At 64.6% G+C, this 55,853-nt stretch carries 55 protein-coding genes, 1 tRNA gene, 1 pseudogene and 1 riboswitch (2 of these 58 cut by a window edge); of the genes and pseudogenes, 29 read left to right on the top strand and 28 right to left on the bottom strand.

The genetic code is table 11. The features are described 5' to 3' along the window. Positions 1-289, top strand: the 3' portion of a protein-coding gene (locus tag ACF3NP_RS07345) for a hypothetical protein (RefSeq protein ID WP_269951605.1). 122 nt of this gene lie to the left of the window's left edge; 289 of the gene's 411 nt are visible here — the last part of the coding sequence; its start codon lies off the left edge, out of view; the stop codon is at positions 287-289. Between the two features lie 36 nt (positions 290-325). On the opposite strand, the gene ACF3NP_RS07340 is transcribed toward ACF3NP_RS07345, so the two are convergent. Then, entirely contained in the window at positions 326-1,537 is a 1,212-nt protein-coding gene (locus tag ACF3NP_RS07340; protein WP_392398579.1) for an Rv3212 family protein, read from the bottom strand. Then, the gene (locus tag ACF3NP_RS07335) at positions 1,534-2,793 is read right to left on the bottom strand and encodes a DEAD/DEAH box helicase (protein ID WP_392399141.1); all 1,260 of its coding nucleotides are present in this window, start codon (positions 2,791-2,793) and stop codon (positions 1,534-1,536) included. Before ACF3NP_RS07335 ends, ACF3NP_RS07340 begins: the two co-directional genes overlap by 4 nt. A 102-nt stretch (positions 2,794-2,895) precedes the next feature. On the opposite strand from ACF3NP_RS07335, the gene ACF3NP_RS07330 reads away from it, so the two are divergent. Genes ACF3NP_RS07330 through ACF3NP_RS07295 form a run of 8 tightly spaced genes read left to right on the top strand, consistent with a single transcriptional unit; the run spans position 2,896 to position 15,410 of the window. Continuing rightward, the gene (locus ACF3NP_RS07330) at positions 2,896-3,120 is read left to right on the top strand and encodes a DUF3107 domain-containing protein (RefSeq protein WP_181889964.1); all 225 of its coding nucleotides are present in this window, start codon (positions 2,896-2,898) and stop codon (positions 3,118-3,120) included. 11 nt (positions 3,121-3,131) lie between these two features. After that, the gene (locus tag ACF3NP_RS07325) at positions 3,132-4,313 is read left to right on the top strand and encodes a DUF3152 domain-containing protein (RefSeq protein WP_392398578.1); all 1,182 of its coding nucleotides are present in this window, start codon (positions 3,132-3,134) and stop codon (positions 4,311-4,313) included. Positions 4,314-4,323: 10 nt separating this feature from the next. Next, entirely contained in the window at positions 4,324-5,055 is a 732-nt protein-coding gene (locus ACF3NP_RS07320) for a hypothetical protein (protein ID WP_311389823.1), read from the top strand. A 17-nt stretch (positions 5,056-5,072) separates the two neighbouring features. After that, a complete protein-coding gene (locus ACF3NP_RS07315) occupies positions 5,073-8,195 on the top strand; it encodes a PD-(D/E)XK nuclease family protein (RefSeq protein ID WP_392398577.1) in 3,123 nt (1,040 codons plus the stop codon). Continuing rightward, positions 8,188-11,499 (top strand): ATP-dependent helicase, encoded by a 3,312-nt coding sequence (locus ACF3NP_RS07310; RefSeq protein ID WP_392398576.1) that lies wholly within the window; start codon positions 8,188-8,190, stop codon positions 11,497-11,499. The genes ACF3NP_RS07315 and ACF3NP_RS07310 overlap by 8 nt, the downstream gene beginning before the upstream one ends. Further along, positions 11,496-12,572 carry a potassium channel family protein gene (locus tag ACF3NP_RS07305; protein WP_181889968.1) on the top strand — a complete coding sequence of 359 codons (1,077 nt, stop codon included), beginning with the start codon at positions 11,496-11,498 and terminating at the stop codon, positions 12,570-12,572. The genes ACF3NP_RS07310 and ACF3NP_RS07305 overlap by 4 nt, the downstream gene beginning before the upstream one ends. Positions 12,573-12,576: 4 nt before the next feature. Next, the gene (locus ACF3NP_RS07300) at positions 12,577-13,371 is read left to right on the top strand and encodes an NAD(+) diphosphatase (RefSeq protein ID WP_239356804.1); all 795 of its coding nucleotides are present in this window, start codon (positions 12,577-12,579) and stop codon (positions 13,369-13,371) included. Then, positions 13,362-15,410 carry an ATP-dependent DNA helicase UvrD2 gene (locus ACF3NP_RS07295; RefSeq protein ID WP_392398575.1) on the top strand — a complete coding sequence of 683 codons (2,049 nt, stop codon included), beginning with the start codon at positions 13,362-13,364 and terminating at the stop codon, positions 15,408-15,410. Before ACF3NP_RS07300 ends, ACF3NP_RS07295 begins: the two co-directional genes overlap by 10 nt. Positions 15,411-15,418: 8 nt before the next feature. On the opposite strand, the gene ACF3NP_RS07290 is transcribed toward ACF3NP_RS07295, so the two are convergent. Then, the gene (locus ACF3NP_RS07290; RefSeq protein WP_392398574.1) at positions 15,419-16,249 is read right to left on the bottom strand and encodes a hypothetical protein; all 831 of its coding nucleotides are present in this window, start codon (positions 16,247-16,249) and stop codon (positions 15,419-15,421) included. 42 nt (positions 16,250-16,291) lie between these two features. Between ACF3NP_RS07290 and ACF3NP_RS07285 the strand changes: the two genes are divergently transcribed. Beyond that, the gene (locus ACF3NP_RS07285; protein WP_239356801.1) at positions 16,292-16,810 is read left to right on the top strand and encodes a M48 family metallopeptidase; all 519 of its coding nucleotides are present in this window, start codon (positions 16,292-16,294) and stop codon (positions 16,808-16,810) included. On the opposite strand, the gene ACF3NP_RS07280 is transcribed toward ACF3NP_RS07285, so the two are convergent. After that, complete coding sequence (locus tag ACF3NP_RS07280) at positions 16,807-18,240, bottom strand: zinc-dependent metalloprotease (protein ID WP_392398573.1); 1,434 nt, start codon at positions 18,238-18,240, stop codon at positions 16,807-16,809. The genes ACF3NP_RS07285 and ACF3NP_RS07280 overlap by 4 nt on opposite strands. Before the next feature lie 101 nt (positions 18,241-18,341). Here ACF3NP_RS07280 and ACF3NP_RS07275 point away from each other — a divergent pair, with 101 nt between their 5' ends. Then, complete coding sequence (locus ACF3NP_RS07275; RefSeq protein WP_392398572.1) at positions 18,342-19,415, top strand: YlbL family protein; 1,074 nt, start codon at positions 18,342-18,344, stop codon at positions 19,413-19,415. On the opposite strand, the gene ACF3NP_RS07270 is transcribed toward ACF3NP_RS07275, so the two are convergent. Together ACF3NP_RS07270 and ACF3NP_RS07265 are read right to left on the bottom strand one after the other, a co-directional pair. Then, positions 19,416-20,129 carry a hypothetical protein gene (locus ACF3NP_RS07270; protein WP_392398571.1) on the bottom strand — a complete coding sequence of 238 codons (714 nt, stop codon included), beginning with the start codon at positions 20,127-20,129 and terminating at the stop codon, positions 19,416-19,418. 1 nt (position 20,130) lies between these two features. Then, entirely contained in the window at positions 20,131-20,619 is a 489-nt protein-coding gene (locus ACF3NP_RS07265) for a PPA1309 family protein (protein ID WP_311389834.1), read from the bottom strand. Between the two features lie 172 nt (positions 20,620-20,791). On the opposite strand from ACF3NP_RS07265, the gene ACF3NP_RS07260 reads away from it, so the two are divergent. The 6 genes from ACF3NP_RS07260 (at position 20,792) to ACF3NP_RS07235 (ending at position 26,355) form a co-directional block, all read left to right on the top strand. Continuing rightward, complete coding sequence (locus ACF3NP_RS07260; protein ID WP_392398570.1) at positions 20,792-23,698, top strand: UPF0182 family protein; 2,907 nt, start codon at positions 20,792-20,794, stop codon at positions 23,696-23,698. Between the two features lie 159 nt (positions 23,699-23,857). Then, a tRNA-Met gene (locus ACF3NP_RS07255) sits at positions 23,858-23,931 on the top strand. Between the two features lie 289 nt (positions 23,932-24,220). Further along, positions 24,221-24,334 (top strand): helix-turn-helix domain-containing protein, encoded by a 114-nt coding sequence (locus ACF3NP_RS07250; protein WP_392398569.1) that lies wholly within the window; start codon positions 24,221-24,223, stop codon positions 24,332-24,334. A 172-nt stretch (positions 24,335-24,506) separates the two neighbouring features. After that, entirely contained in the window at positions 24,507-25,529 is a 1,023-nt protein-coding gene (locus ACF3NP_RS07245; RefSeq protein ID WP_392398568.1) for a DUF4192 domain-containing protein, read from the top strand. Positions 25,530-25,689: 160 nt separating this feature from the next. Continuing rightward, the gene (locus tag ACF3NP_RS07240; protein WP_005291046.1) at positions 25,690-25,833 is read left to right on the top strand and encodes a hypothetical protein; all 144 of its coding nucleotides are present in this window, start codon (positions 25,690-25,692) and stop codon (positions 25,831-25,833) included. 90 nt (positions 25,834-25,923) lie between these two features. Then, positions 25,924-26,355 carry a single-stranded DNA-binding protein gene (locus ACF3NP_RS07235; RefSeq protein ID WP_392398567.1) on the top strand — a complete coding sequence of 144 codons (432 nt, stop codon included), beginning with the start codon at positions 25,924-25,926 and terminating at the stop codon, positions 26,353-26,355. Between the two features lie 30 nt (positions 26,356-26,385). Here ACF3NP_RS07235 and ACF3NP_RS07230 read toward each other — a convergent pair whose 3' ends face one another. Further along, on the bottom strand, positions 26,386-26,766 hold the full coding sequence (locus ACF3NP_RS07230) for a recombinase family protein (protein WP_239660044.1): 381 nt from the start codon (positions 26,764-26,766) through the stop codon (positions 26,386-26,388). A 211-nt stretch (positions 26,767-26,977) separates the two neighbouring features. Between ACF3NP_RS07230 and ACF3NP_RS07225 the strand changes: the two are divergent. The 6 genes and pseudogenes from ACF3NP_RS07225 to ACF3NP_RS07200 form a co-directional block, all read left to right on the top strand. Then, positions 26,978-27,082 (top strand): annotated as a pseudogene (locus ACF3NP_RS07225) (TetR/AcrR family transcriptional regulator); the annotation flags it as partial. 15 nt (positions 27,083-27,097) lie between these two features. Next, positions 27,098-27,523, top strand: a complete 426-nt coding sequence (locus ACF3NP_RS07220) for a TetR/AcrR family transcriptional regulator (protein WP_392399140.1) — start codon at positions 27,098-27,100, stop codon at positions 27,521-27,523. After that, entirely contained in the window at positions 27,520-27,879 is a 360-nt protein-coding gene (locus tag ACF3NP_RS07215) for a DMT family transporter (protein WP_003849971.1), read from the top strand. The genes ACF3NP_RS07220 and ACF3NP_RS07215 overlap by 4 nt, the downstream gene beginning before the upstream one ends. After that, positions 27,876-28,205 (top strand): DMT family transporter, encoded by a 330-nt coding sequence (locus tag ACF3NP_RS07210; protein WP_003849969.1) that lies wholly within the window; start codon positions 27,876-27,878, stop codon positions 28,203-28,205. The genes ACF3NP_RS07215 and ACF3NP_RS07210 overlap by 4 nt, the downstream gene beginning before the upstream one ends. A 99-nt stretch (positions 28,206-28,304) precedes the next feature. Next, on the top strand, positions 28,305-28,619 hold the full coding sequence (locus ACF3NP_RS07205; RefSeq protein WP_174232238.1) for an NIPSNAP family protein: 315 nt from the start codon (positions 28,305-28,307) through the stop codon (positions 28,617-28,619). 246 nt (positions 28,620-28,865) lie between these two features. After that, positions 28,866-31,418, top strand: coding sequence for a class I SAM-dependent methyltransferase (locus tag ACF3NP_RS07200; RefSeq protein ID WP_392398566.1), 2,553 nt, complete (start codon positions 28,866-28,868; stop codon positions 31,416-31,418). A 285-nt stretch (positions 31,419-31,703) separates the two neighbouring features. On the opposite strand, the gene ACF3NP_RS07195 is transcribed toward ACF3NP_RS07200, so the two are convergent. Both ACF3NP_RS07195 and ACF3NP_RS07190 read right to left on the bottom strand, forming a co-directional pair. Further along, positions 31,704-34,817, bottom strand: coding sequence for an N-6 DNA methylase (locus ACF3NP_RS07195; protein WP_392398565.1), 3,114 nt, complete (start codon positions 34,815-34,817; stop codon positions 31,704-31,706). A gap of 133 nt (positions 34,818-34,950) precedes the next feature. Next, the gene (locus ACF3NP_RS07190) at positions 34,951-35,148 is read right to left on the bottom strand and encodes a winged helix-turn-helix transcriptional regulator (protein WP_392398564.1); all 198 of its coding nucleotides are present in this window, start codon (positions 35,146-35,148) and stop codon (positions 34,951-34,953) included. Positions 35,149-35,224: 76 nt separating this feature from the next. Here ACF3NP_RS07190 and ACF3NP_RS07185 point away from each other — a divergent pair, with 76 nt between their 5' ends. Continuing rightward, complete coding sequence (locus ACF3NP_RS07185) at positions 35,225-35,935, top strand: IS6-like element ISCef5 family transposase (protein WP_035004237.1); 711 nt, start codon at positions 35,225-35,227, stop codon at positions 35,933-35,935. A 195-nt stretch (positions 35,936-36,130) separates the two neighbouring features. Here the strand turns inward: ACF3NP_RS07185 and ACF3NP_RS07180 are convergent, their stop codons facing one another. The 10 genes from ACF3NP_RS07180 to thiO all read right to left on the bottom strand — a co-directional run bounded on the left by ACF3NP_RS07180 (position 36,131) and on the right by thiO (position 44,549). Beyond that, positions 36,131-36,772, bottom strand: a complete 642-nt coding sequence (locus ACF3NP_RS07180; protein WP_392398563.1) for a hypothetical protein — start codon at positions 36,770-36,772, stop codon at positions 36,131-36,133. A 1,572-nt stretch (positions 36,773-38,344) separates the two neighbouring features. Next, a complete protein-coding gene (locus ACF3NP_RS07175; RefSeq protein ID WP_392398562.1) occupies positions 38,345-38,995 on the bottom strand; it encodes a CAP domain-containing protein in 651 nt (216 codons plus the stop codon). Between the two features lie 106 nt (positions 38,996-39,101). After that, positions 39,102-39,779 (bottom strand): type 1 glutamine amidotransferase domain-containing protein, encoded by a 678-nt coding sequence (locus tag ACF3NP_RS07170; RefSeq protein WP_392398561.1) that lies wholly within the window; start codon positions 39,777-39,779, stop codon positions 39,102-39,104. Positions 39,780-39,819: 40 nt separating this feature from the next. Beyond that, positions 39,820-40,221 (bottom strand): hypothetical protein, encoded by a 402-nt coding sequence (locus tag ACF3NP_RS07165; RefSeq protein ID WP_392398560.1) that lies wholly within the window; start codon positions 40,219-40,221, stop codon positions 39,820-39,822. Between the two features lie 167 nt (positions 40,222-40,388). Beyond that, entirely contained in the window at positions 40,389-40,943 is a 555-nt protein-coding gene (locus ACF3NP_RS07160; RefSeq protein WP_392398559.1) for a hypothetical protein, read from the bottom strand. Between the two features lie 9 nt (positions 40,944-40,952). Continuing rightward, positions 40,953-41,387, bottom strand: coding sequence for a hypothetical protein (locus tag ACF3NP_RS07155; RefSeq protein ID WP_392398558.1), 435 nt, complete (start codon positions 41,385-41,387; stop codon positions 40,953-40,955). Positions 41,388-41,404: 17 nt separating this feature from the next. Beyond that, positions 41,405-42,466 (bottom strand): ThiF family adenylyltransferase, encoded by a 1,062-nt coding sequence (locus tag ACF3NP_RS07150; RefSeq protein WP_392399139.1) that lies wholly within the window; start codon positions 42,464-42,466, stop codon positions 41,405-41,407. 39 nt (positions 42,467-42,505) lie between these two features. Then, the gene (locus ACF3NP_RS07145) at positions 42,506-43,288 is read right to left on the bottom strand and encodes a thiazole synthase (RefSeq protein WP_392398557.1); all 783 of its coding nucleotides are present in this window, start codon (positions 43,286-43,288) and stop codon (positions 42,506-42,508) included. Between the two features lie 2 nt (positions 43,289-43,290). Further along, complete coding sequence (gene thiS / locus ACF3NP_RS07140) at positions 43,291-43,485, bottom strand: sulfur carrier protein ThiS (RefSeq protein ID WP_392398556.1); 195 nt, start codon at positions 43,483-43,485, stop codon at positions 43,291-43,293. Next, complete coding sequence (gene thiO / locus ACF3NP_RS07135) at positions 43,482-44,549, bottom strand: glycine oxidase ThiO (protein WP_392399138.1); 1,068 nt, start codon at positions 44,547-44,549, stop codon at positions 43,482-43,484. The genes thiS and thiO overlap by 4 nt, the downstream gene beginning before the upstream one ends. 85 nt (positions 44,550-44,634) lie before the next feature. On the opposite strand from thiO, the gene ACF3NP_RS07130 reads away from it, so the two are divergent. Then, positions 44,635-45,009, top strand: coding sequence for an ectoine synthase (locus tag ACF3NP_RS07130; protein WP_181889989.1), 375 nt, complete (start codon positions 44,635-44,637; stop codon positions 45,007-45,009). Here the strand turns inward: ACF3NP_RS07130 and ACF3NP_RS07125 are convergent. The 3 genes from ACF3NP_RS07125 to ACF3NP_RS07115 are packed head-to-tail and all read right to left on the bottom strand — an operon-like array spanning position 45,006 to position 46,852. Further along, positions 45,006-45,671 carry a thiamine phosphate synthase gene (locus ACF3NP_RS07125; RefSeq protein WP_181889990.1) on the bottom strand — a complete coding sequence of 222 codons (666 nt, stop codon included), beginning with the start codon at positions 45,669-45,671 and terminating at the stop codon, positions 45,006-45,008. The two genes, ACF3NP_RS07130 and ACF3NP_RS07125, sit on opposite strands and share 4 nt — an antisense overlap. Continuing rightward, complete coding sequence (locus ACF3NP_RS07120) at positions 45,664-45,915, bottom strand: DUF7218 family protein (protein WP_181889991.1); 252 nt, start codon at positions 45,913-45,915, stop codon at positions 45,664-45,666. Before ACF3NP_RS07120 ends, ACF3NP_RS07125 begins: the two co-directional genes overlap by 8 nt. A gap of 10 nt (positions 45,916-45,925) precedes the next feature. Next, a complete protein-coding gene (locus ACF3NP_RS07115; RefSeq protein WP_392398555.1) occupies positions 45,926-46,852 on the bottom strand; it encodes a cation diffusion facilitator family transporter in 927 nt (308 codons plus the stop codon). A 100-nt stretch (positions 46,853-46,952) separates the two neighbouring features. On the opposite strand from ACF3NP_RS07115, the gene ACF3NP_RS07110 reads away from it, so the two are divergent. Beyond that, positions 46,953-47,120, top strand: a complete 168-nt coding sequence (locus ACF3NP_RS07110; RefSeq protein ID WP_070473261.1) for a glycerol dehydrogenase — start codon at positions 46,953-46,955, stop codon at positions 47,118-47,120. Between the two features lie 42 nt (positions 47,121-47,162). Then, positions 47,163-48,905, top strand: coding sequence for a BCCT family transporter (locus ACF3NP_RS07105; RefSeq protein WP_392398554.1), 1,743 nt, complete (start codon positions 47,163-47,165; stop codon positions 48,903-48,905). A gap of 6 nt (positions 48,906-48,911) precedes the next feature. Here ACF3NP_RS07105 and ACF3NP_RS07100 read toward each other — a convergent pair whose 3' ends face one another. Beyond that, a complete protein-coding gene (locus ACF3NP_RS07100) occupies positions 48,912-49,343 on the bottom strand; it encodes a GNAT family N-acetyltransferase (RefSeq protein ID WP_392398553.1) in 432 nt (143 codons plus the stop codon). Further along, positions 49,318-50,571, bottom strand: a complete 1,254-nt coding sequence (locus ACF3NP_RS07095; protein WP_392398552.1) for a DUF418 domain-containing protein — start codon at positions 50,569-50,571, stop codon at positions 49,318-49,320. Before ACF3NP_RS07095 ends, ACF3NP_RS07100 begins: the two co-directional genes overlap by 26 nt. Before the next feature lie 121 nt (positions 50,572-50,692). On the opposite strand from ACF3NP_RS07095, the gene ACF3NP_RS07090 reads away from it, so the two are divergent. Then, positions 50,693-51,550, top strand: coding sequence for a chymotrypsin family serine protease (locus tag ACF3NP_RS07090; RefSeq protein ID WP_392398551.1), 858 nt, complete (start codon positions 50,693-50,695; stop codon positions 51,548-51,550). A 9-nt stretch (positions 51,551-51,559) separates the two neighbouring features. Here ACF3NP_RS07090 and ACF3NP_RS07085 read toward each other — a convergent pair whose 3' ends face one another. The 3 genes from ACF3NP_RS07085 to thiC all read right to left on the bottom strand — a co-directional run bounded on the left by ACF3NP_RS07085 (position 51,560) and on the right by thiC (position 54,166). Continuing rightward, positions 51,560-51,865: an inositol monophosphatase family protein gene (locus tag ACF3NP_RS07085; RefSeq protein WP_392398550.1), complete on the bottom strand. Its 306-nt coding sequence runs from the start codon at positions 51,863-51,865 to the stop codon at positions 51,560-51,562. A gap of 29 nt (positions 51,866-51,894) precedes the next feature. Continuing rightward, entirely contained in the window at positions 51,895-52,359 is a 465-nt protein-coding gene (locus tag ACF3NP_RS07080) for an inositol monophosphatase family protein (protein ID WP_392398549.1), read from the bottom strand. A gap of 7 nt (positions 52,360-52,366) precedes the next feature. Beyond that, positions 52,367-54,166, bottom strand: coding sequence for a phosphomethylpyrimidine synthase ThiC (thiC, locus tag ACF3NP_RS07075; protein WP_392398548.1), 1,800 nt, complete (start codon positions 54,164-54,166; stop codon positions 52,367-52,369). Continuing rightward, positions 54,160-54,272, bottom strand: a riboswitch (TPP riboswitch). It overlaps the preceding gene by 7 nt. Before the next feature lie 57 nt (positions 54,273-54,329). On the opposite strand from thiC, the gene prfB reads away from it, so the two are divergent. Continuing rightward, positions 54,330-55,430: a peptide chain release factor 2 gene (gene prfB / locus ACF3NP_RS07070; RefSeq protein ID WP_392398547.1), complete on the top strand. Its 1,101-nt coding sequence runs from the start codon at positions 54,330-54,332 to the stop codon at positions 55,428-55,430. Positions 55,431-55,434: 4 nt separating this feature from the next. Here the strand turns inward: prfB and ACF3NP_RS07065 are convergent, their stop codons facing one another. Continuing rightward, on the bottom strand, positions 55,435-55,853 hold the 3' end of the coding sequence (locus tag ACF3NP_RS07065) for an MFS transporter (protein WP_392399137.1). Its footprint extends 886 nt past the window's final position; the window shows 419 of its 1,305 coding nt (coding positions 887-1,305); its start codon lies off the right edge, out of view — the gene reads right to left on this strand; its stop codon occupies positions 55,435-55,437.

The following is a 55,853-nucleotide window of genomic DNA, read 5'->3' as shown; positions in this document are numbered from 1 at the left end:
GAACTACGTCAACATCGGCACCGCGACGTTCCTTGCGATCATCTTCGGCTACATCGCCTACGCCGCGGTGAGCACGCTGAAAGGCAACCCCCGCGCCACCGGCGCGATCGTGCTGGTGGAAGCGATACTGGCGGGCGTGGCCGTGTACATGTTCCGCGGCGGCGTGCCGCTGCTGGGCGCGGCGACGCTGGCGTCCGCGGTGCTCGCGCTCATCGGCATCTTCCACCCGGCCACACGCGAGTACAACGAGGCGCGCTACGCGCAACGCAAAGCGCGGCGCACCCAGTAGAGCGCCGCGCTAGGGGGAGGGGGTAAGGCCGTTTGTTTAGGTGTTGGCCTTCATCACCACAACTTCGTCGCCGCGCTTTTCCACGACGGTGGCGCCGGCAGACGAGATGTGCACCGGACCGCTGTAGCCGCCGCGGTCGACTGGGATGATCTTGTCCACAGCGTTTTTATCCCAATCCACCACGGCAATGCCGCTGTCGGAGGCGTAGAGCAGCTTTTCACCGGCGGAAAAGCCCGTGCCCAGCGCGCCCTGGAACACACCGGTGACGGCGAGCGCCGCGGGCTCCATCAGCAGCAGGGAGTTGTTCTCCCAGTACGTCATGTGGTGTGGTAGGTCAGCCACAGGCAGATTCTTCACAATGCCGTCTGGGCCAAGCTCGGGGCTGTCCATCTGCGGCACTGACGAGGAGCTGATGTTGGTGCCCTCCTTGTCGTAACCGCGGACCTCGGAGGTCGTCGGGTCGTAGACCGCAGCGGCATCCTGCGAGATGGACACCAAGTACGCGTCCGGGCTGATCTCGATGTTGGCCACAACCTCCGGCTTGCGCGAATCCTCCGGCGTGGCCTCCTGCAGGCGCAAGTACGCGCCGTCGTCGCAGATCTCCGTGACAGCGACCAGCTCCGTGCGGGTCAACGCAGAGGTGATGGTGCACTCGTTGGGCTGCATGTCCGGCTCCTGCTTCGCCTCCACATAGCCGTATTCCACGGTGCGCACCAGGTCGGAGCGCCACACCTCGGCGCGTTCGGAGCTGGCGTAGCCCACCCGGTCGTTGGAGGCCAGGCGCACGACGTTATCCGGCGCGATAGCCGAGCGGGTGCCCGCGTACTTGCCGGTCCTCGCGTCAATGGCAACCACGTCGCCGCAGCCCGCGTTGTCGCGGTAGGTGGCCACAACCTTGCCCCAGGCCTGGTCCACCAGGCACAGCTCGTTGGGACGCTCGTACGTCCACGCCGTCTCACCCTCCGGGGTAGTGGCGGTGAGCGTGTGGTCGTTGTACGTGATCACCATGCCGCTGGCCACCAGCGGCTGGTCGCGGCCGGACGTGTCCGGCAGGGAAAAGCCTTCGCTGAAAGACTTCGGCACCACGGCGAGTTGCCCGTAGTCCTGGTGTTCTTCCTGGGCAGAATCCAGGTGCGCGTCGCGCGCGGGGGCGGTGAAAAAGGCGGTGCCCAGCAGCAGCGCTGAGACACCTGCGATCACTCCGGTAGCGATCAGGTCGCCGCGGGTGCGACGCAGGGGAGAATTCATCGCCGTTTCCTTCCTGAGGCTCGTGCTGGGCGTGCCCCGAGCACTTTACGCGGGCGTCCCACTCGTGCTGTAGCTGAGTCCGGGATATCCAAGGTCTCGTGCAGCTCCGGCGAGGTGGAGAACCACTCCGGCAGCTCGCGGGCACCCAGCGACAGCTCGTCGTTAATCGCTTCCCACTTGCGCACCTCGTCGTAGCCCACCAGCGTGACAGCGGTGCCGTTCTTGCCGGCGCGGCCGGTGCGGCCGATGCGGTGCACGTACGTCATCGGGTCATCCGGAGTTTGGAAGTTGATCACGTGGGTGACGTCTTCGACGTCGATGCCGCGGGCGGCGACGTCGGTGGCGACGAGGATGTCGGCCGAGCTGCGTCGAAAAGCATCGAGCGCCGCCTCGCGCGCACGCTGGCCAAGATCGCCGTGGACCGCGGCGACGGTAAAGCCGCGCTGCGCGAGGTCTTCCGCAAGCTCCGCGGCGGAGCGCTTCGTGCGGGCGAAGATGATGGTGCGCCCGCGGCCGCGGGCCTGGAGGATGCGCGCGACCACTTCGGGCTTGTCCATGCGGTGGGACTTCAGCGCCACCTGGCGGGTGGTGTCGTGGGTGCGCGGGGCGTCGGCGGACTCGGCGCGGATGTGCACCGGAGTGTTCATCTTCGCGCGCGCAAGCGAAAGAATCGGACCCGGCATGGTGGCGGAAAACAGCATCGTCTGCGCGTCATCGCGCACCGCCGCCCAAAGTTTCTCAATGTCGGGCAAGAAGCCCATGTCCAGCATCTCGTCCGCCTCGTCGAGCACCAGAATCGCCACGGTGGATAGTGTGAGGTCGCCGCGCTCGTGCAGGTCAATCAGGCGCCCGGGCGTGCCGACGATCACGTCCACGCCCGCTTCCAGCGCCGCAATCTGGTCCTCGTACGGGCGGCCGCCGTAAATCGTGGTCACGCGCACCGGCGTCTCGGAGGCGGCGTAGGCGAGGTCGTCGCCGACCTGCACGGCGAGCTCGCGGGTGGGCACAATCACCAGCGCGCGCGGGGTGCCGTCGAGCTCGTCGATGTCGGCGTCGTCAAACACGCGGTCTAAGAGCGGGACGCCGAAGCCGAACGTCTTGCCCATGCCGGTGCGGGCCTGGCCGATGATGTCCCGGCCCGCCAGCGCGCGGGGCAGTGTGAGCTCCTGGATGGAAAAGGGGCGCACGATGCCGCGCTGCGCCAGCGCATCGGTGATTTCGGCGGCGACGCCCAGCTGAGCAAACGTCGGCGGCAGCGATTTCCCGCCAGCCGGGGCGCCAGTTGAGGCGCGGTTGTGTTCACTCTCAGCTGAATAGGGCACGCGTTTATCTTAACTACAGGCCGTTACAATGGCGCCATGGATATCAAGATCGGTCTTGCAGACAGCCCCCGCGAACTGACGATCAAGCTGCCGGAGGGCCAAGACGACATCATCTCCACCGTGGAGCAGGCCATTGACGGCGGCCAGGCCACCCTAAAGGTGGAGGACGACAAGGGCCGCGTGTACCTCATCCGCACCGACCGCATCGTCTACGTGGAGCAGGGTACTGCCGCAGCCCGATCCGTCGGGTTCATGCGCTAAATTACGCATTTATGGCACAACGGCACGGCGCACATGAGCGGGACGCCCGCGGCGGTGGCCCCATCGGGGGCGGCCACGAGGCGCACCGCCGTTCCAGCGACGCTGAATTCGGCACCCGTGACAGTGACGATGATTTCGGCGACTGGTTCGATAGCTGGGATCTCGAATCCGAAGATTCGGAGCCCGCGCGCCCGCGCCGTCGCAGTGACGAAAAGCGCACGCGCAAAAGCGCCAAGCTTCACGGTGCCTCATGGGGGCCCAAAACCTCCTCGAAGCACGCCGAGGCTGGTGATGGCAAGCTCGCCGCGTTTGCGCACGAGTACGGGTGGCGCGCCTACGCCATCCCCGTGCTGGCTGTGATCACAGTCTTCGTGCTGATCAACATGGTGCAAAACCCGGAGGACCTGGCCGTTGGTTCCACCGCTTCCTCTGCTGATGAGGAGGAATCCGCAGCGTCTTCGCCCGCGCAGCGCGAGGAAGACCCGGACGGCGGTGTGGAGCCGTTGGAGCCGGCGAAGATCGCCGAAGGCGAGTTTGATCCGCACAACTTGCCGCCGGGCGGGCCGTACACCACCACCGGAGCCGGCACCTTCTACGAAGTGGGTGCTCCAGGCATGACCGCAGGCGAAGGTTCCGAGCTGGTGGTGCGCTTCGCCGTGGAGGTCGAGCACGGCATCGACACCTCGGGCTACGGCGGGGATGAGGCGTTTGCGCACATGGTTGACGCGACGTTGAGCGATCCGCGCGGTTGGATCAACGACCCGCGCTTCCGCTTCGAGCACGTCAGCGTCAACGACAACCCGTCGCTGAAAATCCGTCTGACATCGCTGGACACCACCGCGGAGCTGTGCGGCGTGCAGATCGGCACCGAGACCAGCTGCCGCACCCGCATCACGGGCGAGGACACGGTGCTGCTCAACGAGTCGCGCTGGGTGCGAGGCGCCGTGCCGTTCCAGGGTGATCTGGGCAGCTACCGCCAGTACCTGATCAACCACGAGGTGGGCCACGCCGTGGGCTTTGCGGAGCACGTGCCGTGCCCGGAGCCGAACGCGCTGGCGCCGATCATGATGCAGCAGACCTTAAGCCTGAACAATGCGCAGCTGCGGGAGATGAGCCCGGAGGACAATTACCCGGACAATCCGGACACCTGCCGGCCGAACCCGTGGCCCTACCCGCGCCCCGCGGCGCTGTAGGAGGCTGTAGGTGGCAGAGCAAACGGCACAGCAGATCCCCGGGCATGTGTTGTCGGCGTTCCAGCTCGACGGCCGCGCGGGCATCCCTTTAGGCCCGGAGTGGGACAACGGCGTGCGCTTCGGCCGGGTGGTGGTCTCCGAGGCCAGCGACACTGCGGCCTGGTCCGGCAAGGCCCGCGATCATGCCGGCGAGTTCGGGGCGGGCATCGCGGTGTCGCGCCCGGTGCGCGCCACTGACGGCCGCTTGGTCGTCGGTGGCTTCAAGGCCAGCGAGTTTGTTGAGGGCCAGGTGCGCGCGCGTATCGACGAGGCCGTGTCCGCCGCCCTGCGCTACGACGAGGCGATGGCCGGGGTCGAGGCGCCGGCGGCGGACCGCGGCGACGCGTTCGCTACGGCAGAGCGCGCGGTGTGGCGCGACTACACGCCGCAGCCAGACGACGTTGTGGCGCACATGGATTTTGCGTCCTGCCTGCTCTTTTCCGGGGATATGGTGCCGACGTTGACGGACCTTGTGCCGTCTTCAGGCAAACGCCCCCGCGGCTTTACCGCGGCGCTGGTGATTGTGGACGGGCTGTTGGCGAAGGCCTGCGATGCTGCCGTGCTGGACCGGTGGGCGCACGTGCCGGGGCTGCGGGGGCTGGCGCGGCGCGCGCTGGAGTACCGCCTGGCCTGCGCGAGAGCTGCAGGTTCGGACATACGTTCGATAGCTGAGGGGGTTGGTCGGGCGCTCGTGTCGGAGTGAGTGACACAATCAACGGCATGACTTCCACCAGACCCTCTCCCGTGCCCCCGGCCGCACTCGAGCCGAAGGCCTACCTCGTGCCACGCACACGACCGGACACGCGGCGCGAATGGCCGGTTGAGCTGCCCCAGCAAGGCCTGTACAAGGTCACCGGTGAGCCGGGTTCCGGGGTGTCGAGCTTCCTGCTGGACACCGCCGCGGCCGCGATGCGCAGGCACGCGGGCAGCGAGGCGGAACACGGTCCGGGCGGGGTACTGGTGCTTACCGATTCGAAGGAGACCGGCGCGAGGCTGCGCGCGGAGCTGGCGGACACGCTGGCCGCTTCCGGGTTTGTCTCCGACGAACCGGTGGTGCGCTCCGTGCACTCGCTCGCGTTCGCGCTGGTGCGACAGCAGATGGACGAGGAGCTGCGGTTGATCTCCGGCGCGGAGCAGGACGCGGTGATCCGCCAGCTGCTGCAGGGCCACGCCGAAGACGGCGGCGGCACCTGGCCCGCGGAGCTGCGCCCGGCGCTTCCCATGGTCGGTTTTGCGCGGCAGTTGAGGGACTTTCTGCTGCGCGCCATTGAGCGCGGCCTGGGCCCGGAGGACCTGGTGGAGCTGGGCCAGCGCCACGGCATTGGCATCTGGTCCGCCTCGGGCGACTTCTTGCGGGAGTACCAGCAGGTGATGGCGCTGTCCGGCGCGCACCGCCTCTCGGCGTCGGAGCTGATTGCGGCCGCCTTGGAGGTGGAGCTGCCGCGCACGTGGCACACCGTGATTGTGGACGACGCGCAGCACCTGGCGCCGGCATCCGCGGCGCTGGTGCAACGGCTGCTGGAGCAGGCGGACCTCGGCGTCGTCGGCGGGGATCTGGAGCAGTCCGTGTTCCACTTCCGCGGCGCCTCCCCGGCGTTTTTCAAGGACCTCGGCGGATTGGAGCACGAGGTGATCGACCTCGGCGCCACCCGCAGGACGCCTGTGCGGTCCGCCGCGATCGCAGATTCCAGCGCGGCCGAGCTGTCGCTCGTGGCGGACACGCTTCGCCGCGCCCACCTGGAGGAGGGCGTGGCCTACCGCGACATGGCGGTGGTGGTGCGCTCCACGCCGCTGCTTGAGCCGATGCGGCGCGCGCTGCTGCGCGCCGGGGTGCCGGTTTCGCTCAACCCCACCGACCTGGTGCTGGGGGAGCAGCGCATTGTGTCGGCCCTGCTGCTCGGAGTGCGCGCGCTGTACGAGGAACTTTCGGCCACCGAGTGGCGCGACCTGCTGCTCAGCCCGGTCGGCGGCGCAGACCCGGTGACGCTGCGCAGGCTGCTGCGCGGCCTGCGCCGCTGGTCGCCGGAGACCCGCGCGGAGGAAAGCCTGCGCGAGCTTTTGGCCACCCCGACCGCGCTCCCGGACTTCGGCACCGTGCTCACGGACCGCGAGCTGGACATCCTGCACCGAGTGCGCGACGTGCTCGACGCCGGGCGCAGCGCGCTTGCAGGCGGCGGCACGGTGGAGGAAGTGCTGTGGGCGCTCTGGCACGCCACGGGGCTGTCCAACCGGCTGCTGGCGTCCGCGCTGCGCGGCGGCGCCACCGGCTCGCAGGCGGACCGGGACCTCGACGCCGTGATGGCGCTGTTCGACGCGGCCGGCGACCACACGGAGCGCAGGCCAAGCGCAGGCATCGAATCCTTCGTCGCGTCCATCACCGAGCAGGAGCTGCCCACCGGCGTGCGCGACCGCCGCAACGCCACCCCGGACGCCGCAGCTCTGCTCACCGCCCACGGCGCGGTGGGCCGCGAATTCCGCCGCGTTGTCGTGGCGGGCGTGCAGGAACTGACGTGGCCGAGCCTGGGGGAGACCGGGTCGCTGTTCCGCCAGGAAGATCTGGTGGACCTCATCGACAAGGACGTCGACCCAGGCGTGCCCGTCTCTCACATCAACGAACGGCTGGTGGAGGAGCGCCGCCTGTTCACGGTGGCGACCAGCCGCGCCACGGAGCAGCTGTTGGTCACCGCCGTAGAAAGCGACGACGGCGAGGAAGTGGAGCAGCGCTCGCGTTTCGTGGAGGAGTTCTGCCGCGACTTCAAGGTGCAGCCGCGCGAGGTGCGCATCGCGGGCACGTCTGTTGACGCCGCCCGGATCGTCGGCCAGGGCGCGGGCGCTGCTGCTGGGGCCGAGGGCGACAGCGCGGTGGTGCGCGTGCTCGCGCACGACGACCTGATCGCCGAGTTCCGCCGCGCGCTGACAGACCCTGCATCCACAGAGGCACAGCGCAGCCAGGCGTCCCGCCAACTCGCGCGGTTGGCAGCCGCCGGCGTGTTGGGCGCGGACCCGGAGCAGTGGTGGACGACCACGGAGCCGTCCACAAGCGAACCGCTCGACGTCTCGCCGGCGCTTTCGCCGTCGCGGGTGGAGAAGCTGCTCGCATGCCCCATGCAGGCGGTGCTGGAACGGATGTCCGGCCTGGATGAATCGCTAGACATGATCTACGGCGCCATGGCGCACGCCTATTTCGAAGCGCTGGGCAACGGCATGGACGATGCCGAGGCGCTGGATGCGACCGTGGCGGCGCGCCGGGCCGCGGATAACGCCCCGGAATGGAAGGTCGAGCGCGACATCGCGGACTTTCGGGCCATGCTCGAGCGCACCCACGGCTGGCTGCAGGCCAGCCGCGGGGCGTTTGAGCAGGTCGCGGTGGAAGCGGACGTGAACGTCCAGGTCAGTGACAATGTGCGCATCCGCGGCAGGCTGGACCGCCTCGAGCGCGACAGCAGCGGCGCGGTGCACATTGTGGACCTGAAAACGAGCGCGTACCCGCCGACCGTGGACGCCACCGCGGACAACCCCCAACTGGCCACCTACCAGCTGGCGCTGGCGCACGGCGAGTTCGACGGCGGCAAGGTCGTCACCGCGCGCGACGGCGCGAAGGCGCTTTCGGTGGGCGGGGCGGTGCTGGTGTACCCGAACGCCAACAAGACCACGCTGAGCACCCGCGAGCAGGCGGCGAAAACCGGCGAAGAGCTGGACGCGCTCGCCGCCGCACTCGACGGGCTGCCCGAGGAAACCGCAGGACCGACGTTGCTCGCCGTGGTCGGCCCGCAGTGCGACCGCTGCGCTGTGCGAGCGCTGTGCCCAGTCCAGCCGGAAGGAGCGACGATCCACCATGTCTAACCCCACCCCGATGTCTCCCGTGCTGCTGTCGCGCTACCTGGGCCAGCAGTACCCGCCGACAGACCAGCAAGCCGACGTGATCGGCGCGGAGCCAGGCCCGCTGCTGGTGGTCGCCGGCGCTGGTGCCGGCAAAACCGAAACCATGGCCGCGCGCGTGGTGTGGCTGGTGGCCAACGGCTACGCCCGGCCAGATGAGGTGTTGGGCCTGACGTTTACCCGCAAGGCCGCCCAGGAGATGGGCAAGCGCATCCGGGACCGGCTGGGCTCGCTCGCGGCCAACACCGACCTGGTGCGCCGCCTGGACCCGTCCGGCGAGCTGGCGAAAAATCTCGAGGTGATCGCGCCTTCGGTGTCCACCTACGACTCATACGCCGGCGAGCTGATCCGCGAATACGGCCTTTTGGTGCCGGTGGAGCCGGACGCCCGGCTGATCACCGACGCGGAGCTGCACGCCATCGCCACCGACGTGGTGGTCAACTACTCCGGTGGGCTGATCACGGAGTTGGGCTCCAACCCGTCGCTGTCCACCGTGGTGGAGGACCTGCTCGCGCTCACCACCGCAATGGGCAACGAGCTGGCCTCGCCCGAGTGGGTGCGCGAGCACGCGCACGACTTCCTCGCAGAAACCGAGTCGTACCCCATGGCCCCGCGCGCCCGCGTGGAGTTCACCAAGGTGCTCACCAACTGGCGCTCCAAGCAGGAAATGCGCGTGAACATGCTGCCGCTGGTGGAGGAGCTGGCGGCGGAGCTGCGCCGCCGCGGCGTGGTCACCTTCAACGAGCAGATGTCCGTGGCAGCAAAGCTGGCGCGCGACCACAAGACGGTGGGGGCATCGCAGCGCTCCCGCTACCGCGTGGTCATGCTGGACGAGTACCAGGACACCTCGCACGCGCAGCGCGTGCTGTTGCGCAGCCTGTTCGGCGAGGGCGCGGACCCGTCGCTGACCGTGACCGCAGTGGGCGACCCGATGCAGGCGATCTACGGCTGGCGCGGCGCGACCGCCGCCAACCTGGCCGCGTTCGTGGAGGATTTCCCGTCGCCGGCAGGCGCGGCGCCGAAGAAGCAGCTGACCACCTCCTGGCGCAACCCGCCTGAGGTGCTGGACCTGGCCAACGGCGTTTCCGACGCGGTGCTGGGCACCGCCGAGGACAGGGCGGTGGCCGCGTTGCAGGCACGGCCGGCCGCGGATGCGGGTGATGTGACCCTGGGGTTCTTTTCGGACCAGGACGCGGAAATCGCCTACGTGGCAGACGCGCTCGCACAGGAATACCGGGCGGCGGCGCAGGAAGGACGCGCGCTTTCCGCGGCCGCGCTGGTGCGCAAGAACCGCCACTCGCCAGTGCTCGCGGCGGCGCTGGAGGAGCGTGGGGTGCCCTACGAAATCGTGGGCCTTGCAGGGCTTCTCGACGTCCCGGAGGTCGCCGACACCGTCGCCATCGCCACGATGCTGGTGCGCCCAGACGACACCGCCGCCGCGCTGCGCGTCCTTGGCGGACCCGCCGTGGGCCTGGGCCTGGCGGACCTGCAGGCGCTGGCGTCGCGCGCGAACAACCTGCACGGCTCGGGCGTTGACACCCAGCCTCAGACCGCCCCGGCGGACTCGGCGGAACACCTGCACGCCCAGTTGGAGGAGCTCGTGGCCCGCGCCGCAGAGATCTCCGCCAGCTCCGACAAGCCCGAAGGGCTCACGGACGCCCTGGCGGACCTGGGCGAGCCGGAGCGCTACAGCGAGGAAGGCCTTGCGCGCATGCGGGACACCGCGGCGAAGCTGCGCTGGCTGCGTACCCACAGCCTGGGCAAGCGGCTAAGCGACCTGTTCGCCGACATCATCCACGTCTTCGGCATCCGCACCGAAGTGCTCGCCCGCGGCTCCGCCACGGGTGCGGTGCACCTGGACCGCCTGCTCGAGGAGGTCGCCGCGTACCCGGGCGCGAGCCTGGACGGGCTGCTGCACTTCTTCGAGCTCGCCCGCAGCTTCGAGGACGGCTTGGCCCCGGGATCGGTGGCGGTGAAGGAGGACCGGGTGCAGATCCTCACCGCGCACAAGGCCAAGGGCCTGGAGTGGGACACCGTGGCGGTGCTGCACGCGGACGCGGCGACGTACAAATCCAAGACGGAAACCTTCCTCACCTTCCCGCGCTTCCTGCCGCCGGAAACGTTCGGCGACCCGGATGTCTACCCGGTCTTCGCGGACGTGGAGAACCGCTCGGACTTTGAGAAGGCCGGCAAAGCCTGGCTCAAAGAGGTCGCCGGGGATCTGGCCGAGGAGGCCGCCCGGCTGTTCTACGTGGCGGTGACCCGTTCCGGGAAGAAACTCATCGTCACCGGCTCGCGCCGCCGCGAGAGTGTTAAGCGCGAGGCGGAGCCCTACGAGCACTTCGCCGCCATGCGCGAGCGGGTGCCGGAGGAATGCGTGGTGGTGTGGGACGACGGCACCGCGCCCGAGGCAGACACAGAAGAAACCAAGCAGGAGACGGCCGCGCCGGAATCCGGCCGCTGGCCTCACTACGCGCCCACGCCGCGCGACATTGCGGCCGCCCAAGCGGTCCGCGCCGCCATGGATACGCTGCCGGACTACGCCGGCGGCGAGCTGTTCTCGCTCTGGGAGCGCGACGCCACAGCCTTGATTGAGGAGCACGGCGCCGCCCAGGCCGCGGACGTGCCGGTGGTCATGCCGGGCGAGCTCACCGCCTCCGACGTGGTGGCGCTGAAGGCAGACCCGGAGCAGTTCGCCCGCCGCGCCCGCCGCCCCGTGCCGTTCAAGCCGAACACCTACGCCAAGCGCGGCACCGCGTTCCACGAGTGGCTGGAGCAGTTCTACGGAGCGCGCCCACTGTTGACAGAAGACGAGCTGCCGGGCAACGACGAGGCAGAAGTGGACCGCGCCGTCCTGGAGCGGCTGAAGCGCAACTTCGAGGCCAGCGAGTGGGCCGGGCGCACGCCCGAGTACGTCGAGCACCCCTTCGAGCTGGCACTGGGCGATTCGGTAGTGCGCGGGCGCATGGACGCCGTCTTCGCCGCCGACGACGGCTGGGTCGTGGTGGACTGGAAGACTGGCGAAAAGCCAGGCCGCGACGCGATGGAATCGGCCCAGCTGCAGCTTTCGGTCTACCGCGAGGCGTGGCGCCGGATCGCACGTGACGGCAAGCCGGTGCGGGCGGTATTTTTCTACGTGCGCACGGGCGAGACGTTCGCGCCGCGCGCCTTGCCGGATCTTGACCAGCTCGAGACAATGCTCGGAGGCGCGGGCACCGGCACGCCCGGCGAAGACATTGCACTAGAAAGCGAGGAGCGGCAGGGATGAAGCTTCGGAGCCTGTTGTCGCTGCGCGCAGACGCGACCAACCTCACCGAGATCCCGGTGCACAGCTTGCTGGACGTTGTGAACATCCCCACGGCGGCGCGCGCCACCCCGTGGTCGCTGATCGCGCGCCGCTTCTTCTACGCGTTGCTGCTCATCGTCGCCGTCGCGTTCGTGGCGTACTTGGACAGGGACGGCTACTCCGAACCTTTGACGTTCATCGACGCGCTGTATTACTCCGCGGTGACGCTGTCCACCACGGGCTACGGCGACATCACGCCGGTGACGCAGTCCGCCCGCCTGATTAACATTTTTCTGATCACCCCGGCCCGCGTGGCCTTCCTGATGCTCCTGGTCGGCACCACCTTGTCGGTGCTCACGGAGGATTCCCGCAAGACACTCCAGATCCAACAGTGGAGGAATAGCGTGCGTAACCACACTATTGTCATCGGCTACGGCACCAAGGGCCGTTCCGCAATCGACGCCCTGATCGCCGGCGGCGCGTCGCCGTCCTCGATCGTGGTCATCGACCCGGACCCGGCCGCACTCACCGTCGCCGAGAAGCGCGGGCTGATCACCGTCCACGGCAACGGCACCAAGTCGGACGTGCTGCGCGTGGCCGCCATCAGCCGCGCGCGGTCTGTGATCGTGGCGCCGTCGTCGGACGACACCGCCGTGCTGATCACTCTGTCGGTGCGCGAGATGGCGCCGAGCGCGATGATCGTGGCCAGCGTGCGCGAAGGCGAGAACCAGCACTTGCTCATGCAGTCCGGTGCGGACTCGGTGATCGTCTCCTCCGAAACCGCGGGCCGCCTGCTCGGCATCGCCACCGTGACCCCGCCGGTGGTGGAGATGATGGAAGACCTGCTCAGCCCGGACGAGGGCTTCGCGGTTGCGGAGCGCCCGATCGCGGACGACGAGGTCGGCGCGAACCCCCGCCACCTCGCCGACATCGTGCTGGGCGTGGTGCGCTCCGGCGAGCTCTACCGCATCGATTCCCCCGAGGCGGAGACGGTCGAGCCGGGCGATCGCCTGCTGTACGTGCGCATGAACGGCGCGATCACCAACCGGGATTAACCGGATGCTGTTGCTCATCGATGCTGCCGGGCGCTTCCCACTCGGTACCGACGGGGAGCCAAAGCTTTTCGACGCACCTCCGGCCGCCACCGAAATCACCTCCCGCGTGCACGTGACCCGCGAGGTCACCGCGGCCCGGGTGCACGGCGTCGACGCGGCAGACCTCGCCGGGCCAGGCGGGGCTACCGGGGACGCGCGCACTCACGCCTGCCACCCGCTGGCGGCACGGGCGGTCGGTTTAGTCAACGCCCGCGAGCGCACCCGTTTCGACCCGGCGGACGGTTCCGAGGTGCGCTGGGGCGACGGCGGCATCGTTGCCCGCGGCGCCACCGGCCGGCCAATCTTCCCGCGGCTGGACCCGTGCGTGATCGGCCTGGTGGAGGACCCGAAAGGCGAGCGGATCCTGCTGGTGGAAAACGCCCGCCGCCCCGGCTACCTCACCCTGGTGGCAGGCTACGTGGATGTCGGCGAGACCCTCGAAGCCGCGTTCGCCCGCGAGGTGTGGGAGGAAACCGGTCGGCGCGTAACCGGCGTGCGCTACCTGCGCTCCCAGCCGTGGCCACTCTCGGGCGCGCTCATGCTCGGCATGGCGGCGCGCACGGCGGACGTCAATGCGCAAGCGCCCACCGACGGCGAGCTGACACGCACCGTGTGGGCCAGCCGCGACGAACTGGACTCTCTCACGCTCGCGGTGGAGGGCACCATCGCCCGCGCGCTCATCGACGACTGGGCGGCCACACGGCCGACACCGCCGACACCGCAGACACCCAACCCGGAAGGAGCACACCCATGGCGATAGACCTCAGCGTGCTGGATGAGGACCAGCGTGTGGCGGCGGAAGCGCCGCGCGGGCCGGTGTGCATCCTCGCCGGCGCGGGCACGGGTAAAACCCGCACGATCACCTACCGCATCGCCAACCTGATCGACCGCGGCCAGGTCGCCCCGAACCGTGTGCTGGCGGTGACGTTTACCAAGCGCGCCGCCGGCGAGATGCGCGACCGCTTGACCGCGATGGGCATCGGCGGGGTGCAGGCGCGCACGTTCCACTCCGCGGCGATGCGCCAGCTGCAGTACTTCTGGCCCCAGATCGCGGGTGATCTGCCGTGGCGGGTGCTGGACAACAAGTTCCCGATCGTCGCCCGCGCCACCCGCGCCGCAGGCCTGGACACGGGCAAGGAAATGGTGCGCGACTTGCTCAGTGAGATCGAGTGGGCGAAGTCATCGGTCATCGGCCCGGAGGACTACGTGCAGCGCATCGCCGACTCCCCGCGCACCCCTCCGGCGGACGCGCAGAAGGTCGCGCAGGTCTACCGCTTCTACGAGGAGGCGAAGACCAGCCCGGAGGGCATGCTGATCGATTACGACGACCTGCTCATCCACGTCGCCGGGGCCCTGGAGAACGCGCCGGCGGTGGCGGAGGAGTTCCGCGCGCAGTACCAGTCGTTCGTTGTGGACGAGTACCAGGACGTCACCCCCTTGCAACAGCGCGTGCTGGAGGCCTGGCTGGGCACCCGCGACGACCTGACGGTGGTCGGCGACGCCAACCAGACCATTTACTCGTTTACCGGCGCGACCCCGGATTACCTGTTGAACTTTTCGCGCACGTACGAGCACGCGACCGTGGTGAAGCTGCAGCGTGACTACCGCTCGACGGTGGAGATCACGGACCTGGCCAACACCGTCATCGGCAAGGCCAGCGGCCGCATCGCCGGCACCCGTCTGGAGCTGCAGGGCATGCGCGGCCACGGCCCGGCACCTGAGTTCAACGGCTATGACGACGAGCCCGCGGAGGCCCGCGCGGTGGCGCAGAAGGTGCGCAAGCTGCTGAACGACGGCGTCCCTGCCCGCGAAATCGCCATCTTGTACCGCATCAACGCCCAGTCCGCCGCGTTTGAAGCCGCGCTGGCGGACGAGGGGATTGTCTACCAGGTCCGCGGCGGCGAGGGGTTTTTCCAGCGCGCGGAGATCCGCGAGGCGTTCGCGCAGCTGTTGCGCGCCTCCAAGCGCACGGACCTGCCGGACGATCCGGTGCGCATCGCGCGTGCCGCGCTCGCCCCGCTGGGGCTGACGCCGGAGGAACCGGAGGGCGCGAAGGCGCGCGAGCGCTGGCAGTCCCTGAGCGCGCTGGTGGATCTGATCGAGGAGATCGTGCGCACCCGCGAGGCATCCACCATGGCGGAGGTGCTGGGCTCGCTGCGCCGCCGCGCGGAGGCGAAGCAGCCCCCGGCGGTGGACGGGGTGACGCTGGCCAGCCTGCACGCCGCGAAGGGCCTGGAGTGGGACGCGGTGTTCTTGGTCGGCCTGGTGGAAAAGACGCTGCCGATCTCGCACGCGCTGAAAGCCGGCGACGAGCAGATCGAGGAGGAGCGCCGCCTGTTCTATGTCGGTGTCACGCGTGCGCGCGAGCACCTGCACATGTCGTGGTCGCTGGCGCGCCAGGAGGGCGGGCACAAAAGCCGCACCCGCTCGCGCTTCTTGGACGGGCTGGTGCCGGAGCTGGAGGTGGAAAAATCTCCGCAGCGGCTCAAGCGCGCGAAGCGCTGCCGGGTGTGCGGCAACCAGCTAGGCACGCCCGCGGAAAAGTCCCTGGGTCGCCACGAGGAGTGTGAGCCGAACTTCGACGAGGCCGTCTACGCCGCGCTGAAGCGCTGGCGGCTCGACGTCTCGCGCGCCGCCGGCCAGCCGGCGTTCGTCGTGTTCACCGATGCCACACTGATGTCGATTGCGGAGGCCATGCCTGCAGACGAGCGCGAGCTGCTCGGCGTCTCCGGCGTGGGCCCGGTGAAGGTGGACAACTACGGCGCCGGCGTGCTCGAGGTGCTGGAGCAGTTCCGCTAGAAGCACCCCTAAAAACACATTGCGCAGTCCGGGTGCGGCGGCAGCGTCGCGGTGGACACCGGTTCGGGCGCGAACGGGTCCACCACGGTGAGCTGACCGGCGTCCGGCTTTGGCGCGGAGACCCCGGGCGGGTCCGGCACGCCCGCCAAACGCCGCAGGGACATCGCGGCGAAGGCAGCGCCTGCCGCGGCGGCGATGGGCTCGCCCTGCACGCTCAGCGGCGCGCGCTGCTCCACCACGGGCCAGTTCGGGTCCCGGTCCAGAAGGTAGAGGCGCACGCACAACGGGCAGGGGCCAGGGCGTGCGCACACCGGGCCTACCACCACGCGCGCGTCCACCTGCGTCACCGGCAGCACCGGGCCTTGGCGCTGCCGGGTGAGCGCGGCGAGCTCGCCGAGCAGGGCAGTGGTGTTCACCGCCGCCACGGGCACCCACGTGTCGCCGCGAAGGAGGAACTTCGACAGCGCCTCGTTGCGCGCTTGCGTGCGCACGTCCAGACCGCACTCGCGAAGCCTGGCGGTCACCGCCGCGGCCAAACGCCCGTGGCCGACCAGCAGCACCTCGGGTTTCACAGCCGGCACGAGCACCCGGTAGCTGAGCAGGTCGTCCACCAAGCTGCGCGCGGCCTCGGCGCCGATGAGCTCGGCGAGTTGCTCCAGCACCCAGCCCAGCCGCCGCGGCCGCATGAGCACCCCCAGAAGTGCAACGACGTCCTTGGCGTTGTCGGTGGTCACTAACCCAGTTCGTGTGGCGTCGGTGCCGAATTGCATGACGTTGTCTGCGCGCAGAAACGGGTGCGCGCCCTGGGCGAGTTTCACCCGTGAGTTGTTGTTGATCATCCCTGCATCCACCCCCGATGCGGGATCCTACAATGCATTGCCATGGCTGGCAGGCAAACGCAGAACAATTCAACGCCGTACCGCGTGATCCGCTCGGCGCGCAGGACGCGCTCGGTGCAGGCGCGGATCGTCGGCGGGGTGGCGGAGATTCGCATCCCCGCGCACTTCACTGACGCACAGGAGCGCGAGGCGGTAACCGAGATGCTGGCCAAGCTCGAGCGCAAAACAAAGGCGCGCCCGCTTGACGACGATTCCCTGCGCACGCGCGCCGATTCCCTGAACACGCACGTCCTGGACGGCCAGGCGCGCATCGGCTCGATCAGGTGGGTGTCCAACCAGCGCTCCCGGTGGGGCTCCTGCACGGTTGCCACCGGCGACATCCGCATCAGCGACCGGTTACAGCAGGTGCCGGACTACGTGCTGGACGCGGTGATCGTGCACGAGCTGACGCACACGTTCATCCCCAACCACAGCGCTAAATTCTACGAGTGGGCGGACAAGGTGCCGTACGCGGAGCGCGCACGCGGCTACCTGGAGGCCTACCAGCGCTTTGGTGCCTAGAGCTCGGTGCCGTCCTCGCGGCCGTCGTCCTTACCGTCGCCGTCCTCGCGCTTGAGCTCCGGGTTGTCGCGCAGCTCCTGCTCGAGCTTGGCAAATTCGTCGTCGAAATCGGTGTCGGGCTGATCATCGAGAAGCGTGTCAATGAAGGCCGCCGGGTTGTCCAGGTGCTCCGCGGACGGCATAAAGTCCGGGTGGTTCCACACCTGGTCGCGGCGCTCGGTGCCCACGGCGGTGTCGATTCGGCGCCACAGCTCGGCGGCATCGCGGGTGCGCGGGGCGCCCAGCTCGATGCCCACGATGTTGGCGAAGGCCTGCTCGGCGGACCCGCCGGTGGCGCGGCGGCGCGCCCACGCCTCGGCCAGCTGCGGGGTGGACGGGATGCGCTCGCCGAGCGCCTCGGCGACTACCACGTCGACCCAGCCTTCCACCAGTGCGATCAGCGTCTCTAGGCGGGAGGTGGCGCCGGCGTTGCGGGTGCCCACGCGCGGGGAGAGGTCCTCGCCCTGCAGGTTCTGCAGCGCCTCCTGGATCTGCTGCGGGTCGCCGCCTTCCAGGTTCAAGTTGCGGGCGACTTCCTCGATGTGGGAGGTGTCGATCTCAAGACCTGCGGCGTACTCCTCCACGGAGGAGACGATGCGCTCCACCAGCCACGGCACGTGGCGGAACAGGCGCTGGCGGGCGGCCTCGCGGGCGGCGATGTAGACCATCACTTCCTGGCCGGCCAGGTCCAGACCCTTGGAAATCTCGGTGATGTTTTTCGGCAGCACCGCGGCGGTGCCGGCGGGGGCGACGGGAAGGCCGAAGTCGGTGCCAGTCAGTGCCTGCTGCGCCAGATCGCCTAGCGCGTGGCCGAGCTTCATGCCGAACTGCATGGCGTTCATCTGGTTCATCATCCCGGCCATCGGGCCCATCATCTCCCGGGCCTGCTCCGGCATGGAATCCAGCTGGGCGCGGTTCATGTGCTCGGCTACCGGGTTCACCAGCCGCTTCCACATCGGCATGGTCTGGTTCAGCCACTGCTCAGCGTTCCAGGCCTCAGCCTTAGCGCCGCTGGCGGGCAGGTCCGTGGCCTCGTCCAGCCACAGTTCCACTAAGCGCAGGGATTCCTCCGCCGCGCGGGTGTCCGCATCGGAGACCGGGTTGGCGCCCGCGACGCGCTGGCGCGCCATGCGCGCGGCCAGCTCGAAGTTCACCGCGTCGCCCGCGCCCTGGGCGTTCATGGACGAGCCCATGCCGGAGAGCATCTGGCCCAGCTGGTTAAACACATCGCCTAAGCCGCCCCCGCCGGGCTGGCCCCCGCCGAAGCCGAACGCGGCAAACGGGTTGTTCGCGTCGCCGCGGCCGTTTCCGTCGCCGCCCCGATTGTTGCCGTCGTTTTCGCCGTCATCGTTCGAGTCGTTAGGAAAGGAAAAGCCGAATCCGTTAGTCATGCCAGCCAGAATACAGTCAGCCCGCGAGTGCATGGGTTCGCTGAGAGCCAGCAACGGTCCAGCACCAGTGTTTCACGCGTCCTGCGCTAGAATCTGCGCCCATGTCCAAAGCGCGTGAAGCACGGAACCGGCGGTGGTCGACCCTGGTCTGGGGGTCCATCCCCGTCGTGCTGCTGGCAGGTGCACTGACCGCGGACCACATCCCGGGCACCGACATCCGCCTGACTGTGCCGTACGCGGCGGAAGGGCCGGGGCCCACCTTTGACACGCTCGGCGAGGTCGGTGGCGAGCCCGTCGTTGACATCGAGGGCGCGGAAACGCTGGATACCGGCGGCAAGCTGAACATGACCACCGTGTCGGTGCGCACGAATATGACGCTCGGCCAGGCGTTGGGGCGCTGGATCGCCACCGACGACACGATCGTGCCGGTGGAGCAGATCATGCCGCCGGACTTGGATGAGGACCAGGTACGCGAGGTCAACCAGCAGGCGTTTGTCGCCTCCGAAGCATCTGCGACGGTGGCGGCCATGCACTACTTGCACCGCCCCACCACGGTGGTGGTGCACGACGTGATGGAAGGCAGCGCCTCCGAGGGGCTCCTGCAGCCCGAGGACCTCATTACCGCTATCGCAGGCGAGAAGGTGGAAACACCGCAGGAAGTCCAGGACGCAGTGCGCGCCAAGACCCCCGGCGAGACGATCGAGATCACCGTCGAACGCGACGGCAACGAGCGCACCGAGACCGTGGAGCTGGGGGAGAACCCGCACGAGAAGGGCCAGCCCATGCTGGGCATCCTCATGACCTCCGAGCCGGCCGGCGGCATCAGCGTGAACTACAACCTCAACGACATCGGCGGGCCGAGCGCGGGCATGATGTTCTCGCTCGCCGTCATCGACAAGCTCACCCCGGGCGCGCTCAACGGCGGCAAGTTTGTCGCGGGCACCGGCACGATCAACGAGGACGGCCAGGTCGGCCCCATCGGCGGCATCACCCACAAGATCCGCGCGGCCGAAGATGACGGCGCCGAGCTGTTCTTGGCGCCCGCCGGCAACTGCGACGCCGTGAAACGCGTGGGCACCGAGCACATGACGGTGGCGAAGGTGGACAACCTCGCCGACGCCGTCCAAGCGATGGAGGATTTCGCCGCGGGCCGCGACGTGCCCACCTGCGAGTAGCTACTGCTTGGCCAACCCCAAGTCGTAGATGCGCTGGCGCGGATCCTCCTGGTCGGTGGAGATCAGCTGCTGCATCACCTGACCGGCCTCGTTGTCCACCACGGTGATGATCGCGGAGGTGCCGAGTGTGGACCAGCCCACCACGCGGTCGCCGTTGTCTTCCACCACGCGCGAGGAGCGCAGCTCGGTGAGAAGCTGCGTCGTCGAGGCGGCCTTGGAGTCGGAGTCGAAGAACTGGAACTGGCCGACGCCCTCGCCGGAGCAGTCGAAGGAACCGCTCAAACCGCCCGCCGCGCAGTCGTCGAACTGGTCGAAGAACTCTTCCGGGGCCAATGTGGAGAAGCGCTCGCGCACTTCCGCCAGCGCGTCAGCTTCCTGCTTCTTCCCGCTTGTCGACGTCGCATCCGCCGTGCCCGCAGCAGTCTTCTTCGACGACGATTTCGTGGACGCGGCAGTTGTGGAAGACGACACCGAGCTGGACGCAGTCTCGCTTCGCGTCGACGTCACCGTTGCAGTGTCAGTCTCGGCGCTCGCGCCGGTTTCGGGGCCGGTCTGCTCCGGCTCGCTCGGCGGCGTTTCCGTGGAGGTGATCTCTGGCGCGCGGGTATCGGGATCCTCGGAGTCGGAATCGTTGGAGCACGCCGTTAGCGTGAGCGCTGCGACGGTGGCAGCGGCGATGAGGGAAACGGAGCGGGAAGTAGACACAACCGACATCCTAAACCAGCTCGTCCGGGTCCTGCTCAAGGCCGTAGCGCAGCGCCGCCACAACGCCCGGGGCCACGCCGGGCCCGCCGCGCAGCTCGATGTCGTCCTGCGCGAACGCGCCGCGCTCCTCAAGCTCCTGATCGGTCAGACGCAGCTGCAACAGCGTCTGCTCAATGTCTTCTTCGCGCAGCACGCCGGAGAACAGGCGCGCCGGGCGCGGCTCGGCGTCCTCGCCGGCGGAGGCGTCCTTGAACACGATCTCCTGCGCCAGGATCACGCCTTGGACCTCGCGCGGCCAGGCGATGCGGGAGACGTACTCGCCCAGTTCCTCGGAGCCGGGCAGGATGTGCTCTGGGAGGTCTTGGACCACCAGTGTTAGCGGGGAAGAGTCGTCGAGGTGGCCCAGCTCGTCGACAAGCAACTGCGTTGGTACCAGGCCGAACAAGGTTGGGGGAGCGTCCCACCCCTCCGCGTGGACGAACTCGACGGCCTCCATCATGGCCTTATTTAATGCTTGCTGTTCGCGCACGGGAACCCTCCGGGCAAGTTTGACGTTGGATTATTTAAGCTTGAAGCTTAACTGCGTTGCACACACTAATTCCTAAGGAGCAGGCTTGGCTACCCGCCTCAATCGGCCACAACCACGCGCCAAGAAACCGAATACGGGGTTGATGACCACCATCGGTGTCTTGGCCATCATTCTTTTCCTCTTGCCTATGGCAGTCGGGCTGTACACCGACTTCCTGTGGTTCGGGGAGGTGGACTTTAGAGGCGTGTTCAACCGCGTGATCCTGGTCCGCGTGGTGCTGTTTGTCATCTTCGCCCTGATCGGCGGTGCGATCACCTGGATCGCCGCGCGCCTGGCGTGGCGCGGCAGGCCCCAGGAGCAGGCCGCGCCGTTCGACCAGGCCGCCCAGTACCGCCAGCAGGTGCAGCGGTCCGTTCGCGGCATGCTGGTGTGGGTGCCGGTTGTCGTCGCCATCCTGTCCGGCCTGGCTGGCCAGCGCATGTGGCGCGTGTTCATGCTCTGGTTCAACGGCGGCGAGTTCGGCTCCACCGACGCGCAGTTTGGCAAGGACTTGGGCTTCTACGCGTTTACGCTGCCCGGCATCTCCGCGGTGGTGGACACGCTTTCCATGCTGCTGCTGGTGGCGTTTTTGGTCGCCGCGGTGGGCCACTACCTGCTGGGCGGCATCCGCATCGGCAACAAGGTCTCCGGCATCTCCGGCTTTATTAGCAAGGACGCGCGCATCCAGCTCGCCGTCACCGCTGGCCTGTGGATGCTGCTGAAGGCCGTGAGCTACTGGCTGGAGCGCTACTACCTGCTCTACGGCGAAAACGACATCTTCACCGGTGCCTCCTACACCACCGTCAACGCGATGCTGCCGGCGAAGATCATCCTCACCGTCATCGCCGTGCTGGTCGCGGCGGCGTTCTTCGCCTCCATTGTCTACCGCGACTTCCGCGTGCCGGTGCTGGCCACTGTGCTGATGCTGTTGTCCTCTTTGGTGGTGGGCAACGTGTGGCCGGCGCTGATGGAGCAGTTCTCCGTCAAGCCGAACCGCCAGGCCAAGGAGTACGAGTACATCGGCCGCAACATCGAGGCCACCCGCGAGGCGTACGGGCTTACCGACGACAACGTGACCTACCTGGAGGACTGGGGCGCAGGCAACACCTCCAACTCGGACGTCGCCTCCGACGCGGCCACGATTTCCAACCTGCGACTTCTGGACCCAGAGATCATCTCCCCGACGTTCACCCAGAACCAGCAGCTGCGTAACTTCTACGGATTCCCGGACCAGCTGGCCATGGACCGCTACGACGTGGACGGCGAGCTGCGCGACTACGTGGTCGCCGCCCGCGAGATGGACCCGAACTCGCTGAGTGAGAACCAGCGCGACTGGATTAACCGCCACACCGTGTACACCCACGGCAACGGCTTCATCGCAGCCCAGGCCAACACCGTGGACGAGGCGGCGCAGGACGCCGGCTCCACCCGCGGCGGCCTGCCCATCTTCACGGTGTCCGACCTGCAGTCCAACGCCGCAGCCAAGGCCTCCGAGGACGCAGAAGAGCTGGGCATCAAGGTCGACGAGCCGCGCATCTACTACGGCCCGGTGATCGCCTCCGCCAAGGACGGCCTGGACTACGCCATTGTGGGCGAGACCGGCCAGGGCCCGGTGGAGTACGACACGGACAACTCCACCTACACCTACGACGGCAAGGGCGGCGTGGACATCGGCAACATGTTCAACCGCCTCGCCTACACGGTGAAGTACCAGGAGCTGAACTTCCTGCTGTCCGACCGCGTCGGCGGCGACTCCAAGGTGCTCTACGACCGCGACCCGCGCACCCGCGTGGAGAAGGTCGCCCCGTGGCTGACCACGGACTCCAAGACCTACCCGGCCGTGGTGGACGGCCGCGTGAAGTGGATCGTGGACGGCTACACCACGCTGTCGCAGATGCCGTACTCCACGCGCACCTCCCTGCAGGACACCACCCAGGACGCGCTGAACCCGGACGGCACCACCCAGCGCCTGATCACCGACAACGTCGGCTACATCCGCAACTCCGTCAAGGCCACCGTGGACGCCTACGACGGCTCCGTGGAGCTGTACGCCTTCGACGAATCCGACCCGGTGCTCAAGGCATGGCAGGGCGTGTTCCCGGACACGGTGCGCCCGGCGTCCGACATCTCGGATTCCCTGCGCGAGCACCTGCGCTACCCGGAGGACCTGTTCAAGGTCCAGCGTGACCTGTTGGCGCGTTACCACGTGGATGATCCGGGCGTGTTCTTCAACAACGACGCCTTCTGGTCCGTGCCGAACGACCCGACCGCACCGGAGGGCCGCGGCCAGCTGAACCAGCCGCCGTACTACGTGGTGGCGGCCGACCCGGAGACCGACAAGGCCTCCTTCCAGCTGATCACCCCGTTCCGCGGCCTGAACCGCGAGTTCCTCTCCGCGCACATGGCGGTGGCCTCGGACCCGGAGAACTACGGCCAGATCACGGTACGCGTGCTGCCGACGAACAAGCAGACCCAGGGCCCGAAGCAGGCGCAGGACGCCCTGATGTCCTCCGACCAGGTGGCGCGCGACCGCACCCTGTGGGAGGGCACCAACGACCTGAAGAACGGCAACCTGCTGACCCTGCCGGTTGGCGGCGGCGAGATCCTCTACGTGGAGCCGATCTACTCGCAGCGCAAGGATCAAGCATCGGCCTTCCCGAAGCTGCTGCGCGTGCTGGTGTTCTACCGCGGCCAGGTGGGCTACGCCCCGACGATCTCCCAGGCGCTTGACCAGGTGGGCATCCACTCCTCGGCCGCCCAGGACATCGAGGTTGTGGATGAGAACCAGGACGCCAAGCCGGAGGGTGACAGCCAGGAGGCGACGCCGGAGGGCGAGGCCCAGCCGGAGGAGAACCAGGACGCTCCGCAGGTGAACAAGGACGAGGCGATGAACAACATCAACGACGCCCTGCGAAACCTGGAGAGTGCACGCGACGGCTCCTTCGAGGAGTACGGCCGCGCCCTGGACCAGCTGGACCGCGCCGTGGCCGAGTACCAGCGGGCCCAGTAACGAGGACTAAGCACGGCTCGCGCCAGCGCGCCACTCGATCACAAAAACGATAGCGCCAAACCGCCTTTGAACAGGAGGTTTGGCGCTATTAGTTGGTGTATGTATAGTAATTCCACGTTGCCGGTTACGGCGACAGGCGATAATCACATAAACGCCCGACGCGGGGTGGAGCAGCTCGGTAGCTCGCTGGGCTCATAACCCAGAGGTCGTTGGTTCGAATCCAGCCCCCGCTACTAAGATAAGGCCCCTACCAGTGCAAATGCTGGTAGGGGCCTTCTTCATTTCGCGCTCGGATCGCCATTTGGTGCACTACGTGGTGCACTAGGGTCAAAATCCTGCACCAAACGGAACTGCGACACCCCAACGACGCGGCGCAGGTTTTCGGGGCATTGCTTAGTGATTGCTAGGACGGCAGCAACGAAGGAACGCCACGGGAGCCGGCAGTTCGGGGGAGATCTGCCTATTTATCTCGGGGGTGAGACTGCCGACCCCAAGCCGAAGCTCAGCGACGAGCAGGCGCAAGTGGCTAAAGACCTTATCGAGGGCGGTAAGTCCGTCAGTGCGGTGGCGCGCAACTTCAAAGTTTCACGGCCGACGATCTATCGCGCTCTCAAGCGCATTGACGCCGACGCTTAGGCACAGGTTGCGTCGCTAGCGCCCGCACCCGGCAAGCCGAGCACCAGGCTGCGCTAGCGACGCTCGGCACGCATGGGGCGCTGTACTGCTGGGATACGGCTGCGACCGGCAGAGCCGGACCGAATACGGGATTGACCGTGTACACCCCGTATTCGTGCAAAGGAGCACTGCCATGTCCACCCATTCTCACACGCTTGCATCCCACGGCGAGATTCTCGCGAACCTCCCCGGCATCCTCGGGTTTTACCCGAACAACTCGCTGATCCTCGCGTTCTTCGTCGACGACGAGGGCGTCGACACCGTCCGCCTCGGCCCGGTCGCACGGTTCGACCTGGACGAGGCCGTGGAGAAGCTCACCGAGAGCCGCGAGCGGTTCGCAGCGTGGGTCCACCCCCTCGAACTCGACGCTGTTATCGCGTACATGATCAGCGATGACATTGCACAGCCGATCTTCGACGAGACGGCCACGTACCTCACCAGCGGGGCAGTGCACCTACCGCCGCTGCTCGGAGTGGTGCAGGTGCCCGAGATCGTCACCGGGGCTGCGTGGTGGTCTGTGTATCAGCATCCGCTCATCGACGAGCCGCGCCACGGCGTTGTCGGCGAGGTCGCCGCATCGGCGGCGCTGCAGCAGATGCTTGCAGACACCGGAGAGCTGCCGGAGCCGAGCAAAGACGACATCGAGGCACGGTTGAACAGCACCGATCATGGCATCGACGCCGCAGAGCACGCCGACATCATCGAAGACGCGCTGGCGTATATCCCGCCCATGTTCGCAGACGTGCTGCAGCGTGAGTACGAGCAGGCGGCGGCAGGGATCACCCAGCCGAGCACTCGCGCTGTTCGGTCTGCGCTGAAATGCTTCACCACGCCGCGCTTGCGGGACACGCTGCTTGCAGCGCTGCTCGATGAGCCACAGGCTGGCCTTGCGTTCATAGAGCAGGTCATGCGCGCCGTCCCGACCAGCTGGCCAGGGATGCGCGCCCAGCTCACCGCCACCGTTGCCGTGCTCGCTCACGCCACAGGCCAGCCGGGGTTAGCTGGCGTGGCTGCGCAGCGAGCCACCGAGATCGGGCCAGACGAGAACTTCCCGTCGTTGGTCGCGAAGCTGACCGACATTGGCCAGGGCGAGCGGATGGTCGAGCTTATCCGCGAAGGCGCCGAGAAGACCCGCACCATCTTGTTCACCGAGTAGCACCACCTACCCCGTTGCAGCGATGCAACGGGGTTTCTTTTTCTCGCGGGGCCGTGGCTGGCGACAACAGACACCTCAACGAGGCAGGGGAGCGACCCCTAGACAGCAGAGCTGTCTCCAACAGACGGATTGACCATCAATCCGAACAAGGAGGCACCTGATGCGCGACTTCATCCACACCGACCTGGAACTGCTCTACCAGCTCGCCGACGGCATTGACGGCGAGGACGCCGATCCGGGCGCAGCACAAGAACTGCGCGACCTAGAGGCGGCAGGCACACCGCTGCCCTGGGCAGTGCTGTAACGACAGCTCAACCCCCCGCAGCAGCAAAGCCGCTGCTTAAGTACCCAAATTGCACGGCAATTCACACCCACTCACGTAAGGAGAACCATCATGTCCAACCCCTTCAACAACGGCACCATCGTCGGCAACGCAGCTCGCGCACCGAAGCTGTTCGAGCACGCAAACGGCGGCGCGACGGTGAAACTCAGCGTCTATGCGCGCAACATCTTCAAGAACAAGGCCACCGGCAAGGTGGAAAGCGAGATCGTGGAGCTGACCGGCTACGTCCGGGACGCGAAGAACCCCGGCGTGTTCGGCTGCGTCGGCTCCGGCGATCGCGTTGCGGTGAGCTACTCGCTGAAAACCGACGTCTACACCGACAAGGACGGTGTGAAGCACTACCCGCTGGTCGCCCGTATCGACACCGTGCAGCTGATCGACTCCAAGAAAGAGTCCGCTGCGCGAGCAGCCCGTCGCGGAGGCGAGGCGGCGAACGCCGCCCTGGCTGGCGCTGACGCCGACAACGACGAAGCACCGTTCTAACAACGACACCCCGCAGGGAAACCTGCGGGGTTATTTTTTTTCAACTATTTCACGGTGTTGATCCAGCTCTTTCACGGCCTTACCCAACTGAACAAAACCCAACAGCCCTAGCATCAGCTTGGCGATCGGGGTGGAGTCTTTTGAGTAGGTCTGTCCCTCCTTGAGGAACTTCACCGACACTCCTTTGCTGACTAGCTCGTCAACAATGGCGTACAGATCCGTCAGTGAACGCGCGCACCGATCCATCGACGTGACGACAAGCTGATCTCCTGCACGGACATATCGCATTGCTTCATCAAGTCCAGGGCGCTCACGCGATCCACCACTGGCCTTATCCGTGTAATAGGTGAAGACCTTCTCTGCCTTGAGTTGTTCAATCTGACGATCAAGGTTCTGATCTTTCGAACTCACCCGGGCATAGCCCACCTTTTGTCCTGAGATCGCCCCCAACTGTTCAGTGATCTCCAGAGGCAGTGACGGTTCTGTTCCGTTAGTCTTGGAACTAACCCTAGCGAACAGGAAGTTTTGTCATTCACAAATTGTTCGCTTGGGGTGTACCCCAGGTGCCCCTACCAGCGCCCGCAGTTGAAGGCTTCACCTACCAAATGGTAAAGTTAGCTATATGCGAACCAGTCAGCGCTCCGAGATCCTGGAAGCTGCCCTCCGCGTCATGAACGCAGCGGAGGGTGGCGACATTACCCTTGACGCAGTGGCCCACGAGGCCGGGCTCACCAAACCGGGATTGCTATATCACTTCCGCAACCGCGACGTACTGCTCGCCGCGATCGTCGACCACGCTGCGGCCAACGTCGAGAACGACATGACTGCCACCCTTGGCAAGCCCCTCGAGAACGCCAACGCCACCGAGCGGCTCCTGAGCTACGTTCACGTCGCCGCCCACGGGGCCGCCAAGCGCGCCGAGTTCATCATCTGGGGCCAAGCGACGTATCGGCCCGAACTCACCGAACCGTGGACTACGCGGATGGGCCGCTGGCTCGAACTCCCGGACGATCTCGACGCCGCCACCCGAGCCAGGCTGACCACCGCCCGACTCGCCGCCGACGGACTCTGGGGCGCCCAGGCCACAGGTGTGTCCACCCTCCACGGCGCGGATCTCGAAGCCGTCGTCTCCAGCATTCGCTCCCTGATCGAAGGAACAACCCCATGAAGCAGTGGTTCCTGCTCGCTGGCGCCATCACTACCGAAGTGGCGGCGACGCTGTCTCTCAAGGCGGCGCTCAATCACCCATCCTGGTACATCGTGGTTGCTGCCGGATACATCGGCGCTTTCGTCTTCCTCACCTTCTGCCTGCGCGAAGGAATGCAGATCGGCGTCGCCTATGGCATCTGGGGAGCCAGCGGGGTCGTGCTCGCCGCCGTGCTATCCGCCGCGATTTTCGGTGAACCTCTGACCGCTGTGATGGGTCTTGGAATGGTTGCGATCATCAGCGGTGTCCTCACCGTCGAACTCGGCTCCCAGAAAGCTCAGCAAACCGCAGCCCAGGAAGCAGGAGTCAACTCATGAGATGGATCTTCCTCGCAGGCGCCATCTTGTCCGAAGTCGTCGCGACCATGTCGCTACGAGCCTCCGACGGTGGCCGGGTGAAGAAATGGTTCATCGGCGTCATCGCGGGGTATCTCGTGGCGTTCGTCGCCTTAAGTCTCGCCTTGGCCGACGGCATGGCCCTTGGCGTCGCCTACGGCATCTGGGCAGCATCCGGCGTAGCTCTCACCGCGATCCTCGCCCGGGTCATCTTCCACGAACCCCTCACCCGAACCATGGCCCTCGGCATCCTCCTCATCGCCGTCGGAGTTCTCACCGTTGAACTCGGCGCCAACTTGGCGAACTGACGCATTTCCGCAGGTAAACCAGGCAGATTGGTGTGCTGCACCACGAGGCGCACAGACAAAGGCTCCCCAATGAGCGCCTGTGGGCCTAGCGTTGTGGATGTGATCACCTGTGTCGTCCACTACACCATCGACCCCGACCAGATCGCAGCCTTTGAACAGTTCGCCCGCGCTTGGATGCGGCATGTCGACGAACACGGCGGCACCCACCACGGGTACTACCTACCCGCGGAAGGTGTGAGTGACCGTGCGGAATCCCTGTTCAGCTTCCCCAGCCTGGCTGCCTACGAGCAGTACCGCACCTTGTTCGGCACCCACTCGGACTTCATCGCCGCTGACCGGATTCGAGACGAGTCCGAGTGCGTCCTGCGGTACGAGCGCACCTTCATGCGGCCGCTCCTACCCCAGGGACACTGAAAGGGACTCCGGCAGCACGCTCGGCACAACCCACAACGCCGCAGGTCAGCGCGTACAGATGGGTGTACCCTTTCCGAACGCTACGACCGTACCCCCCATGCGGCTCTTACATCCCAGCGCGGACCGCCTCTCCAACGTCAGCCCATCACCTGCAGCACAAATCCTTCGAAATTTCTGCACTTGATAGCCCATACCCCCCTATACTTCCCACGAATACATCTCCCACTAATAGCCCAGGAAACAACATTGAAACGACCAGCCAGCACTAAGGTTATTGCTACGGCATTAGCCGCCTGCCTTCTTTCCGCACCTACCGCAATCGCCAAGCCGTCAAACACTATCCATGCCAAAACGCAAGAAGAGGGGGACATTGAATCCTTAGAGATCTCCCCAAACCTCCACTGCATGTTGCGGCACCACGGAAATATCGAACCATCGTTCTTCGGCGGAGACAGCTGTGGAACGTTTATCGCTATCGAGCGCGAGGGGGGAAATGGGGAGATTGAGTACGACGCTTTCGGATCTGGCGCCTACGGCGTGTACGGATACGAGGACTTCACCCCGATTAGTCAGGAGGTGACAGGAACCGGCAAGCCAGAGGACCCCTTCCGCATCATCTCGAAGGTTGCCGCAGGTTCGACAGGAATTGTAATCACCCAAGAAGATAGGCTTCTGGAAGACAACACCACTGTCATGACAAAGATAGAAGTCGAAAATAACAGTGGCCAGAAGAAAAACGTCGCTCTATATCGGGCTGGAGATTGCTACCTAGCCGACAACGACCTTGGTGAGGTTGCAGCAGGAGAGACCTACGGCGCATGCGTCAATAAGTTGGATAAGGAAGAACGACTCATCCAATTCAGGCATGAGCGACGAGAGGACGACCACAAAGGAGGAGATAGGGGCGCCATAGCTGCACGTTATCAAGACGTATATGGTGCCATCTCCAGATATGAGACATTCAGGCCACTTAGCGGACAAATTGGCGAAGTTGATAACGGCGCAGGACTTAGCTGGAAGGTTTCCCTGCCGAACGGTAAGTCAAACTTCTATTCCTCAATGTCATACCGTCGCAATACAGAAGCTTCCGATAAAGATAAAGACCACCTTCTCGACAGCTGGGAAGATGAGGGAGCCGTCGTAAACTCGTCCAACCTCCGCATCGATGCGTGGACTGGTTCAGACCAGCCTGACGTTTTGGTTTCGGTGGGGTGGATGGCACCTCCCAGCAACCCAACACTCATCGAAAAAATCAAAGAGGAGCGGGGGTGGACTCGCGGTGGCGCTCGTTGCTGGGGGTTTGAACCCGACCAAGAAGTCCTCGACAGGGCAGCCGAGATCTTCGCGGAAAGCGGGATACGAGTCCACTTTGATAAAGGGGACGCAAACTCAAAGTACAGCCTCACAAAATCCGGTGGCGAAATTGAGTACCGCGAATTCTTCTCCCCGAGCCAAAAACCCAAGGACCTTGAACAAAGCTTCGATTGGCAGCGGGATCAAATTTTAAGCAGAGACTCTGAACGCCTTGGGCGAGAAAAGGTTTTCCACACCGTCTTATTTGCAGACAAGATCCCCGGAGACCACACCGGGTTATCGTCTGACATACCAGGCAGGGATGCCGTTATCGGTTACACGCTCGAAGAATGTCGAGGCGGGACTGTTGCTAGAGAGAATAGGGAGGTTAAAGCTAGAGTCCTAGTTCATGAATTAGGCCATAACCTCGGCCTCGGCCATGGTGGACCCGTTGCTTTAACAAATAGGCGGACTGGTATCGGCGCTTGGAGAGAAGAAGACGCACACATTAACTGCAAGCCGGAGTACCGAAGCATTATGAATTACCGGTACCTCTACAACATTCAGGCAATTCGCGACAAAGATGCGGACGGGGTAAAAAACCAACCCCTTTTCTCCGACATTTACGCAGAAAATCTAAGCTGGCCTCTGCGAGATAAGGATGCCGATAATCCTGGCGAGTGTCGTCTCCTAGACCGGGAATTTTTTAATTTCAAAATCATTGATGATCCGTACGTCCGGAAGTACAACGTCGCTTCCGATGTTGACAACTTCCAATTTGGCGGGGAACTTGACGGAGAAAAAGAAAAGTACATCGGCTACCTGGCAGGCGACTCCCTTCTCGCTAATGCTAGTCGAGGCTCTCACAGTAACTTCGTGCCAGAAGCTCCTATAAGTAAATTCTTCGAAAGGGGCCTGGTTAACCTTCCAGGGCAAGCAGGATTCCTTCTCGTAGGTGAAGATATTTTTGTTCAAGGACTGGAGGGGCAGACCACCAAGTTCAAGATCGAGAACATTGGTTCCACGACACTAGAACTTGATCTTCTCTTCGACGATCACCCCGTCGAATCTTTCAGCCTTCTTGGTTTTGAGCAAAAAGAGCTTGACGTTACGGTTCCAGCTCAAGCCGTCCAGTCCCCTCGCAATAGAGTCAATGTGTCGCTAGTTGACAAACAGGGAAATGTGCTGCAAAAGAGCGAACTCGAATTTGACACGGTTGATCCACAGCAGAGGATTGCGAACGAGGTACTGACCTTAATTAACGACATGGGGAAGGAGTCTTCCCGACCGCAGCTTGTCAACAACTTACGGCGATCCCTATCTGACCAAAACACGCCTGCAACCACCACAAACACGCCTGCAACCACCACAAACACGCCTGCAACCACCACAAACACGCCTGCAACCACCACAAACACGCCTGCAACCACCACAAACACGCCTGGGAAACAAGATCACCCCGATGATTCGAGCGCTTCTTCGAAAGGATCAGCCGGGCGGCTCTAGCTCTAAGCATTCGCTAATCGCCTTGCTAGTAATCATTCCAGTTGCCCTTGCTGGGTTATACCCATTTGTTGAACCGCAACTTCGTAAATTGGGATTCCCCCTGCCCTAGTCTGGTGGCCAATTGAATTCGAATGCCCACTAAAATGAGCAATCTTCACCGCGCGCCGGCGGGGCAACTGGGTTAATCTTTTTCTCAGTCGCCGCCTACCCCCCGGCCGGCGGCAAGGCCCAGGGGACAATGCAGCCCACCCCCCCGCTGCACCCTGGGCCGCTTTTATGCGCGCCCTACTCGGACTTGCCCAGCCCCAGCAGTTCAGACACCGCTTTATCTAGCCGGTCAGAAAGCCCTTGCGCGTCGAGTTGTTGCCGGATCGCGGCTCGTACCTTCTGGAAGCCTTTTCCGCCGGTCGGGACGTCAGCGGCGACACCTTCACACTCAGCACTGAGCGCTACAAGTTCTTCATGGACGGGGTTGCCTACCTCATACGTCGGAATAGCCAGACGCCACGGGTAGGTATCGAAGTCTCGCCCTCCAAACAACCCGAAGGATTGGTACTCGGATACTAATTCGGTAGTTATCGGCGCATTAAGTATGGCGACGAGATACCTTGCCTCACTCATACTTCGCACTGGCAGCCAATAAAGTTTGTGGTCGATAATCACGCCGGGCTGGTTGATAATCGCGGCCGATAGTCGGGTGCCTGACTTTGTGTAGACCACGCGCAGGGCAGAGCCACCTAGTTGTTTTGCAAGTTTCGACTGGTAGTTGAGGTTTTCCCAGATGGAGAGTTTCGACTGCGCGGTTTTGTTCCCCTCCCAAACCGCATCGGCTTGTGCCCACCATTCTGCCAGTCCTGGTGCGGTATCCGCGATGCGTTGTTCTTCTATCAGTTTGCCGAAGTCTATGGGCAGCACTGCCGTCCACGGTTCGAGCAGTCTGAAATCAGCAACGGTTGAGCCGAGATGCACGTCGTAGAGATATTCTTCCTCTACTACGGCGCTGAGGCCCGGCACGTTTTTCCAAGGCCGCTTTTCATCCGCCGTACGGAAAGACTGGACATTCGACTTCCCCCGGCTTAGGCCGAGTTTGCCCGTAGCACCCCGTTCTTCCACGAAAAACAACATGCGGGGGAATATCGTTGCCCCATTTACAACGATATTCCGGTAAGGCGATACCGCACCTTCCGCGCCGTCAGAAGACAAAGAAACTAGGGGTTTGGGGGTGAAGGTGAGCGCGTCCCGCGTTGCCTCCCAGCCCTTTTTATCCCGCTTGCCCTCGACGACGACCTTGGTGCTCGGGAAGCCATGTGCGGGGTTTTCTGCCGCTGTAGCCGGCTTGAGATGTTTCACTCCGAACACAACGGCGCTAGGAACTGGGAATAGGTCGTTTTTGGGGCGCACCTTGGACAGGTCCCAGGCCTCGGTGAACTCGCCGTACACCCTTTTCCCCCAGTCCCCCTTGCGCAGGCCGTCGTACTGTAACCGGCTGAGCACCGCATACGGGGTGACGAAGGCGAAGTTTCCGCCATCTTTGAGGTACTTTTCCACCGCGCGCACGAGAAACAGCCCAACAAGGTCTTGTTGCGTGGCTACGTTCGCTCCCTGCCAGAGGTTGCGGGCCTGCGAGAAGGCCTTGAACTGCGCCTGCATGTCTTCGGTCATGAAGCGGTACGACACCCACGGAGGATTACCCACGAGGACGTCCACGCGGCGGTTTTCCATCGAGAGCCAGAGCGGGCGCACCTGGTTTCGGACAAAGTATCCCCAGATTGAGTCGCGGCCCTCAGCGTTCAGCGTGCAAAGAATGTCGAACGTTGTTGCCAGCGTTTCCCGGTCGGCCGGGTCGGTGATACCGAACGATGAAAGCACGGGGTCGATACTCGGCTTCCTAGTGTCGGCGTCGGTGTAGGTTTTCGCCCGGTCGGTCATATCGGACACGAGGCGGTCGAAGGTAAGCGGGTCTTCGATCCCGGAGAGTGGAAACGCCAGTACGCGGCCAACGTCGAACAGTGTTGCTTCACCACTGAGCGCGGAAGTCATATCCACGCCGTCGGTGCGTATTTTGATCTGCGTTTCGTCGTGGTCTGCGGGTTGATACCACTGGATCGAGTCGCCAAGATGAACCGGAACCCAAACGTCGTCACGGTCGCCCTCTAGGCGGCCGCCAAGCGCGAGCAGGTAGGTAATACGCGCGAGAGACACCGATACCGGGTGAATATCGAGGCCGAAAACGTGCTCCTGGACGTGGCTTAGGATCGTGCGGTTATCCCAGCCGGCATCCTCGCCGGCGCGGATCATGCGGCGCACGAGGTGGTAGACGAACGTGCCAGAGCCGCACGAAGGGTCGAGCGCGCGCTGTTCCAACGGTTCCGTGAGTGCCTTCTCAACGATGCCTTCGGCCAGCCAATCGGGGGTGTAGTATTCGCCGGCACCTTTGCGAGTTTCGGCGTTGATAATCGACTCATAGAGCACTTTAAGGACGTCGTGCTCGGTCTTTGACCAGTCGAACATGTTGATTCGCCGGATCACTTGGCGAAGGAACTTCTCGCCTTCCGGCACAGCGAGTACCCAGTCGAAGAAGTCGGCCTCTACGACGTTGTAGATACCGGATGCACGGAAGTATTCGCCGGTAAGCATGGCGGCCGGGTTTTGCGCTAGGTCGGCAAGGTTGATCCCCATGACGGCGTGCCCGATTGCGGCGGCCTCGATGGAAAGCAGCGTGTGGTCAAGGAACAGGTTTTCTTGATCCTCGAAGCCGGTGCCGAGTGCTGAGCGAAGCAGACGCGCCCACAGTTGGCGCTTGAGGCCCGTTGTGGGGTCGTCGGCGACGCGCCGGTACATACTTTGCAGGAAGGCCTTGTCCTGGGCGTAGCCGGGGGAGTCGGCACCTAGCGCGTCCTCGATGGTGTCGGGGGTTGGCGGCACCTCTGCCGGCATTGCGAGAACTGCCTGAAGCCAAGCAATTAGATCCGCGCTTTTCGCAGGACTAGTGAGTTCAAACGACGACAACAAGGGGAAGTCGCCGGTGTTCAGATCGTGCTCGAATAGCCACCACGTCCGGCCGTCCGAGAGGATGCCGTTGTAGCGCGAGTTGGTTTGTTGCATCCGAGTTTCGACGTAGCCCTGCAACTGGTCGATGTATTCGCTTGCGTCTTCGTGGGTGGTGAGTTTCTTCTTCACCTCGATAACCGTTGCCCCGAGCGCGACGTCGATGCGGCGGCGAGTGCCGTCTGCGAGTTGTTCTTCCAGTTTGAGTGCCTTGCTGCCCGGATCGTCTGAGGGGATTAGGTCGGGGGCAGAAAGCAGCAGCATTTTTATGTCCGATTGAATGTCGGCTTCTGTTCTCCCCACGGCGGCGGGCTGTACGAGGCGTGCAAGCAAATCTGAGTCAAGGGGCATGTGACCAGATTATCCAGCGTGAGGCGTTCTATCGCTTACGGCTTGTCACCTTTTCCCGTTCGGAAAATCTAAGCCCTAAATACTTCACTGCCTCACGGCAGGGGAACCGTATATTGCTTACGGTGTGACCCCCCTAGTCTGGCATGAGGCCGTCCTCCCGGAGTGAGCGAACGTGACGCTTCACTGTCGCCTCTGAGAGGCCTGTCTCACGCATAATCTCCCGGCGTGTGGGTATCTTCCCGGTGTCGGCGAAGGCCTCGCCGATGAACAGTTGCACCCGCGCGCGCGTGGTCTGCCCCTGCATCTTCTTGCGCCGGTGGGTCTTCTTCATCGTGGCGCGTTGTTGCTGGGCGGGTGCTGTTGCAAAGTTCGGGCGACAGGAAGACCTGCGTGAAATAATCACAGCCATGGGCATCTTCTCCGGTCGTCATTTCCCCCGTGAAATCATCCTGTGGGCGGTCCGGTGGTACTGCCGCTACGGGCTCAGCTACCGCGATCTGGAAGAAATGATGACCGAACGCGGCGTACCGGTCGATCACAGCACCATCTACCGCTGGGTCCAGAAATATGCTCCTGAGCTGGACAAGCAGACCCGGTGGTACCGACAAGTCCCGGATTGGCAGGCCCGGTCCTGGCGGGTGGACGAGACCTATATCCGGGTCGGGGGAAAGTGGTGCTACCTCTATCGGGCCATCACCGCGGGTGGGCATACCCTGGATTTTTACCTGTCCCCAAAGCGTAATGTCGCCGCAGCGAAGCGTTTCCTGGCCAAGACCCTGAGGTCGAACACGATAACCGGGTTCCCGCGGGTGATCAACACCGATAAAGCACCCTCCCTGGCCAGGGCAATCGCCGAGTTGAAGTCAGAGGGAATCTGCCCGCAGACCGTGGAACACCGGCAGGTGAAATACCTCAATAACGTCATTGAAGGAGATCATGGGCGGCTGAAACGGATCCTCGGACCGAAGGGGGCGTTCAAAAACCGGACCTCGGCGTACCGGACGTTGAAAGGGATGGAAGCGATGCACTCATTACGGAAAGGCCAGGGCGCGATGTTTGCCTACGAGCAACCGAACCCGGATGCGGTGATCGTCAGCCGGGTGTTCGAGGCTGCCTGAGAACGCCGACCCGCAGCGAGCATCAGAGGATGAAGACTGGGTCGTCACGGCTCTCCGCCTGAAGTTTGCAACAGCACCCAGCAGCACCGGCGTACTGCATGAGTTGTTGCGGGTTGGGCACGGGATTTACTTCCTCAAAACGTATGACACGGGGTAAAAAGACATCCTCATCTTAGCGCTAGGACTGTCCTGCACTTATGCTGCGCGATACTCCGGCATTGTCTCGTTCGGATCGAGCGGGATCGTCACTTGATCCGGGTACGACATATTGCTATACGCCTGCACAAGCACCGCTTCTACATTGTCAAAACCGCCAAAGCGTGAGATTTTGACGCTACCGCTTGCGCCAAGTCCGCGAATTTCGCCAAACGGCGGTTCAGTACGGTAATTGTCGTTTGGACGCACCACTTCAAAAATGACGAGATAGTACTCCTTATCCGTCAACTTCGTGATATCGATATTGGCTCCGTCATCAGTGACATGCGCATCCCAACCTGCGTCTTTCGGATTGAAACGGGTACGCGCTCCATCCATGCGCTGGAACCGTCGAAGACTGTCCCGGTAGTTCTGTTCTTCCTCGTCCTCGCGCTGTTTTATTAGGCGTTGCTGCTCGCGGTACTGCTCTTCTCGTGCAAGGCGCTCCTGCTGTGCTTGGCGATCATAATCCGCCTGTTTCTGCGCTTCGATAGCGCGCTGTTTTTCTTCCTCGTAGCGCTGTTGATCAATCTCGCGCTCGTGGTCGTACTTCGCGACAAGTGCTTTCTGCTTCTTTTCACCGCGCCTATTCGTGAACACGGCGTAGATGATCCCGGCGATACCGATGATGAGTCCAGCCACACCGATAACAATTCCTACGTCCAACTCCGCATCCTCCCTATTCGACTGCGAGTGCGAATACTGTCCGTGTAATTCGCACTTGTGAGAATCATAGAATGTGTCACGAACTCCGACCCCGGATCTTGTGGATAACTGGAGTCGTGACGAGTGGAATAACGCGCAGTGTCAAAAGTGTGATAGCGCCCTGTTTCATCGCGGGAAAAGTGGTCTGAACAGGAGTTTAATACGGCTATCTGGCGGACGCTACGGGATGCGCAGTAAAAGTACTAGCGATCCTCCTTGGACCAGCGTTCTACGTCGTTGTCTTTTCATTTCTCGATGCGTAAACACGCTTCTACCTGTAGAAATGCACAGTTCGATACCTTAGGAAAGTTGTGGCAGTACAGTTCAAAGAGCGCTGACATTTCACGGTGTATTACACACGCCATCTTCCAGCGCATCATCTGTGCTGTTTTATTGTGTAGTGCGGTGGCGCGTCTTTTAGTTCTTCTGGAGTGCAATTCGCTGCATTGCGTAGTGTCCGAAACATTTCATTAACACGCACCACTCCAGTAGCACTTTTATTGCACAGCTTAATTACAACGTCATTTCATTAACACGTTTACTGTGCAGTGAATTGACGGTGTAATTGAACTGCGCATTCTAGAGACACGTTAACTGCACTTTCTACGTGCTAATTGACGGACCACTTCAGTGCGCATAGCGATCAAATTTTCTATCGCTAGCAATTAGTTTAAAATTATAACCAACAAAAACTGTCAAGAAAGCGGTTTCTACCATGGGTTTATTCGGAAATATTGTTGGCGGTTTTCTATCATCCCTGGGGGGAACTGATGATGAGTGGTATTGCGATCGCTGCAACGCTGAGTTGAATGACCAGCCAGGCTTCACGACTGATTATCAAACGTGGGAATGTGCAGAATGCGGCCATGATAATGACGTAACAAGCGCCAACCTCTACGACAGTCATGAGCACTACCAGGAGGCCATGGGGATACCCCCGTGCCCCTCTTGCAGAAACATGGTTCAAGGGGATGCGCCCGATGCCACTTATTGGTTCAACTGCACTGGCTGCAGCGAACGCTTCTACTTGGAGAACGGGGAACTCATCAGTCCTTTTGACAATAGCCGTCGCTCTACCGGGCGCACGTGTGATAGCTGTCAGCAGGAGCTTCGCGGTGACTTCACCGCACCATGGGAGGATGGCGGAAACTCCTACGGTTATGTCCAGTGCGCGTCTTGTGGCTATAAAAATATCATGGACATGGGCTAGTAAGCCTAAATATTCACGTCTGCCAAGCGATTGTGAGCGCTGAGGAAACGACTGGCATGATTTCATCATTCAGTCCACGGATCGCAATATGTCAGCATTGTCTATAACGAGCGTTGTGCTGAGCATAAAATCGTTGCGTCCACCGGGACGGTAGGTGATTTCCATGACAATGCTGCTGAGTGGAAGACGTGTCAATCTCGCACACGGGTGATCTAGTCCCACCCGGCGCAAAAACACCTACTAGGTTGGGACTATCTTCCCAACCTAGTAGGTGTTTTTCCTCTCCGCCCCTCGACTCATTAATAGTCTGCGAAGTGCTGGACGCAGTAGTAGTACCCAGTTACTGGATCTTGCGCGATGCCAATACCGACTTTCGGAGCACGGCCGTTGTTGCTCATGGCGCTGCTGTGGCCAGGTGACCCGGCGAACATGTTGATGAACTTGTCGTAATCGTTCGGGTTCATCGCGACGTTTTCAAGTCCCCGCGTATTTAACTTAGAGTGCCAGATCTTATCTCCCGGAGTCTGCGCCAATTCATCCGCAAAGCGCTGTGCAGTCGCTTCCAATGACGGGTCATAAGTGATCGCCTTTAGCGCCTTGTCACGAGAACGCCAAGCAACCAACTGATCAAACTGATCCTTCTTCGCCTGCTGGATCTCGCTCGGAGTCAGTCGCGGGTTCTTCTTGTCGATAGGATTGTGGAACTGTTTGCACTCCCAGTAGTTCGGCGTGCCATAGACGCACCCATCCGCATCCGCTTTACGTCCACCATTCGACGGAGCAGAAGCGTTGGACTGCTTCCCGGTGTTCGCCGGAGCCGACTGCGCACCCGCGTCGCCACCAGTAGAAGAGGAGGACAAATCCTCGCTTCCAAAGAGCAATCCGAGAATCAGGACAATAATGGTGACAGCAGCACCGGCGTACTGCATGAGTTGTTGCGGGTTAGGCACGGGAGCACTTCCTCAGGAAAACCAATGACGCGGGGATGTAACGACCCCTTCATAGTAAGGGGCGCAGGCGAGGCCCCTTATATTCGCGTGAAATCCGAGAGTGGGTTTATCCCACCGCCTCAAGCACCGCCTCGCCAACACCAGCCGCCGATGTCGGGTTTTGGCCGGTGATGAGTTTGCCGTCGACGACGACGTGCTTGGTCATCGGAATCTTCGCGGTGGTGTACTCGCCAGCCTGGTCGCGGAGTTTCTCCTCCAGGCTGAAGGGGACTTCCTCGGTGCGGCGGGCGAGTTTCTCTTCGGTCCAGGAGTAGCCGGTGACGTTGCGGCCGTCGAGAAGCTTGGCGCCGTTGGCGAGCGTGACGTCGAGGAGTCCGCACGGGCCGTGGCACACCGCTGAGACGATCTTGCCTGCGTCGGCAAAGTGGGCGACGGACTTGTTCACCTCGTCATTGGCGAAGTCGAACATGGTGCCGTGGCCGCCGAGGTAGATGCCGTCGAATTCGTCGAGGTTCACATCAGCGATCGCCGGGGTGTCATCGAGCTGGTCCATGAACTCGGGGTCCTCGTAGCGCTTGTTGGTGCCGCCGAGCTGGATCACCGGGGTTTTCAGGCTCACTGGGTCGATGGGCACGGCGCCGCCGTCGACGCTGGCGAGTGTGACCTCGTGGCCGGCTTCGGTGAGCACGTCGTAGAAGTGCGTGTACTCGCCGAGCCACATGCCGGTGTGGATGCCGGAGTCGGTGTAGCGGTGGACACTGGTGGAAAGCGCAAGAAATTTCATGCGCCCATTGAACCACCAGTGGGTGGGTGGGGAAGCGGGCCTACGTGGCCGGGTTGTGGACCAGCAGGCGGTCCACCTGGTCTGCCAGGTCTGGGGCTTCCGAAACGAAGTCGCCGGGCAGCTCCCGGTCCGCTTCAGCGATGACGTCCGCGTCCGGCTCACCGGTGGCCATCGCTGCCTCAGCCGCGTTGAGCAGCCGCTGCAGGCGGGGAACGTTGAGCTGGTACGCGCCGTCGTGTTCTGGGCCTTCCGTGGGTTGGATCCAGCCCGTAGCGGTGAAGATGAACATGCGGGTTTCCAGCATGTTCGTCTTCAGCCCGAGCTTGTCTTTCGGGTCTCCCAGGCCTCGCACGTAACCCCTGCGGGCCTCGCGCACAGTGCCGTCGGTGTCTAGGACTGGTCCGGAGTGATCGTCAGCGTTTCGCGCGATGTCGGCCAACATATGCAGTTCTCGGGGGAAGAGCGACGGCGCTTTTGCGCAGTACACGGCGGCTCTCAAAATCCCGCCCAAGGGCGCCTCCTTTATGCGGTTGTGGTGGAACAGGCCGACATTATAATTTTCCGTTCGATCCCGGAGGCGACGGAATCGAACGAATGTGTGGGTGGGGGTTAGATGGATGACATGGCCGGGATGGACGAGCCGCGCAGCTTCGAGTTGAACGCGATGATGCGGCCGCGGTCGGCGTAAATGTCGTTGATCTCACCGACGCGGATGATACGGCTGAGCCCCCGGTCCCCGATGAAAAAGTTGCCCTTGGTGTCACTGGCGACGAACGTGGTGCCGTAGCGGCGCAGCTGCAGATTGCCCATCTTCGGGGCGCCGGCGAAGGCGTTAGTGTCGGCGCAGTCCCACGCGTCCCACTTGCCCAGGTTCATGGCGTTGGCCTTGCCCTGGCCGGCGCACATGTGACCCGGCATGGTGTCCACCAGGCTGAGGCAGTGGATGAAGTCTTGGCCGTCGATGGCGTAGACACCGCAGCGCACAGTGTCCTGTTGGTTGGCAAACGTAGCGTACGGCGGCTGCGCGGGCAGTGCGCCGTGGGCGGCGGGCCACTGCACGCCCCGCGGGTTGAAGCCCTCGTTGGCGGAGGCAGAGGTTGCGCCGGCGGATAGGGCGGCGGTGGCGGTGAAAGCAGCGATGACGCCGCGGAGAAGCGTGCGCATGAGATCCTTCTAGAGCTTGAACAGCACCTGGTTGGTAGCGCCGGCGCGGATGACCGCGCGGGTGGCGATGTCCAACACGTACAGGTTGCCGGAGAAATCCGGGGCGATGTACGCGGAGCCGAGCTGCTTGACCTGCAGCGGGTTCAACTTCTGGGGTGGGTTGGTAAAGCCCTGGTTCCAGCAGTGGACAGCGGCGGACCCACCGCCGACGCTCACGGCCGGGGCGAGCTGCTCCGGCGGGTTGCACTCCGGCTGTGCCTTGCGTGCGGGGTCGGACACGCAGATGGTTTTCGTGGTGCCATGGACTTGGTAGATCTCGCAGCGGACGTCGCCTGCGGAGTTGGAGTAGGCGGCGCTGTTGGCGGATGCGGCCGGTGCGAGTACGGCAGCGGCGGCGATGAGAGTGGCGGTAGTAACAATGGGGGCGGTCTTTGTGATCTGCATGACACGAGTATTGCAGTTTATGTCCAGCGTTGCACGCCTCCAGGCAAAGATTTCAAAGAAATCCCCAAAGTTTCGGCAAGCGCCCCATGCTTCTCGACGAACCCTTCGGAGCGCACACCACCAGCGCAATACACCACAACCTCGTCGCCGGGCGAGAACTGCTCAAGCGCCCTCGGCACCGCCTCCGGGTCGCGTTCCACCTCGCTGAGCGGGAGGTTTATCCCCGGCACGGGTAGATCCGCGATCGCCTTCTCGTGCGGTTCACGCACGTCGAGGGAGGGGAGGTGGTGGGCCGTGAGGGCGTCGAAAAGCTCTTGCCCTTCGGTGCTTACGGAACACGCCTCGGTGTAGGTGCCTAAGTGTGTGGCGAGCTCGCGCGCCGGGTCGCGGGTGACGGTGAAGCGGCGGATGGTGGCGGAAAGCGCGTCGTACATGTGCAGACGGCCGATCTTGACCTCGCCGATGCCCGCGAGGAATTTCACCGCCTCGGTGGACATGAGCGAGCCGACCACCGAGGTGGTCACGCCGAGCACGCCGGCGGTGGCGCAATCCGGGACGGAATCCGCGTCCGGCTGGGTGGGGTAGAGGTCGCGAAGCCCCACCCCGTCCGCGGGCGCGCCGGGGCCCGAGTGCCACAGGGCAATGTCGCCGCGGTAGCGCAGCACCGAGCCCCACAGAAGCGGCGTGCCGGTGATTTCGGCGGCGTCGGCGGCGAGGAATTTGGTGGCGAAGGTGTCGGAGCCGTCGATGAGCAGGTCGATGCCGTCCAGCGCCTCGAGGAAGTTGTCGGGCGTGAGACGGTCGAAGAAGGTGGTCACTTCAATGTCCGGCTGCAGCGCGCGCAGGCGTTCGGCGGCCACGTCGACCTTCCTGCGGCCCACATCGTGCGCGCCGAAAAGGATCTGGCGGTGGATGTTGGTGATGTCCACCGTGTCGTCGTCCCACACCGTGATGCGGCCGACGCCGGTGGCCGCCAGCGTCTGCATGATCGGGCAGCCCAGCCCGCCCGCGCCGATGACCAGCACGTGGGCGTCGTGCAGGCGCTCCTGCTGCTCCGGGCCGAATCCGGGAAGGTTCATCTGGCGCGCGGTGCGCTGCAACTCGCGTTCGGGCAGCACTTACAACACCTCGTCCGCCCAGCTGGCCAGCCCGTCGAAGGTGGAGGACGCCACGGCGTGCTCGCGCTTCGGAATGCGCCCGGCGGTACGTGCAAGTCGGCCGGCCTCCACCGCGTGGCGCATTGCGTGGGCCATCGCCACCGGGTCCTGGCAGCGGTTCACCGCGCTGGCCAGCAGTACGCCGGAGCAGCCGAGCTCCATGGCCAGGGATGCGTCGGAGGCGGTGCCCACGCCAGCGTCGATAAGCACTGGCACCTGTGCGCGCGAGCAGATCAGCTCAATGTTGTGCGGGTTCAAGATGCCAAGGCCGGTGCCGATCGGCGAGCCCAGCGGCATCACCGCGGCAGCCCCCAGGTCCTCCAGGCGCTTGGCGGCCACCGGGTCGTCGGAGGTGTAAGCCAGCACGGTAAAGCCCTCGTCGATGAGCATCTCGCAGGCGTCCACGGTCTCCACCACATCGGGCAGCAGCGTGCGGTCGTCCGCGATGACCTCCAGCTTCACCCAGTCCGTGCCCAGCGCCTCGCGCGCGAGCTTGGCGGTGATCACGGCGTCGCGCGCGGTGCGGCAACCGGCGGTGTTCGGCAGCGGCGCAATATCCAGGCGCTTGAGCAGGTCGAACACGCTCTCACCGCCGCCAGTGGTGGCGGAGTGCCGCCGCATCGCCACCGTGGTCAGCTCCGTGCCGGACGCCTTGAGCGCCTGCTCCAGCATGTCGAAGGAGCTGGCCCCGCCCGTGCCCATGATCAGGTGCGAGCCAAACTGCTTTCCGGCGATCTCCAGCACTCCTAGCCTCCTTGCACTGCGGTGAGGATGTCGGCGGAGCAGCCGTCGTGAAGCTTCTGCCCCCACTGCGAGCGCGGCACGACCTCGCCGTCGATGGCCACCGCGGTGCCGTCGGCGGGTGCGCCGACCTCCGCCACGAGTTCCTCCACCGTCGCGGCGTTCGTGCTGGTTGCTTCTCCGTTGAGCGTGATGTTCATGTATGCCTCCTCGGGTCGCACGCAGTCAAGTCTATTGAGGGCTCTTGCCTATCGACGAGCTCCGCCCCCACCCGCGCCCCCAACGCCGCCAACAAAATGCCGTGCCGGAAGTAGCCGGTGGACACGACCGTGCGGTCGTCGATGCGGCCCAGGAAGGGCAGGTCGTCCGGCGTGCCGGGGCGGGCACCCGCGGTGGCCTCCAGGAAGTCGCACTCCTCCAGCGCCGGCACGAGCTCAATGGCGTCGCGCAACAGCTGGTGAATGCCCTGGACCTGGGGTTGGTCGCGCCCGTCCTCGCGGGTGGTCGCGCCAATGGTGAGCGTGCCGTCCTCTCTGGGGATGAGGTAGACGGGGCGGTCCTCCACGAAGCCTCGCACCACGCGTGTGAGAAGCGGGTACTGGTGCTGCGGCACGCGCACGTGCAAGACGTCGCCGTACACCGGGCGCAGGTCCAAGCCTTCCACGAGCTGGCTTGCGCCGAGACCGTTGGCGACGACCACCTGGTCGGCATCTTCGAGCTGGTCGAGGCTGTCAATGCGGTTGGTGGTGAAGGTGACGTTGGCGGACCGGCAGGCGTCGATAAGCGCACGCGTAAACAGGCGGGGCTGCACCTGGTGGTCGCCATCGATGCGCACCGCGCCGTTGATGGCGGGGGAGAGCGCCGGCTCGAGCTTGCGGGCTTCGCGGGTGGTGAGCTTGTCCACCGCCATGCCGTGGCGGGACTGGTACTCGGTGAGTTCCTCGAGGTGGGTCTTGTCCGCGATGTCGCGCGCGACCACGAGCGTGCCGTCGGTGCGGTAGCCGGTGGGCAGGTCCGAGTACTTGGCGGTGAGGTTGATCAGCTCGGGGTACCACTCGGCGGAGGCGCGCATCAGCGGGAAGAGCGGGTCCTGCTTGTATACCACCTCGGCGGTCGGGGCGAGCATCCCGCCCGCGTGGTGGGAGGCGCCGGAGGCCGGCTCAGGGTCGTGGACCGTGACCGTGTGGCCGCGGTCCGCGAGCGTGAGAGCCGTGGTCAAGCCGATAATTCCTGCGCCGACGACCGAGATGTTCACGCTTGACAGGGTAGCGCTTCTCCCGTGCTGTTTTGCGAATTTCGATACCGTGGCAGGTGCACGTGTGACAGACGAGATTCAAGGAGAGTGCAACATGTTCATCCGATCCCGTGAAGACGTCGACACCGTCGAATGGGGCGGCGGCACCAGCGAACGCCTGCTCACCGCCCGCGACAACATGGGGTTCGCCGTCGCCCACACCGTGGTCCGCGCTGGCACCGAATCCAAACTGGAATACCGCAACCACCTCGAGGCCTGCTACTGCATCGCCGGCTCCGGGGAGGTCGAAGACACCGACGGCAACATCTACCCCATCACCCCGGGCACCATCTACGTGCTGGACGAGCACGACCCGCACTACCTGCGCGGCGGCAAGGACGAGGACCTCGTGCTGGTGTCCGTGTTCAACCCGGCGATTACCGGTGACGAGGTGCACGAGCTCACCGGCGACGGGTTCAGCTCGTACTAGCTGGTGGCTGCGTGGTCCTGCGCGCCGCGGTCGAATTCGGCGATCACGCGCTCGCAGTACGCCTTCGCGTCGTCGGCGTGCATGATGCCGCGCACGATGGCCAGCCCGTCCACGCCCGCGCGGGCCAGGTCGTAGGCGTCGTCGGCGGTGACGTCGCCGATGGCCACCAGCGGCAGCTCGGAGGCGGCCACCAGCTCCGGGTAGCCGTCCAGCCCGATCGGAGCGCGTCCGGAATCCTTCGTCGGGGTGGCGCGGAACGGCCCGCAGCCGATGTAGTCGATCACGTCCTTGTGCTCGTTGGCGGCCTGGACCAGCTCTAACGTTCCGGTGGTCAGACCGATGATCGCGTCCGGCCCGAGCAACTCGCGCACCACTCGCACGTCCAGGTCGTCCTGGCCGACGTGGACGCCGGAAATGCCTTCGTGGCGGAGGGCGGCGGCGACGTCGGCGCGGTCGTCGATAAGCACATGTGTTTGCGGGTTGACGGAGTGGACAGCCTCGGCGACGGCGCGGGAGAGCGCGTAGAGCTCGCGCGCGGTGATCGGCTTCGAGCGCACCTGGATCACACCCGCGCCGCCGGCGGCGGCCTGGCGGGCGCGCTCCACGACGTCCGGGCCCTGGCCAGTGACGAAGTAGCAGCGCAGGTCAAGCGGCTTAGTCACGCAGCGCCTCGATCAGCTCGTCCTTGGTCATCTCGGAGCGGCCCTCGATGTCGAGCTCCTGGGCGCGTTTATACAGCTCGTCTTTGGTCCAGTCCTCGTAGGAGCCGGACTCGCCGCCGCGCTCGCCGACTTTGGAGCGGCCGTCGCGCGCCGCCGCGTTGGCGATGGCGGCCGCCTTGGACTTGGAGTTGCCCTCGCGCAGCAGGGCCTCGTAGAGCTCGGGATCCTTGATCGAATCAGCCATGGCTGCCAGCCTAGACCGTCATCGGGCCGGTGCGGGTGGGATGTCCCAGCGGCTCCACGTGCACGATGGTTTCCGCGCCGCCGAGGGCTTCGGCCACGCCGGCCTCGATCGCGTCGGCGTGGTCGTGGGCGTGGGAAACGGACCAGTCGCCGGGGACCTGCATGACCAGGTTGACCATGCGCTCGCGCCCGGCCGCGGTGGTGCGCACCGAAGTGAACTTCACGCCGTTGGCGGCGGCGTACTCGTCCAAGTAGGCGTGGACGATCTGGTTTTCTTCCTTCGGCAGCGACTCCGCCAGCAGGCCCAGGATCGCGCCCTTGAGCAGCTTGTAGCCGGTGAACATGATGTTCGCGCCCACCACCAGCGCGACAATCGGGTCGAGCGGCTGCCAGCCGGTCAGCCACACAAGCGCCATGCCGACGATGACGCCGACGGTGGTCCAGACGTCGGTGAGCAGGTGGTGCCCGTCGGCGTCCAAGGTGGTGGAGCGGTACTTTTTGCCCGCGCGGATCAGCACCACGCCAACCGCGCCGTTGATCGCGGTGGCCACGACGGAAAAGACCAGGCCGATGCCGAGCTGCTCCACCGGCACGGGGTGGACCAGCCGGTCCACGGCGGTGACGATGATCGCCACAGACGCCAACAGGATCAGCGAGCCCTCCACCTGGGCGGAGAAGTACTCGGCGCGGGCGTGGCCGAAGTGGTGGTTGGCGTCCGCGGGCTTCGCCGACAGCTTCAGCGCCCACAGGCCCACCGCGGCGGCGATGAGGTTGACACCGGATTCGATGGCGTCTGAAAGAAAGCCCACCGAGCCCGTCACCCAGGCGGCGGTCGCCTTCAACACAATGGTCAGCACCGCTGCAGCGATGGAAAGCCATATGAATCGTTCGAGGAGTTTTTGCTCGTTATCTGCCACGGTATTCGCCACGGTTGTCATCCCTCTCAAGCCCGCGTTGCAGAGGCTGAGCCTAGCAAATCGGTACCGTGGTTCGAACACACCGCAAATCACTTAATAAAGCTAAGGAAGGTTTTTCACTATGGGCCGTTGGGTCGTCGCAATCGCTGGTGCCGTCATTGGCGCGCTGTTTTTCGGTTGGCTGCTGCAGATGCTGGGGGTGACCGGCATCCTCTACACCGTCGGCGTGCTGGTGGGCTCAGCTGTCACGTCTTCTCTCGCCGGCACGCTGATCAAGCCCGGCCGCTAACGCCGGACGCTAACCAGACCAAAACCCTAGATAGGACCACGCATGGCGCGCACACGCCGTTTGCAATCTGATCCCCTGATTTTCTTCTCCGCGCTGGGTTTCATCCTGGTGTTCGTCGCCGCCACCCTGGCGTTCGGCGACCAAGCCCGCGAAACCTACGCGGCCGTCTCCGGCTGGCTGATGGACCACTTCACGTGGCTCTACATCGGCGGCGTCTCCGCCACGCTGATCTTCCTCATCGTGGTGTTCGTCTCCCGCTACGGCAACCTGCGCCTGGGCGATGATGACGACGAGCCGGAGTATTCCTACCCCGTCTGGTTCGCCATGCTCTTCGCCGCCGGCATGGGCGCGACGCTGATGTTCTGGGGCGCGGCCGAGCCGCTCAACCACGCCTACAACCCGCCGCGCGGCGGCTACGACTCCATGAGCCGCGACGCGATTATCCAGGCGTTCCAGTTCACCTACTACCACTTCGGCATCCACATGTGGGTCATCTTCACGTTGCCTGGTCTGGCCGTGGGGTACTTCGTCTATAAGCGAAAGATGCCCGCGCGCATGTCGTCGATGTTCTCGCCGCTGCTCGGCGGCAAGGTCTACGACACCCCGGGCAAGCTGCTCGACGCCCTGGGCATCATCGGCACTGTCTTCGGCCTCGCCGTGTCCGTGGGCCTGGGTGTGCTGCAGATTTCTGCGGGCATGAACATTCTTTGGGACGTCCCACTGGTCACCCCCGTACAAATCGGCATCATCTGCGCGATCACCCTCGCCGCCTCGATTTCCGTGGCCACGGGTCTGGACAAGGGGGTGAAGATCCTGTCCAACCTGAACATCGCCGGCACGGTTCTGCTGATGATCTTTGTGCTGCTCACCGGCCCCACGCTGAAGCTGCTCGGCCAGATCACCGAGTCCTTCGGCATCTACGCCCAGTCGCTGCCGGAGCTGATGTTCTGGGTGGATTCCTACAACGACAACCCGGGCTGGCACGCCACCTGGACCGCCTTCTACTGGGCGTGGACTATTTGCTGGTCGCCGTTTGTGGGCATGTTCTTCGCCCGCATCTCCCGCGGCCGCACTGTGCGCGAGTTCATCGGCGGCACGCTGCTTCTGCCCACCACCTTCGACCTGATCTGGTTTTCCATCTTCGGCCGCGCTGCCATTGACATGGAGGAGCAGGACCCGGGCGTGCTCACCACCCCGGTGGTGGAGGAGGGCGACACCCCGCAGGCGCTGTTCACCCTGCTCGCGGACTACCCGCTCTACGCCGTCACCGGCACCCTCGCGCTGGTGGTGATCGTGTTCTACTTTGTCACCTCCATGGACTCCGCGGCTCTAGTGATGGACATGTTCGCCTCCGGCGAGGAGAACAAGTCGCCCACCTTCTACCGCGTGGGCTGGGTGGTGGCCGTCGGCCTGGTCACCGGCGCGCTGCTGTTTATCAACGATTCCGGCATTGAAGCCCTGCAGCAAGTGGTGATCATCATCGCGCTGCCGTTCTTCTTCATGTACTTCGTCATGATGTACTCGCTGATCAAGGCGATGAACGACGACTCCGCCGCCGCGCGCAAGACCCGCTCGCGCACCTGGGAGAAGACCGACACCGCGGAGAAGCTCGAGGAGGGCGAGAACAAGCCGGCCCCGGGCTACGACTCTGAAGGCAACGAGGTCGAGCGCCCCGAGCTCGAGTATGACGCGGAGGACGACTCGTGGAAGTTCCCCGAGGGCTTCAGGTTGGATCGCAGCGGCGAGAACGACACGCTTGTCGACGACCGCAGGTCCGATACGTAACTAGAGCTAGCGGGCCAGCCGCATTGTCCTGTGCGGGATGCCGGTGTCGAGGAACTCTTCGCCCTCGGCCACGAGCCCGAACAGCTCGTAATAGCCCACCAGGCCGGACTGTGCCTCGACGATGAGGTCGCCGGGGAAGCGCTCGGTGTAGGTGATGCCGGTGCGCACGATCTCCGGGCCGAGACCGGACCCGCGGTGGTCGGGGCGGACCACAAACCGGCCGAAGCGGGAGCCGTCGGCGGTGGGGAAGACGCGTGCGCACCCTGCGAGCGTGTCGCCGTCGAAGGCGAGGATGTGGCGGGTGTCAGGGCTCGCGTCCTGGTCGTCGATCTCGTTGAAGGGGCAGTGCTGCTCTGCCACGAAGACGTCCACACGCAGCTTGTACAGCTGGTGTAACTCGAGCGGCGTCATCTCACGCAGTGATTTCAGGCTGATCATATTTCGGCTCAATCCTTCCCGTCTTTCCGTAGGAGAGGTGGCGGTGCGCCCACTCGAACGGGCCCTGCTTGTCCGCCCGGTCCAGCGCCACCGCCAGCAGCAGCGTAATCAGCCACACCACGAAGCCGATGATGAGCTTGCCGGTGACCGAGGTGTCCAGGCCGATGCCCAAAAACGCCGGGGTGCAGATAGCGACAAACAAAAACGACTGCGCCAGGTAGCCCGACATGGAGCGCTTGCCCAGCGCCACGAACGCGCGCGCCCAGCCGGGGACTTCATTGTGCAGGCTGTCGGTGGCCAGCGCGAGGATCGCCAGGATGCCCGGACCGGTGAGGTAGCCCAGCGCCTGGTTGAGCACGAACAGCGGCAGCTCCCACTCGTCCGGCAGCACGCCCGCGGCGGCTAAGCCCCAGGGCAGGCCGACGCAGAGGACGATCAGCCCGGTGATCACACTCCAGGTGATGAGGGTGCGGCGGTGCGCGTGGACGTCGATAAGCACACGCTCCCTCGCCCACACGTAACCGATAAGACCGAGCGAAAGCAGCTGCAACACCGCAAAGGGCTGCGCCGCGAGCATGTTCAGCGCCATCGACCAGTTGGAGGAGAAATACGCGCCGGGGCTGTCCAAGGTGGCGGTGGGGGGTGCCTCCATAAAGCCGCTGGACGCGTCGAAATACGCGGACGCCGCGGCCCCCATCACGCCCATCGCGGTGAACAAACCGAGGATGATATACGCGATGATGCGCAGCGTTTTCGAGCTCAGCGTCAGCATCGCGGCCAGCAGTATGCCCACAAGCCCGTAGGTGAGCATGATGTCGCCGAAGAACAGCAAGAACATGTGCGCTAGGCCGAACAGCGCCAGAATGCTGTATCGGCGGAACAGCACGCGCCGGGCCTGCTTGGCGGGGTAGTGCTTGCGGTACAGGCTCGCCGCCACCAGGCCGAAGCCAAATCCGAGCAGCGTGGAGAACATCGGCAGGCCGCGCACGTGGATGAACATGGCCGCGAAGACGGCGCCGATCTGGTCGATCAGGCTGTCCGGGCGCACGCCGCCGACGGACCAGCCGACCCGGGACTGGTCCTCCGACCAGTCGTTGATCACCCACCCCTGGGCGGCGTTGGCCATCGCGATGCCCAAAAGCGCGGTGCCGCGCGCGAGGTCCGGGACGATCAGGCGGGGGCGTTGCTGCGTGGGTTGGTGCTGTTCGGCGTTGGCGGTTTCGTGCATGCGCTCAAGGTACCGCCTCAGGCCCGCATGAGCCACGTTTGCGGTTACTGGCCCACGGAGGAAAAGGATGTGGTTGAATGTCTCTGTTGATGCTCATGTTGCCAATGTGATTGGGGTTGCTATGCGCCGTTCGTCCGCCGCCCGCCTGCTTACCGCCGCGTTTCTGATTGCTACCTCGGCGGCTATCGGTAGCCCCGCGGCGCACGCCCAACAGGCAGAGGCGCCGGTGGGCGACGTGGTCAACTACGTGTGGCGCACCGACCCGGTGTCCAAGGTGCTGGCCGGAAAGCCCACGGCGGACAAGGTCCTGCACCGCGTCCCCGGCTCCTTCTTCGACGCCCCGCGCACCCCGGTCGAATCCGATGACGCGATGCGCCGCGGCCGCGCCCTCTACGGCCCGAGCACCCCGCTGTATGTCGGCTCCGAGCCCGGCAAGGAAGTCATGTGCACCACCACGGCGGCCGGCTACAACGACCGCGGCGAGAAAATCGCCGTCACCGCCGGCCACTGCGGCAATGTCGGCGACGCCGTACGCTCCGCGGATTCCTGGCAGCTCGGCCGCACCGGCACGATCACACACGTCAACCGCGAGCTGGACTACGCGGTGATCACGCTCGCCGACAACACCGAGGTCACCCGCTCCTACAACGGCGTGACCGTCAACCACTTGGGCGGCGCACCGGTGAAGCCGGGCGGCGTGGTGTGCAAGACCGGCGTGGCCTCCGGCACAACCTGCGGCCACACGTACACCGATTGGGAGCAGCGCAACACCAACCAGGTCTGCGCCATGCAGGGCGACTCTGGCGCGCCGCTGATGGTGGGCGACCGCGTGATCGGCATGATCAACGGCGGCATCTGGGGCCCGCCGTTCAACGTGGCCTGCCGCACCCCGCTGCAGGGCCCGCTGCACGCGCCGACGGGTGCGCTGCGCATGGACGCCGTGCTCGGCGACATCCCGGGCGGGTTCCGCTTGCCCTAGCCCGGGCAGCTAGCCCTGCAGGCGCTCGGCGATCTCGTCCACGATCCGCGGGTTGCCGGCAACGCACCAGGTCACGTCACCCGCGTCGACCTTGATGCAGCGCCCGCCGACGGCCTCGACCAGCGCCTTGCCCGGCAGCCAGTCCCAATCCGGCACGGTATGCTGCAGCCACGCGCCCATCTGCCCGGACGCGAGATTCGACAGGTCAACAGAACCGGCGCCCATCATGCGCATCGTCGCCGCCCCGGAAATCACGCGCAGCCACGCCTCACGCACGTCGTCGTTGGCCATAAAGGTGGGGTGCAGGTAGGTCACCACTGCGCTTTCGCCTAGCGACGACTCCGCTAGCCCCCAAGCTCCACCCCGTCGCGCGTGGCCACACCGTCCGCCGCGATCCACGTGGTGTCCGTGGCGGGGCGGTGCACGGCGCCGATGGCGGGGGAGTGGGCGGAGTTGTCGTCGACAAGCGCGAGCGCCGAGCAGAAGTAGTCCGAGCCCTGGGAGAAGTTGTAGGTGCCGTCCACCGGGTCGATCACCCATGTGCGGCCGGTGGCGGACGGGCGGGAAGCACCCTCCTCGCCGATCACGCCGTCGTCGCCGCGCAGTGCCTGAAGCGCCTCGGACACGAAGCGCTCCGCGGTGCGGTCGGCTTCCGTGACCACGTCGGAGACAGAGGTTTTCACCTCCGCGTCCAGGCCCTCGCCGCGCATGCGCAGCGCCAGCTGGCCGGCGTGGCGCACGAGCGCGGCTGCGAGCTCGGCGTCGGAATCGTTGCGGTGGTCGGAAATAAACTGCTGCGTATCGGTCACGCGGCCATTATGGCGCAGTCGGGGACTCCTCGCCCTCCTTGAGGTACACGTTCGAGCCCAAGTCGCGGAATTCGCGCGCCATCTCCTGCTCGCCCTCGCGCGCGTCAGAAGAGGCGGCTGAGGAGTCGGCGTCGAAGTCGAACGACGGCATGCCAAGGTCCGCGATCTGGTCGCCGAACTCGTCGCGGATGTCCTGCGAAATGCGCATGGAGCAGAACTTCGGGCCGCACATGGAGCAGAAGTGCGCCGTCTTCGCGGGCTCCGCCGGCAGCGTCTCGTCGTGGTAGGACTGCGCCGTCTCCGGGTCCAGGGACAGGGCGAACTGGTCGTGCCAGCGGAACTCGAAGCGGGCCTTGCTCATCGCGTCGTCCCAGTCGCGCGCGCCCGGGTGGCCCTTGGCCACGTCGGCTGCGTGGGCGGCGACCTTGTAGGTGATCACGCCGGTTTTCACGTCGTCCTTGTTCGGCAGGCCCAGGTGCTCCTTCGGGGTGACGTAGCACAGCATCGCCGTGCCACCGGCCGCGATGTTGGCCGCGCCGATGGCAGAGGTGATGTGGTCGTAGCCCGGCGCGATGTCGGTGACCAGGGGGCCGAGCGTGTAAAACGGCGCGCCGCCGCACCACTGCTCTTCCTTTTCGTTGTTGACCTGGATCATGTTCAGCGGCACGTGGCCGGGGCCTTCGATCATGACCTGCACGTCATAGTCCCAGGCGCGCTTGCACAGCTCGCCGATGGTTTTCAGTTCCGCGAACTGGGCGGCGTCGTTGGCGTCGGCCACGGAGCCGGGGCGGAGCCCGTCGCCAAGCGAGAATGCGACGTCGTACTGGGAGAAGATCTCACACAGCTCGTCGAAGTTCTCGTACAGGAAGGATTCCTTGTGGTGCGCGAGGCACCAGCCGGCCATAATCGAGCCGCCGCGGGAGACGATGCCGGTGACGCGCTTGGAGGTCAGCGGCACGTACGGCAGGCGCACGCCGGCGTGCACGGTCATGTAGTCCACGCCCTGCTCGCACTGCTCGATCACGGTGTCGCGGAAGACCTCCCAGGTCAGGTCCTCAGCGACGCCGTTCACCTTCTCCAGCGCCTGGTAGATGGGCACGGTGCCGATCGGCACGGGGGAGTTGCGCAGGATCCACTCGCGGGTGGCGTGGATGTCGTCGCCGGTGGACAGGTCCATCACAGTGTCCGCGCCCCAGCGGGTGGCCCAGCGCAGCTTGTCCACCTCCTCGCGGATAGAAGAGGTCACCGCGGAGTTGCCGATGTTCGCGTTGATCTTGGTCAAAAACGCGTTGCCGATGATCATCGGCTCGCTTTCCGGGTGGTTGACGTTGTTCGGGATGATCGCGCGGCCCGCGGCGACCTCGGAGCGCACCTTTTCCACGTCGCAGTGCTCGCGAAGTGCGACGAACTCCATCTCGCGGGTGATCTCCCCGCGGCGGGCGTAGGCCATCTGGGTCACGCGCTGGCCGTCCTTGGCCCGCAGCGGTGTGCGGGACTCGCCGCGCCACTCCTCGCTGGCGGCGCCGCGTTTGACGGCCGCGCGGCCGTCGTCAAGCAAATTACGCTCGCGGCCTGCGTACTCCTGAACATCGCCGCGGGCGGTGATCCACTCGCCGCGCAGGCTGGGCAGACCCACCTCAGGCTCCGCGTGCGGGCCGCGGGTGCGGTAGATCTTGAACGGCTCGTTCGGGCCGGTGGGGGAATCATCCAGCTGGATCGCGGTTTCCGGAACCTCCAGCCCGTTTTTCACAATCGGGGCGTAGGAGTGCTTCGGGTGGATTTCATGGGCATAGATGTCGTGAACCACGACCTTCTCCTTCCTTCGCTGGTGCTAACCAGACAGGTTCGAACGGTGCTCGCGCCGGCATCAGCGCGATCTCAGCCCGGTGCCCCGGGCGCCCGTGTTGGGTCGCAAGCCACTGTATCCCGTCTTGGTGGCCGCGTCAGGCGGTTCGCTAGACTTTGCCCCTATGCAGCCGGAAATTCAGACGCGGATCAAGGACTTAAGCTCCACACTTTCCACCATTGAGAAGGTGATGGACCTGGACGTCCTGCGCGAGCGCGCCCGCGAGCTGGAGGCGCAAGCGGGGGACCCGTCGCTTTGGGACGATCCAGCGCATGCCCAGAAAGTCACCACCGAGCTGTCCAATGTGCAGGCGCGCTTAAAGAAGGTCACCTCGCTTCGCTCGCGTATCGACGACCTCCCGGTGATGTACGAACTCGCCGAAGAAGAAGGCGACGCCTCCATGGCCGACGAGGAGCTGGAAGACGTCGCCGCGCAGATCGATTCGCTGGAGGTGCAGACCATGCTCTCCGGCGAGTACGACGCCCGCGAAGCCGTGGTGCACATCCGCTCCGGCGCGGGCGGCGTGGACGCGGCGGACTGGGCGGAGATGCTCATGCGCATGTACACCCGCTGGGCCGAAAAGGCAGGCCACAAGGTGGACGTGTACGACATCTCCTATGCGGAAGAAGCCGGCATCAAGTCCGCGACGTTTGTTGTGCACGGCGAGTACCTCTACGGCCAGCTGTCGGTGGAGCAGGGCGCGCACCGGCTCGTGCGCATCTCGCCCTTTGACAACCAGGCGCGCCGCCAGACCTCGTTCGCCGAAGTGGAGGTGCTGCCGGTGGTGGAGCAGACCGACCACATCGACATCCCCGACTCCGACATCCGGGTGGACGTCTACCGTTCCTCCGGCCCCGGCGGGCAGAGCGTGAACACCACCGACTCGGCGGTGCGCATCACCCACATCCCCACCGGAATCGTGGTGACCTGCCAGAACGAGAAGTCCCAGATCCAGAACAAGGCCTCGGCGCTCAACGTGCTGCAGTCCAAGCTGCTGGAGAAGAAGCGCCAAGAGGAAAAGGCGGAGATGGATGCGCTTGGCGCCGGCGGCAACGCCAGCTGGGGCAACCAGATGCGCTCCTATGTCCTGCACCCGTACCAGATGGTCAAGGACCTGCGCACCGACTACGAGGTCGGCGACCCGCAAAAGGTCCTCGACGGCGACATCGACGGCTTTTTGGAGGCCGGCATCCGCTGGCGTATGGCGCAGCAGCAGGAGGCCTAAGCCGTTAGGCGTCGCGGAGGTCGATGCCCTTCGTCTCCGGGAGGATCTTCATGCTGATCAGGGTGAGCACGCACAGCACCACCACGTAGATGCCGGAGACGTGCGTTAGGCCCTGGGACGTGAACCACTGGAAGATGTACGGCGCGGTGCCGCCGAAGACGGCCACGGACAGCGAGTAGGCGAAGCCGATGCTGCTGGTGCGCTGGGAGGTGGGGAAGACCTCCGCCATCACCGGGGCCAGCAGCGCGCCGCCGGCGGCGACGGCCACCACAGCGATGGTGGCGGCGATGAGCATGGTCCACGGGCGGGAATCGATCATCCCCATCAGCGGGATCTGCAGCAGGCCCACTGCAATGGCGAAGGTGTACATCACCGGTTTACGGCCGATGCGGTCGGACAGCGCGCCCCACAGCGGCAGGGCGA

Source organism: Corynebacterium lehmanniae (assembly GCF_043161975.1).
In the GTDB taxonomy this organism is placed as follows: Bacteria; Actinomycetota; Actinomycetes; order Mycobacteriales; family Mycobacteriaceae; genus Corynebacterium; species Corynebacterium lehmanniae.
The sequence above is the reverse complement of the archived record's forward strand: the minus strand, read 5'-3'. Positions and strand labels throughout refer to the sequence as shown.

Coding starts and splice junctions, on each gene's coding strand:
- ACF3NP_RS07150 (WP_392399139.1), bottom strand. CDS start 42,466: ATGAACCTTCCCGGATTCGGCCCGGAGCAGCAGGAGCGCCTGCACGAC.
- ACF3NP_RS07270 (WP_392398571.1), bottom strand. CDS start 20,129: ATGTCGGTTGTGTCTACTTCCCGCTCCGTTTCCCTCATCGCCGCTGCC.
- prfB (WP_392398547.1), top strand. CDS start 54,330: ATGCAGCCGGAAATTCAGACGCGGATCAAGGACTTAAGCTCCACACTT.
- ACF3NP_RS07095 (WP_392398552.1), bottom strand. CDS start 50,571: ATGCACGAAACCGCCAACGCCGAACAGCACCAACCCACGCAGCAACGC.
- ACF3NP_RS07115 (WP_392398555.1), bottom strand. CDS start 46,852: ATGACAACCGTGGCGAATACCGTGGCAGATAACGAGCAAAAACTCCTC.
- ACF3NP_RS07290 (WP_392398574.1), bottom strand. CDS start 16,249: ATGATCAACAACAACTCACGGGTGAAACTCGCCCAGGGCGCGCACCCG.
- ACF3NP_RS07170 (WP_392398561.1), bottom strand. CDS start 39,779: ATGAAATTTCTTGCGCTTTCCACCAGTGTCCACCGCTACACCGACTCC.
- ACF3NP_RS07325 (WP_392398578.1), top strand. CDS start 3,132: ATGGCACAACGGCACGGCGCACATGAGCGGGACGCCCGCGGCGGTGGC.
- ACF3NP_RS07120 (WP_181889991.1), bottom strand. CDS start 45,915: ATGGCTGATTCGATCAAGGATCCCGAGCTCTACGAGGCCCTGCTGCGC.
- ACF3NP_RS07340 (WP_392398579.1), bottom strand. CDS start 1,537: ATGAATTCTCCCCTGCGTCGCACCCGCGGCGACCTGATCGCTACCGGA.
- ACF3NP_RS07260 (WP_392398570.1), top strand. CDS start 20,792: ATGACCACCATCGGTGTCTTGGCCATCATTCTTTTCCTCTTGCCTATG.
- ACF3NP_RS07130 (WP_181889989.1), top strand. CDS start 44,635: ATGTTCATCCGATCCCGTGAAGACGTCGACACCGTCGAATGGGGCGGC.
- ACF3NP_RS07300 (WP_239356804.1), top strand. CDS start 12,577: ATGCTGTTGCTCATCGATGCTGCCGGGCGCTTCCCACTCGGTACCGAC.
- ACF3NP_RS07185 (WP_035004237.1), top strand. CDS start 35,225: ATGGGCATCTTCTCCGGTCGTCATTTCCCCCGTGAAATCATCCTGTGG.
- ACF3NP_RS07105 (WP_392398554.1), top strand. CDS start 47,163: ATGGCGCGCACACGCCGTTTGCAATCTGATCCCCTGATTTTCTTCTCC.
- thiS (WP_392398556.1), bottom strand. CDS start 43,485: ATGAACATCACGCTCAACGGAGAAGCAACCAGCACGAACGCCGCGACG.
- ACF3NP_RS07155 (WP_392398558.1), bottom strand. CDS start 41,387: ATGCAGATCACAAAGACCGCCCCCATTGTTACTACCGCCACTCTCATC.
- ACF3NP_RS07215 (WP_003849971.1), top strand. CDS start 27,520: ATGAAGCAGTGGTTCCTGCTCGCTGGCGCCATCACTACCGAAGTGGCG.
- ACF3NP_RS07110 (WP_070473261.1), top strand. CDS start 46,953: ATGGGCCGTTGGGTCGTCGCAATCGCTGGTGCCGTCATTGGCGCGCTG.
- ACF3NP_RS07295 (WP_392398575.1), top strand. CDS start 13,362: ATGGCGATAGACCTCAGCGTGCTGGATGAGGACCAGCGTGTGGCGGCG.
- ACF3NP_RS07195 (WP_392398565.1), bottom strand. CDS start 34,817: ATGCCCCTTGACTCAGATTTGCTTGCACGCCTCGTACAGCCCGCCGCC.
- ACF3NP_RS07240 (WP_005291046.1), top strand. CDS start 25,690: ATGCGCGACTTCATCCACACCGACCTGGAACTGCTCTACCAGCTCGCC.
- ACF3NP_RS07330 (WP_181889964.1), top strand. CDS start 2,896: ATGGATATCAAGATCGGTCTTGCAGACAGCCCCCGCGAACTGACGATC.
- ACF3NP_RS07305 (WP_181889968.1), top strand. CDS start 11,496: ATGAAGCTTCGGAGCCTGTTGTCGCTGCGCGCAGACGCGACCAACCTC.
- ACF3NP_RS07090 (WP_392398551.1), top strand. CDS start 50,693: ATGCGCCGTTCGTCCGCCGCCCGCCTGCTTACCGCCGCGTTTCTGATT.
- ACF3NP_RS07235 (WP_392398567.1), top strand. CDS start 25,924: ATGTCCAACCCCTTCAACAACGGCACCATCGTCGGCAACGCAGCTCGC.
- ACF3NP_RS07280 (WP_392398573.1), bottom strand. CDS start 18,240: ATGACTAACGGATTCGGCTTTTCCTTTCCTAACGACTCGAACGATGAC.
- ACF3NP_RS07315 (WP_392398577.1), top strand. CDS start 5,073: ATGACTTCCACCAGACCCTCTCCCGTGCCCCCGGCCGCACTCGAGCCG.
- ACF3NP_RS07165 (WP_392398560.1), bottom strand. CDS start 40,221: ATGTTGGCCGACATCGCGCGAAACGCTGACGATCACTCCGGACCAGTC.
- ACF3NP_RS07160 (WP_392398559.1), bottom strand. CDS start 40,943: ATGCGCACGCTTCTCCGCGGCGTCATCGCTGCTTTCACCGCCACCGCC.
- ACF3NP_RS07265 (WP_311389834.1), bottom strand. CDS start 20,619: ATGATGGAGGCCGTCGAGTTCGTCCACGCGGAGGGGTGGGACGCTCCC.
- ACF3NP_RS07275 (WP_392398572.1), top strand. CDS start 18,342: ATGTCCAAAGCGCGTGAAGCACGGAACCGGCGGTGGTCGACCCTGGTC.
- ACF3NP_RS07210 (WP_003849969.1), top strand. CDS start 27,876: ATGAGATGGATCTTCCTCGCAGGCGCCATCTTGTCCGAAGTCGTCGCG.
- ACF3NP_RS07100 (WP_392398553.1), bottom strand. CDS start 49,343: ATGATCAGCCTGAAATCACTGCGTGAGATGACGCCGCTCGAGTTACAC.
- ACF3NP_RS07245 (WP_392398568.1), top strand. CDS start 24,507: ATGTCCACCCATTCTCACACGCTTGCATCCCACGGCGAGATTCTCGCG.
- ACF3NP_RS07190 (WP_392398564.1), bottom strand. CDS start 35,148: ATGAAGAAGACCCACCGGCGCAAGAAGATGCAGGGGCAGACCACGCGC.
- ACF3NP_RS07310 (WP_392398576.1), top strand. CDS start 8,188: ATGTCTAACCCCACCCCGATGTCTCCCGTGCTGCTGTCGCGCTACCTG.
- ACF3NP_RS07285 (WP_239356801.1), top strand. CDS start 16,292: ATGGCTGGCAGGCAAACGCAGAACAATTCAACGCCGTACCGCGTGATC.